General features: G+C 47.1%; 60 protein-coding genes (2 of these 60 running past the window's edge). All 60 read left to right on the forward strand.

All coding sequences use genetic code 11. The features are described 5' to 3' along the window. Positions 1-271: the 3' portion of a flagellar basal body rod protein FlgC gene (flgC, locus tag GKZ89_RS04895; protein ID WP_155111271.1), read on the forward strand. It extends 173 nt beyond the left edge of the window; only the last 271 of its 444 coding nucleotides appear in the window; its start codon lies off the left edge, out of view; its stop codon occupies positions 269-271. Between the two features lie 11 nt (positions 272-282). After that, entirely contained in the window at positions 283-585 is a 303-nt protein-coding gene (gene fliE / locus GKZ89_RS04900) for a flagellar hook-basal body complex protein FliE (RefSeq protein ID WP_155111272.1), read from the forward strand. A gap of 54 nt (positions 586-639) precedes the next feature. Further along, positions 640-2,226, forward strand: coding sequence for a flagellar basal-body MS-ring/collar protein FliF (gene fliF, locus GKZ89_RS04905; protein WP_155111273.1), 1,587 nt, complete (start codon positions 640-642; stop codon positions 2,224-2,226). Positions 2,227-2,238: 12 nt separating this feature from the next. Continuing rightward, positions 2,239-3,255 carry a flagellar motor switch protein FliG gene (gene fliG, locus GKZ89_RS04910; protein ID WP_155111274.1) on the forward strand — a complete coding sequence of 339 codons (1,017 nt, stop codon included), beginning with the start codon at positions 2,239-2,241 and terminating at the stop codon, positions 3,253-3,255. After that, the gene (gene fliH / locus GKZ89_RS04915) at positions 3,248-3,997 is read left to right on the forward strand and encodes a flagellar assembly protein FliH (RefSeq protein WP_162356494.1); all 750 of its coding nucleotides are present in this window, start codon (positions 3,248-3,250) and stop codon (positions 3,995-3,997) included. The genes fliG and fliH overlap by 8 nt, the downstream gene beginning before the upstream one ends. Beyond that, a complete protein-coding gene (gene fliI, locus GKZ89_RS04920; protein ID WP_155111276.1) occupies positions 3,994-5,313 on the forward strand; it encodes a flagellar protein export ATPase FliI in 1,320 nt (439 codons plus the stop codon). The genes fliH and fliI overlap by 4 nt, the downstream gene beginning before the upstream one ends. Next, on the forward strand, positions 5,313-5,756 hold the full coding sequence (gene fliJ, locus GKZ89_RS04925; RefSeq protein WP_155111277.1) for a flagellar export protein FliJ: 444 nt from the start codon (positions 5,313-5,315) through the stop codon (positions 5,754-5,756). The genes fliI and fliJ overlap by 1 nt, the downstream gene beginning before the upstream one ends. A 10-nt stretch (positions 5,757-5,766) precedes the next feature. Further along, entirely contained in the window at positions 5,767-6,354 is a 588-nt protein-coding gene (locus tag GKZ89_RS04930; RefSeq protein WP_155111278.1) for a MotE family protein, read from the forward strand. Between the two features lies 1 nt (position 6,355). After that, a complete protein-coding gene (locus GKZ89_RS21470; RefSeq protein ID WP_155111279.1) occupies positions 6,356-8,272 on the forward strand; it encodes a flagellar hook-length control protein FliK in 1,917 nt (638 codons plus the stop codon). Positions 8,273-8,280: 8 nt separating this feature from the next. Then, positions 8,281-8,751, forward strand: coding sequence for a flagellar hook assembly protein FlgD (flgD, locus tag GKZ89_RS04940; RefSeq protein ID WP_155111280.1), 471 nt, complete (start codon positions 8,281-8,283; stop codon positions 8,749-8,751). Next, positions 8,738-9,091: a TIGR02530 family flagellar biosynthesis protein gene (locus GKZ89_RS04945; RefSeq protein WP_162356496.1), complete on the forward strand. Its 354-nt coding sequence runs from the start codon at positions 8,738-8,740 to the stop codon at positions 9,089-9,091. The genes flgD and GKZ89_RS04945 overlap by 14 nt, the downstream gene beginning before the upstream one ends. A gap of 76 nt (positions 9,092-9,167) precedes the next feature. Beyond that, the gene (gene flgG, locus GKZ89_RS04950; protein WP_155111282.1) at positions 9,168-10,061 is read left to right on the forward strand and encodes a flagellar basal body rod protein FlgG; all 894 of its coding nucleotides are present in this window, start codon (positions 9,168-9,170) and stop codon (positions 10,059-10,061) included. A gap of 43 nt (positions 10,062-10,104) precedes the next feature. Then, entirely contained in the window at positions 10,105-10,326 is a 222-nt protein-coding gene (locus GKZ89_RS04955) for a flagellar FlbD family protein (protein ID WP_155111283.1), read from the forward strand. Next, the gene (gene fliL, locus GKZ89_RS04960) at positions 10,319-10,744 is read left to right on the forward strand and encodes a flagellar basal body-associated protein FliL (protein WP_155111284.1); all 426 of its coding nucleotides are present in this window, start codon (positions 10,319-10,321) and stop codon (positions 10,742-10,744) included. The genes GKZ89_RS04955 and fliL overlap by 8 nt, the downstream gene beginning before the upstream one ends. Positions 10,745-10,768: 24 nt before the next feature. Next, positions 10,769-11,767, forward strand: coding sequence for a flagellar motor switch protein FliM (gene fliM / locus GKZ89_RS04965; RefSeq protein ID WP_155111285.1), 999 nt, complete (start codon positions 10,769-10,771; stop codon positions 11,765-11,767). After that, positions 11,757-12,941, forward strand: a complete 1,185-nt coding sequence (gene fliY / locus GKZ89_RS04970) for a flagellar motor switch phosphatase FliY (RefSeq protein WP_155111286.1) — start codon at positions 11,757-11,759, stop codon at positions 12,939-12,941. Before fliM ends, fliY begins: the two co-directional genes overlap by 11 nt. 14 nt (positions 12,942-12,955) lie before the next feature. Next, a complete protein-coding gene (locus tag GKZ89_RS04975; RefSeq protein ID WP_155111287.1) occupies positions 12,956-13,318 on the forward strand; it encodes a response regulator in 363 nt (120 codons plus the stop codon). Positions 13,319-13,337: 19 nt separating this feature from the next. Beyond that, complete coding sequence (locus tag GKZ89_RS04980; RefSeq protein WP_162356498.1) at positions 13,338-13,970, forward strand: flagellar biosynthetic protein FliO; 633 nt, start codon at positions 13,338-13,340, stop codon at positions 13,968-13,970. Further along, positions 13,967-14,632 carry a flagellar type III secretion system pore protein FliP gene (gene fliP / locus GKZ89_RS04985; protein ID WP_155111289.1) on the forward strand — a complete coding sequence of 222 codons (666 nt, stop codon included), beginning with the start codon at positions 13,967-13,969 and terminating at the stop codon, positions 14,630-14,632. Before GKZ89_RS04980 ends, fliP begins: the two co-directional genes overlap by 4 nt. A 14-nt stretch (positions 14,633-14,646) precedes the next feature. After that, positions 14,647-14,916 carry a flagellar biosynthesis protein FliQ gene (gene fliQ / locus GKZ89_RS04990; RefSeq protein WP_155111290.1) on the forward strand — a complete coding sequence of 90 codons (270 nt, stop codon included), beginning with the start codon at positions 14,647-14,649 and terminating at the stop codon, positions 14,914-14,916. Position 14,917: 1 nt separating this feature from the next. Beyond that, on the forward strand, positions 14,918-15,712 hold the full coding sequence (fliR, locus tag GKZ89_RS04995; protein ID WP_155111291.1) for a flagellar biosynthetic protein FliR: 795 nt from the start codon (positions 14,918-14,920) through the stop codon (positions 15,710-15,712). Continuing rightward, complete coding sequence (gene flhB, locus GKZ89_RS05000; RefSeq protein ID WP_155111292.1) at positions 15,693-16,775, forward strand: flagellar biosynthesis protein FlhB; 1,083 nt, start codon at positions 15,693-15,695, stop codon at positions 16,773-16,775. The genes fliR and flhB overlap by 20 nt, the downstream gene beginning before the upstream one ends. Before the next feature lie 30 nt (positions 16,776-16,805). Then, complete coding sequence (flhA, locus tag GKZ89_RS05005) at positions 16,806-18,845, forward strand: flagellar biosynthesis protein FlhA (RefSeq protein ID WP_155111293.1); 2,040 nt, start codon at positions 16,806-16,808, stop codon at positions 18,843-18,845. After that, positions 18,842-19,939: a flagellar biosynthesis protein FlhF gene (locus GKZ89_RS05010; RefSeq protein WP_155111294.1), complete on the forward strand. Its 1,098-nt coding sequence runs from the start codon at positions 18,842-18,844 to the stop codon at positions 19,937-19,939. Before flhA ends, GKZ89_RS05010 begins: the two co-directional genes overlap by 4 nt. After that, positions 19,936-20,823, forward strand: coding sequence for a MinD/ParA family protein (locus GKZ89_RS05015; protein WP_155111295.1), 888 nt, complete (start codon positions 19,936-19,938; stop codon positions 20,821-20,823). The genes GKZ89_RS05010 and GKZ89_RS05015 overlap by 4 nt, the downstream gene beginning before the upstream one ends. Beyond that, positions 20,816-21,913 (forward strand): chemotaxis-specific protein-glutamate methyltransferase CheB, encoded by a 1,098-nt coding sequence (locus GKZ89_RS05020; RefSeq protein ID WP_162356500.1) that lies wholly within the window; start codon positions 20,816-20,818, stop codon positions 21,911-21,913. The genes GKZ89_RS05015 and GKZ89_RS05020 overlap by 8 nt, the downstream gene beginning before the upstream one ends. Positions 21,914-21,925: 12 nt before the next feature. Then, on the forward strand, positions 21,926-23,923 hold the full coding sequence (locus tag GKZ89_RS05025) for a chemotaxis protein CheA (RefSeq protein WP_155111297.1): 1,998 nt from the start codon (positions 21,926-21,928) through the stop codon (positions 23,921-23,923). A gap of 15 nt (positions 23,924-23,938) precedes the next feature. Then, positions 23,939-24,409 carry a chemotaxis protein CheW gene (locus tag GKZ89_RS05030; protein ID WP_155111298.1) on the forward strand — a complete coding sequence of 157 codons (471 nt, stop codon included), beginning with the start codon at positions 23,939-23,941 and terminating at the stop codon, positions 24,407-24,409. A gap of 5 nt (positions 24,410-24,414) precedes the next feature. Continuing rightward, positions 24,415-25,044 (forward strand): chemotaxis protein CheC, encoded by a 630-nt coding sequence (locus GKZ89_RS05035; protein WP_155111299.1) that lies wholly within the window; start codon positions 24,415-24,417, stop codon positions 25,042-25,044. Beyond that, the gene (locus GKZ89_RS05040) at positions 25,034-25,534 is read left to right on the forward strand and encodes a chemotaxis protein CheD (RefSeq protein ID WP_155111300.1); all 501 of its coding nucleotides are present in this window, start codon (positions 25,034-25,036) and stop codon (positions 25,532-25,534) included. Before GKZ89_RS05035 ends, GKZ89_RS05040 begins: the two co-directional genes overlap by 11 nt. A gap of 38 nt (positions 25,535-25,572) precedes the next feature. Next, positions 25,573-26,340 (forward strand): FliA/WhiG family RNA polymerase sigma factor, encoded by a 768-nt coding sequence (locus tag GKZ89_RS05045; RefSeq protein WP_155111301.1) that lies wholly within the window; start codon positions 25,573-25,575, stop codon positions 26,338-26,340. Between the two features lie 46 nt (positions 26,341-26,386). Next, positions 26,387-26,884, forward strand: coding sequence for a hypothetical protein (locus GKZ89_RS05050; RefSeq protein WP_155111302.1), 498 nt, complete (start codon positions 26,387-26,389; stop codon positions 26,882-26,884). A gap of 147 nt (positions 26,885-27,031) precedes the next feature. Continuing rightward, positions 27,032-27,760 carry a 30S ribosomal protein S2 gene (rpsB, locus tag GKZ89_RS05055; protein WP_155111303.1) on the forward strand — a complete coding sequence of 243 codons (729 nt, stop codon included), beginning with the start codon at positions 27,032-27,034 and terminating at the stop codon, positions 27,758-27,760. A gap of 102 nt (positions 27,761-27,862) precedes the next feature. After that, positions 27,863-28,744 carry a translation elongation factor Ts gene (gene tsf / locus GKZ89_RS05060; RefSeq protein WP_155111304.1) on the forward strand — a complete coding sequence of 294 codons (882 nt, stop codon included), beginning with the start codon at positions 27,863-27,865 and terminating at the stop codon, positions 28,742-28,744. 148 nt (positions 28,745-28,892) lie between these two features. Continuing rightward, complete coding sequence (pyrH, locus tag GKZ89_RS05065) at positions 28,893-29,615, forward strand: UMP kinase (RefSeq protein WP_155111305.1); 723 nt, start codon at positions 28,893-28,895, stop codon at positions 29,613-29,615. Position 29,616: 1 nt separating this feature from the next. Then, positions 29,617-30,174 (forward strand): ribosome recycling factor, encoded by a 558-nt coding sequence (frr, locus tag GKZ89_RS05070; protein ID WP_155111306.1) that lies wholly within the window; start codon positions 29,617-29,619, stop codon positions 30,172-30,174. Positions 30,175-30,301: 127 nt separating this feature from the next. Beyond that, positions 30,302-31,081, forward strand: coding sequence for an undecaprenyl pyrophosphate synthase (uppS, locus tag GKZ89_RS05075; RefSeq protein WP_155111307.1), 780 nt, complete (start codon positions 30,302-30,304; stop codon positions 31,079-31,081). 13 nt (positions 31,082-31,094) lie between these two features. Next, positions 31,095-31,898, forward strand: coding sequence for a phosphatidate cytidylyltransferase (locus GKZ89_RS05080; protein WP_155111308.1), 804 nt, complete (start codon positions 31,095-31,097; stop codon positions 31,896-31,898). A 34-nt stretch (positions 31,899-31,932) separates the two neighbouring features. Further along, on the forward strand, positions 31,933-33,084 hold the full coding sequence (locus GKZ89_RS05085) for a 1-deoxy-D-xylulose-5-phosphate reductoisomerase (protein ID WP_155111309.1): 1,152 nt from the start codon (positions 31,933-31,935) through the stop codon (positions 33,082-33,084). 13 nt (positions 33,085-33,097) lie between these two features. After that, positions 33,098-34,357: an RIP metalloprotease RseP gene (rseP, locus tag GKZ89_RS05090; protein WP_162356502.1), complete on the forward strand. Its 1,260-nt coding sequence runs from the start codon at positions 33,098-33,100 to the stop codon at positions 34,355-34,357. A 102-nt stretch (positions 34,358-34,459) separates the two neighbouring features. Further along, positions 34,460-36,160 (forward strand): proline--tRNA ligase, encoded by a 1,701-nt coding sequence (locus GKZ89_RS05095; protein ID WP_155111311.1) that lies wholly within the window; start codon positions 34,460-34,462, stop codon positions 36,158-36,160. 107 nt (positions 36,161-36,267) lie between these two features. Beyond that, positions 36,268-40,566, forward strand: a complete 4,299-nt coding sequence (locus GKZ89_RS05100; RefSeq protein ID WP_430696768.1) for a PolC-type DNA polymerase III — start codon at positions 36,268-36,270, stop codon at positions 40,564-40,566. 394 nt (positions 40,567-40,960) lie between these two features. Next, entirely contained in the window at positions 40,961-41,437 is a 477-nt protein-coding gene (gene rimP / locus GKZ89_RS05105; protein ID WP_155111313.1) for a ribosome maturation factor RimP, read from the forward strand. 66 nt (positions 41,438-41,503) lie between these two features. Beyond that, the gene (gene nusA / locus GKZ89_RS05110; RefSeq protein ID WP_155111314.1) at positions 41,504-42,613 is read left to right on the forward strand and encodes a transcription termination factor NusA; all 1,110 of its coding nucleotides are present in this window, start codon (positions 41,504-41,506) and stop codon (positions 42,611-42,613) included. A 12-nt stretch (positions 42,614-42,625) separates the two neighbouring features. Then, on the forward strand, positions 42,626-42,901 hold the full coding sequence (rnpM, locus tag GKZ89_RS05115; RefSeq protein WP_155111315.1) for an RNase P modulator RnpM: 276 nt from the start codon (positions 42,626-42,628) through the stop codon (positions 42,899-42,901). Beyond that, positions 42,898-43,200 carry a YlxQ family RNA-binding protein gene (locus GKZ89_RS05120; protein ID WP_155111316.1) on the forward strand — a complete coding sequence of 101 codons (303 nt, stop codon included), beginning with the start codon at positions 42,898-42,900 and terminating at the stop codon, positions 43,198-43,200. Before rnpM ends, GKZ89_RS05120 begins: the two co-directional genes overlap by 4 nt. Positions 43,201-43,219: 19 nt before the next feature. Beyond that, entirely contained in the window at positions 43,220-45,472 is a 2,253-nt protein-coding gene (gene infB, locus GKZ89_RS05125) for a translation initiation factor IF-2 (protein WP_155111317.1), read from the forward strand. Beyond that, on the forward strand, positions 45,469-45,747 hold the full coding sequence (locus GKZ89_RS05130; protein ID WP_162356504.1) for a DUF503 family protein: 279 nt from the start codon (positions 45,469-45,471) through the stop codon (positions 45,745-45,747). The genes infB and GKZ89_RS05130 overlap by 4 nt, the downstream gene beginning before the upstream one ends. 16 nt (positions 45,748-45,763) lie before the next feature. Then, positions 45,764-46,117, forward strand: coding sequence for a 30S ribosome-binding factor RbfA (gene rbfA / locus GKZ89_RS05135; RefSeq protein WP_155111318.1), 354 nt, complete (start codon positions 45,764-45,766; stop codon positions 46,115-46,117). Positions 46,118-46,249: 132 nt separating this feature from the next. Next, entirely contained in the window at positions 46,250-47,158 is a 909-nt protein-coding gene (gene truB / locus GKZ89_RS05140; protein ID WP_155111319.1) for a tRNA pseudouridine(55) synthase TruB, read from the forward strand. A 49-nt stretch (positions 47,159-47,207) separates the two neighbouring features. Further along, positions 47,208-48,179, forward strand: coding sequence for a bifunctional riboflavin kinase/FAD synthetase (gene ribF / locus GKZ89_RS05145; RefSeq protein ID WP_162356507.1), 972 nt, complete (start codon positions 47,208-47,210; stop codon positions 48,177-48,179). Positions 48,180-48,276: 97 nt separating this feature from the next. Continuing rightward, the gene (gene rpsO, locus GKZ89_RS05150) at positions 48,277-48,546 is read left to right on the forward strand and encodes a 30S ribosomal protein S15 (RefSeq protein ID WP_035411804.1); all 270 of its coding nucleotides are present in this window, start codon (positions 48,277-48,279) and stop codon (positions 48,544-48,546) included. Positions 48,547-48,761: 215 nt separating this feature from the next. Then, entirely contained in the window at positions 48,762-50,879 is a 2,118-nt protein-coding gene (gene pnp, locus GKZ89_RS05155; RefSeq protein ID WP_155111320.1) for a polyribonucleotide nucleotidyltransferase, read from the forward strand. Positions 50,880-50,994: 115 nt separating this feature from the next. Further along, the gene (locus GKZ89_RS05160) at positions 50,995-51,981 is read left to right on the forward strand and encodes a polysaccharide deacetylase family protein (RefSeq protein ID WP_155111321.1); all 987 of its coding nucleotides are present in this window, start codon (positions 50,995-50,997) and stop codon (positions 51,979-51,981) included. Positions 51,982-52,014: 33 nt separating this feature from the next. Continuing rightward, positions 52,015-53,253 carry a M16 family metallopeptidase gene (locus tag GKZ89_RS05165; RefSeq protein ID WP_155111322.1) on the forward strand — a complete coding sequence of 413 codons (1,239 nt, stop codon included), beginning with the start codon at positions 52,015-52,017 and terminating at the stop codon, positions 53,251-53,253. Positions 53,254-53,334: 81 nt separating this feature from the next. Continuing rightward, on the forward strand, positions 53,335-53,601 hold the full coding sequence (locus tag GKZ89_RS05170) for a YlmC/YmxH family sporulation protein (RefSeq protein WP_155111323.1): 267 nt from the start codon (positions 53,335-53,337) through the stop codon (positions 53,599-53,601). A gap of 192 nt (positions 53,602-53,793) precedes the next feature. Continuing rightward, the gene (dpaA, locus tag GKZ89_RS05175; RefSeq protein ID WP_155111324.1) at positions 53,794-54,696 is read left to right on the forward strand and encodes a dipicolinic acid synthetase subunit A; all 903 of its coding nucleotides are present in this window, start codon (positions 53,794-53,796) and stop codon (positions 54,694-54,696) included. Beyond that, entirely contained in the window at positions 54,693-55,292 is a 600-nt protein-coding gene (gene dpaB / locus GKZ89_RS05180; protein WP_155111325.1) for a dipicolinate synthase subunit B, read from the forward strand. Before dpaA ends, dpaB begins: the two co-directional genes overlap by 4 nt. A gap of 126 nt (positions 55,293-55,418) precedes the next feature. Continuing rightward, positions 55,419-56,462: an aspartate-semialdehyde dehydrogenase gene (gene asd, locus GKZ89_RS05185; protein ID WP_155111326.1), complete on the forward strand. Its 1,044-nt coding sequence runs from the start codon at positions 55,419-55,421 to the stop codon at positions 56,460-56,462. A gap of 92 nt (positions 56,463-56,554) precedes the next feature. Further along, positions 56,555-57,671 carry the 5' portion of an aspartate kinase gene (dapG, locus tag GKZ89_RS05190; RefSeq protein WP_155111327.1) on the forward strand. 98 nt of this gene lie beyond the right edge of the window, so only the first 1,117 of its 1,215 coding nucleotides appear in the window; its start codon is at positions 56,555-56,557; the stop codon falls past the right edge of the window.

Below are 57,671 nucleotides of genomic sequence, written 5' to 3' on the forward strand. Positions count from 1 at the left end.
CTTTTCATCCCACCTCTCGCATGCAGCTGGCGCAAAAGCGGGCAGCGGTGTCCGGGTTACAAAAATCAGCGAAGATCAAACACCGTTTAAGCTCATTTATGATCCGTCCCACCCGGATGCGGACGACCAGGGCTATGTAAAAATGCCCAATGTGGACCCATTAAAAGAAATGACCGATTTGATGAGCAGCACAAGATCATACGAAGCGAACGTAACAGCCTTCAATGCGTCGAAAAGCATGCTTCTAAAAGCACTGGAAATTGGAAAGTAGGGTGAATGAGGATGATTAACGGAATACAGCCGGGGTTTATGCAAGGCATGCAAGGACTTTCTCCGGCAAGTACAGCAGCGCCCAAAACACAGGCAGGGCAGTTCGGGGAAATGCTGAAAAGTGCGTTAAACGAAGTAAATAAAGCACAGCATGAATCCGACAGGATGACTAATGCGCTTGCGAAGGGCGAGAACGTGGAGCTTCAGGACGTTATGATCGCAGCCGAGAAATCCAGTATAACCCTGCTGTCAGCTATAGAAATGAGAAACAAAGCAATTGAAGCTTATCAGGAAATTATGCGCATGCAAATGTAAGATGACTTCAATGCTTTGGTACAAGCTGTCATCAGAACCGGGGGAACGGAAAGAATGAATCAGAAACTCAGAGAAACAGGTGAAAAAATCCTTCTCTATTGGAGGGGGAGAACAAACAGACAAAAGGGATTAATGATTGGCGGCACACTGGCAGCTATCGTAATTTTTTCCATCCTGGGGTATTTCCTTTCACGCCCGAACCTTGTTCCGCTGTACAAGGAGCTGACCCTTGAAGAGTCGGGGCAAATCAAGGAGACGCTTGATGCCCAGGGGGTCGCATCACAGATCGCGGACAATGGAACCTCCATTCTCGTTCCTGCTGAAATGGTGAACAGCTTGAAGGTGGACCTTGCAGCAGAAGGGCTGCCTGAAAGCGGCCAGATTGATTATTCCTTTTTCGGACAAAACGTCGGGTTCGGGATGACGGATAATGAGTTTAATGTACTCAAGCTGAAAGCAACTCAGACCGAGCTTTCCAACCTGATCAGCGGAATCGAAGGGGTCAAGGACGCAAGTGTCATGATCAATCTTCCTCAGGAAACCGTGTTTGTCGGAGAGGAAACTGAACAGGCATCTGCCTCGATTGTGGTGACGATGAAGCCCGGTAGCAAATTAGATCAGACGAGAGTAGACGCTCTTTATCATCTCGTATCCAAGAGTGTTCCGAATCTTCCTGAAGATAATATCGTCATCATGGATGACAACTTTAACTATTTTGACAAAAATAAAGAAAACGATCCAGCTGTCAGCAGCTATGCTTCACAGCATGATATAAAAATGGGCATAGAGCGTGACCTGCAGCAGCAGGTCCAAAAGATGCTTGGTACGATGATGGGGCAGGACAAAGTAGTCGTATCGGTTACTACTGACCTTGACTTTACACAGGAAAACCGGGAGGAGAATCTTGTAGAACCGGTCGATAAAGAAAATATGGAAGGCATTCAGGTCAGTGCGGAGAGAATCACCGAAGCCTATTCTGGGGAAGGAGCCCAGGCTGCGGGCGGAACTGCCGGAACCGGCGAAGGGGATATCCCGAACTACAATGAAGCCGGCGGGGACGGCTCAGGTGACTATGAGCGCACGGAAGAACGGATCAATAACGAAGTGAACCGCATTAAAAAGCAAATTACAGAAAGTCCTTTTAAAATCCGTGATCTAGGGATACAAGTCATGGTAGAGCCTCCGAACGCTGACAATCCGGGATCGATTCCCGAGGAGCGCGTCGAGGATATCAGGCAGATGCTCTCTACTATTGTCCGAACATCCATCAACAAAGAAGAGGGCAGTGAGCCTCTGACAGACCAAGACCTGGAGAATAAAATTGTTGTATCCGTTCAGCCGTTCGAAGGAAAAATGCAAGCGATTGAACAAACCCCATCACAGGGGATTCCGATCTGGGTGTATGTTGCGGGAGGGGTTCTCCTTACGGTCATCCTGCTGCTGATCTTCCTGCTTTTCCGCAAGAAGAGGCGGGATGAAGAGGATGAAGAAGAAATCATTCAGATTCCCCTGAACGTCCCGGATGTAAATGAAAGTATTGAGTCAGAAGGTACTGTGAGGCGCAGGCAGCTGGAGAAGCTCGCCAAGGAAAAACCAGAGGATTTTGCCAAGCTTTTAAGAACGTGGCTGTCGGAAGATTAAGGAGGAAAGCAAATGGCAAGAAGAGACCAGACAAAATTAACAGGGAAGCAAAAAGCGGCCATCCTCCTTATCTCGATGGGCCCGGATGTATCAGCTTCGGTTTATAAACATCTGTCCGAAGAAGAGATTGAAAGGCTCACCCTTGAAATCTCCGGAGTGCGCACTGTAGAGGCAACGAAAAAGGAAGACATCCTTGAAGAATTTCATCAAATTGCGATGGCGCAGGATTTTATTTCTTCCGGAGGGATTGCCTACGCGAAGGAAGTACTCGAGCGGGCCCTAGGTGAAGACAGAGCAACAGCCATCATCAGCAGGCTGACCTCCACTCTTCAGGTAAAGCCGTTCGATTTTGCCAGAAAAGCAGAACCGGGCCAGATCTTAAACTTCATCCAGAATGAACATCCGCAGACGATATCGCTTATCTTGTCCTATCTCGATCCGGTACAGGCCGGGCAGATCCTTTCAGAGCTTCCCCAGGAAGTTCAGGCGGATATAGCAAGGAGGATTGCGGTGATGGACAGGACCTCGCCGGAAATCATCAATGAAGTGGAACAGATTCTTGAAAAAAAGCTATCTTCTGCTTTTACCCAGGACTATACGCAGACAGGCGGAGTGGAATCAGTGGTTGAAGTCCTCAATGGAGTCGACCGGAGTACAGAGAAAACCATCCTGGATGCCTTGGAGATCCAGGACCCGGAACTGGCAGAAGAAATTAAGAAACGCATGTTCGTTTTTGAAGATATCGTCACACTTGATAACCGCGCGATTCAGCGGGTGATTAGAGATGTGGATAATGAAGACTTGAAGCTTTCGCTTAAAGTCGCCAGTGAAGAGGTCAGGGAAATTGTCTTTAAAAACATGTCTACCCGGATGGCGGAGACATACAGAGAAGAAATGGAATACATGGGACCTGTGCGTCTGCGGGATGTGGAGGAGTCGCAATCCAGAATTGTGGGAGTCATCCGCAGGCTGGAAGAAAACGGGGAAATTGTCATTGCACGGGGCGGAGGAGACGATATCATTGTCTAGGCTGATAAAATCCCGCTCTCCCATTAATAACGCACAAAAAGCAGCAGCTATCGTTCCCATCGTCCAGCTGCAGATCAATCAGCCTGATGACTCAGCCCTGGAACCTGAAATTTCTTTACAGGCAAAGGTCAAAAGTGAAGAAATGATCTCCCGGGCCAAATCAGAGGCAGAAACAGTCCGGCATGCGATTGCATCGGAAAAAGAAAACTGGGAGACGGAGAAAAGAAGGCTTGAAGAAGAAGCCCGTGAAGAAGGATACAGGGAAGGCCTTCAATACGGGAGGCAGGACGGGTTTGAACAAACGTCCGGATTAATCAGGGAAGCGAACAGCCTCATTGAAATGTCGCGGACAGACTACCACGAAAAAATGGAATCATCAGAAGAGACCATCGTAACCCTTGCTGTCAGGATGGCGGAAAAAATCATCGGACATACCCTTGAAGAAAACAGCGAGTTGATGAGCGGAATGGTCAGGCAGCTGATCAAAGAAGTGAAAGATTATGAAGAGATTAAACTATTTGTTCATCCCGGCCGATACGAGTATGTCCGGTCCCAAAAAAATGAATTGAAGCAGATGCTCACGAATGAGCAGGAGCTCTATCTTTACATGGATGAAGGACTCTCTGAATTTGACTGTTTTGTAGAAACCTCCTTTGGAAGAATTGATGCCTCGGTTCAGACACAGCTTCAGCAGCTTGAACGCCAGCTGAAGGAACGGCTGAATGAGGGAGATCCGGAATGAAGGCAAAAGAACTTCTGCATGTAGTTGAAACCATTGATTCTTATAAAAGGTACGGAAAAGTTAAGCGGGTTGTCGGGCTGATGATTGAATCAAGAGGGCCGGCAAGCTCGATCGGCGACCTGTGCTACATTCATGCAGGAGCTGGAAAAGGAAAAAGAATTCCGGCAGAAGTAGTTGGCTTCAAGGAAGAGAATGTCCTGCTCATGCCTTTCTCGGCAGTTTCGGAAATTTCACCGGGAAGCATCGTGGAAGCTACAAAAGAGCCCCTTCGAATCCGTGCGGGTCTGCCGTTGATTGGTTCCGTGCTCAATGCACTTGGACAGCCTTTGGAAGATGGAGCACTGCCAAAAGGGCTTTCCCTGGTACCCTCTGATCAGGACCCTCCTAATCCCATGAAACGCCCTCCGATCAGTGAACCGATGGAGGTCGGAGTGAAGGTGATTGATTCCCTTCTTACTGTGGGGAAGGGCCAGAGAGTCGGAATATTCGCCGGCAGCGGGGTAGGAAAGAGCACACTGATGGGGATGATTGCAAGAAACACTAAAGCGGATCTGAATGTAATTGCCCTTGTCGGTGAGCGGGGCAGAGAAGTCCGTGAATTTATCGAGAGGGATTTAGGTCCGGAAGGGTTAAAACGGTCAATTGTTGTGGCTGCGACCTCTGATCAGCCTGCCTTGATGCGGATCAAAGCAGCCTACACAGCAACAGCCATCGCCGAGTATTTCCGGGACACCGGAAGAGATGTCATGCTGATGATGGATTCAGTGACCCGGGTAGCGATGGCGCAAAGGGAAATCGGTCTTGCGATTGGAGAGCCTCCCACTACTAAAGGGTATACACCTTCCGTCTTCGCCATTCTTCCCAAGCTCCTGGAGAGGACCGGGACGAATGAAAAAGGATCCATTACCGCTTTTTACACCGTGCTTGTGGATGGCGATGATATGAATGAGCCGATCGCCGATACGGTTAGGGGAATTCTCGACGGGCATTATGTGCTGGACCGGTCCCTTGCTAACAAAGGACAGTTCCCGGCGATCAATGTACTGAAAAGCATCAGCCGGGTAATGAACCAGCTTGTATCGCCAGGACACAGGAAGGCTGCTTCCAGGCTTCGAGAATACTTGTCCACGTACTTGAATTCGGAAGATCTGATCAATATTGGCGCGTACAAGCGGGGATCGTCTGCTGAGATCGACGAAGCAATCAGACTCTATCCGGAAATTCTGGAGTTTTTAAAGCAGGAAGTACATGAAAATGTGTCACTAAGAGACAGCGTGGGAGAATTATATAAAAAAATGGAGATGGGAACTGACTAATGGGATACACGTTCCGCTTTCAAAAGATACTTGAACTGAAGGAAAATGCGAAAGAGCAAAGCCTTGCCGACTATAACCGTTCTGTGAGCGACTTCGAAGCTGCTGCAGAAAAGCTGTATGATTCGATGAAGAAAAAAGAAACGCTGGAAGAAAACACGAAAGATCAGCTGAGACGCGGGATGCCTATCCAGGAAATCCGGCATTATCAGCTGTTTATAACGAATCTGGATAAGGCGATCGAACACTATCAAAAGCTGGTGATGATCAGCCGCAGGCGGATGAACGAGAAACAAGAAATTTTGATGGAAAGCAATTCCGAAGTCAAAAAATTCGAAAAAATGAAAGAACAGCATGCTGAAACGAGTATGGAACTTGATAAACAAAATGATTTAAAAAGCATGGATGATTTATCCATACGGTCATTTATGTTCAAGGGAATTTAGGTGAAGGAAGTTGGAAAATAAAAAGGAATACGGAAAATTTCAATGGTTCCTGTTTGTAATCTTCATCCCGCTTGTGTTTACCCTGACTTTAACAGCTGTCATCCTGTCGATGGCAGGGGTTGATGTAGGAAAGACAGCGATCGATGCAATTTCGGCGGCCGGCGGCACAAAGAATAGTGAGCAGGACGAAAAGCCATCTTCTCCGGCATCCAGTGAGCGTCTAAAGAATGCAGAGGATGAGAACGGAGAACTGACCAAGCAGCTGTCCATTCAAGAGCAGGAAATCGATGCAATGGAAAATGACGTGCTTCTCAAAGAGAAAAAAATAGCAGGGTTAACAAAAGAGGTCGAGGACCTGAAAGCACAGCTTGATGCAGCGTCATCCGCACAATCCGGACAAAAAGATATCACAAAGCTTTATGAGGACATGTCCAGCAGCAAAGCTGCTGAAATCCTCCCGCTCCTCGGTGAAGAGGATGCGATGAAAATTCTCCAAACCATGAAAGATGCACAGGTCACCGATATTCTCGAAAAAATGACACCTGAAGAAGCCGCGATGTATACAGGCAAGCTAGCCGATAACAAAGGTGGTGAATGACGTGATTCTCCCGCTGCAATCCATTTCTGCCGGCCTTTCTGCAGATGTGCCGTCCGTTCATGAAAGCGGTGGCCAAACTGGGTTTTATGGACTGCTTGAAAGCCTGAACGCCTCAGAAAATGGAAGTAAAATCAATCCTATTTTAAAGCACCAAAGTAAATCCCAACCTATTAATGCAGATAATCTTCTTGCTTTATTTGAAAACCTTCAAGTAAAGCTATCTGGACTACACGAGCAGGAAAACGCCGATCCAGAGCTATTGGCAGAGCTGGAACAGGTAGAAGCAGGGCTCTTTTCCCTGCTGATTAATCAGCCTGGATCGGCGGCCGGTAAAGCTCTCGTTTCCAGCAGCTTCATACCGCCTAGACAGCTGGAAACAGTTAAGCTCGCAAATTCATCCGGTCAGACTTTCATGGAGAATATCGAACTGTTGGAAAAACCTGAACACAATTTAAAAAGCCTAAACATTCTTGAGAAAGAGTTGGCTAAATTATCCAACAAAACCTCACAAGGTGATCATTTACTTGCGGAGACAAACAGTATTTCTCCAGATGCTGATGATCAATCAGCAATAAGACTAGGTGAAATAATAAATACTATTAATTATTTGGTTTTTCGATTATCAGGTCTTCTTTCTGACCCGTTGATTCCCGCTAATCTTGATTCAAATCCTGCGAATCTTTTAGATCCATCAGTCCATCTGTCATCCGAGAAAGATTTAGAAATATCATATGGAACAGAGCAGGGTGTGGACTTTATAAAAGGATTAAATCAGAGATTGCCGATTATGATGACAAGCCCTTCTCCTGGGCAGGGGATCTCAACGCATAATCAAACAGCAGAACAAATCATCGAAAACCTTCCAGAATCATCACATCAAATATTGGCAGGAAAAACACAACTTACAAGTAATCTAACTGAGCTTCTTGGTTTGGACTCAATTGAAAATTTGAAACCTGATGTGTGGTTAGGAGAACTTGAGAGTAAAGATGCAAGTATTGGAAGCAAGCAAATGGCCCAGCTTCTTATAAAAACAAGTAACGAAGAATCGTTAAGGAACACTGCAAAATCATTTTTACAAAACAGCTTGGATATTGCGGCCTCAACTGGAAAAAATGTAAATCTAGCAGCCAATCTACAACATGAAGCTTCCTTGAGAAGCAGCCTCTCAGCACCCGCTAAAAAAGGATTGGATGCATCAGCTTCGCTCATCAGTCAGCTCGAAGCTCAAGCAGCGAATGTTTTACCACGTAGTTTTATCAGGAATATGGTACAAACACAGGCAGGCTCTCCTGCAAATCTGCCATCTGACCTCGGGTTTACAGGTCCTGTTTTAAAGGATTTGCCGCTGGTCAACACGATGGAAAACAATAGTGAAAAAATTGCCGGAAATACTATTTCATCAACCAAAGAGGAGCTGCTAGGTTTACAGCTGCAGTCCCCACTCTCAAAGCCTGAGCACCTGTCCCTGTTTTTAAAAATGAATCCGGAAGGAAATGGAGTCCGCCAGGAATATTTGATGGAACAGCTTCAAAAGCTGATGGCATCGAGTAGATTTACAGCTGTCAACGGGTCTGAAAAACTGTTCCTGAAGCTTTATCCTGAACATCTTGGCGAACTTAGAATTGAAATTATGCAGTCTGATGGAAAATGGACAGCGAAGTTCACAGCCGTAAACGCTCATATTAAAGAAGCGATTGAGAGCAATCTTCATCAGTTAAAGCAGGGCTTGAACCAGCAGTCGCTGCACATCGATAAAATAGAAGTTTTTCAATCCCACTCCCATCCGGGGCGCGAACTTCCTCAGGAGCAAAGCGGACGGCAGAGGGAGCAGCATCAGCAGAGCAGAAGAGACGAGGCCGGACGGACTGACTTCGAAGACTCTTTATCTGAAGAGATAGCTAATTTAACAGAGTAGGTGATTAGATGGAAACAAGAATTGATTCTTCTTTTATGCTCTCAACCTTGCAGAATGGAGAGAGAAAGCCTTCAAGTGCGCTCGGCAAGGATGAATTCCTGAAGATTCTCATGACTCAGCTGCAAAATCAGGACCCGCTCAACCCGATGGAAGATAAAGAGTTTATTGCCCAAATGGCATCCTTCTCCTCCCTTGAGCAGATGTCCAATATGAACAGTACGATGCAGACCTTCTTAAACACCCAATCCGGCAATCAGATCCTGCAATACAGTCCGCTGATCGGCAAAGAAATCACTTACTCCTATAAGGAAAAGGATGCTGAAGGAAATGAAACGGTAAAAGAGGGCTCTCAGCAAGTAAAAGCGGTAAGCAGAAAAAACAATGAAGTAACACTTGAACTTCTGGATGGAACCATCATCTATACGGATGAGATTATCCGGGTTTCTGAAAAGACAGCTGGAAGCAATGGAGAGAATTGACCATCTGACACTCCCTCCACTCTTCCTTTACCGAAAAGAAACGGTTAAGACACCAAACGCATCTTTGGAAAGCTATCTAGGCAAAGAACTGACGATAAGCAAGCACGCCCAAGCCCGCCTGAAGGAGCGCAGCATTTCGCTTCCGGAAGACAAATGGCTGAAAATGAACAGCAGTTTGAAGACGGCCATGCAAAAAGGAGTCAAAGAGGCTCTCGTTCTATCAGAAGAAGGAGCATTTATCGTCAACGTGAAAAAGGCGGTCATTATCACAGCCATGAACCGCAAGGAAGCTTCATCACAGATTTTTACGAATATTAACGGAACAATCATACTGGATTGACATGGCCGGACCCACAAAGGGAAGCCAGGCTGCGGAAAAACAGAAGCAGCCATCCAAAAAAATGGGGGAAAAACAAATGTTAAGATCACTATATTCTGGTATCAGCGGGATGAAAAACTTTCAAACAAAACTGGATGTAATCGGAAACAATATTTCAAATGTAAATACACACGGATTTAAAAAGGGACGTACCATTTTTCAGGATCTTTACAGCCAATCGGTTTCCGGAGCCAGTGCACCTGCTGCAGGTCTCGGAGGAACGAATCCGCGTCAAGTGGGTCTTGGCTCTCAGCTTGCAGCCATTGACACGATCCACACGGGCGGAAGCATGCAGACAACTGGAAGGAATTTAGATTTGGCTATCTCAGGCGATGGGTTTTTTCAAGTGGGAGAGTCAAATGGCGGCGCCTTTACGAATATTTCATACACAAGAGCAGGGAACTTCTATCTGGATAATGCAGGAAATATAGTAAATAGTTCAGGGCAGTACCTTTCAGCATGGTCAACTGATACGGTAGGGGGAGGTGCTGCTAAACCTGCTCCAGTGGCTGATCCCCAAACAGGCAATATAACAAGTGTACCAGGATACTCCAAAAAGCCTCTTAACATTCCTGCAGATGCTAAATCAATGAGTATCGGGCAAGATGGTGCGGTTTCATACGTAGATGAGAATGGAGATCTTAAATACGCGGGATTAATCGAAATCGCAAAATTCCCTAATGCCGGAGGGCTTGAAAAGAAGGGGAACAACCTTTATACGCAGACGACTAACTCCGGAGCTCCGGTAACGAGTGCAGCTGGACTCTCCGGGATTGGTACAGTACAGGCAGGCTCATTAGAAATGTCCAACGTCGATCTCTCTGAAGAATTTACAGAAATGATCGTCGCGCAGCGCGGATTTCAGTCAAACACTAAAATCATTACGACTTCCGATGAAATTCTGCAGGAGCTTATGAATCTTAAACGATAAGATGGGGGGGCAGGGAATGGCGGCATAGCCATTCCCGATCTTAATGATTAAAGTAACCCGCTTAAACGGCCAAACCTTCTATTTGAATGCACTGCAGATTGAACTGGTAGAGTCCTTCCCGGATACAGCCATTACCCTTTCGAACGGCAGGAAATACATTGTTTCCGAGAAGGAAACGGATGTAATCAGCCAGATGAAAGAATTTTACCGGGAGATTGGCCTTTTGGCCATTTCAAACAAGGTGAAGGAGCAGGAGAATGAATAAAAAGCTATTATCCATCATGTTTATCATCATCACCTCCATTACGCTGATCGGGGTAGCCGCTCTTGCCTTGATGACGAATTTTTTTGAGAAAGAGACGACGGGTGCGCCGACAATCGATGAGATTGTGGAGTCCTCTGTTGAAGTACCGGAGCTGACAACCAATCTTGCAGGAGGAAACATCGTACGTATTTCACTGAAGCTTGAAACGGATTCCAAAAAAGCGAAGGAAGAGCTTGAGAAAAGGGAATTCCAAGTGAAAGACGTTGTCATTTCTGAACTGAGCAGTATGAAGGCCGAACAGCTTGCCGGTAAAGACGGCAAGGAGGCGCTTAAAAAAACGATTATGGGAAGCATAAATCGTCTTATGCAAGAAGGAAAAGTTGAGAAAGTCTATACTACCTCCTTCATCCTGCAATAATGAACAATTTGAGGAGGTGAAGGCATGTCCGGAGAAGTACTGTCCCAAAGTGAAATTGATGCCCTTCTTTCAGCTATTACAACGGGAGAAATGGATGCAGAAGAGTTAAAGCGCGAAGATGCGGAGAAGAAAATCAAGACGTATGATTTTAAACGGGCACTCCGGTTTTCAAAAGACCAGATCCGAAGCCTTACGAGAATTCATGAGAACTTTGCCAGACTGCTGACGACTTACTTTTCAGCACAGCTGCGAACATACATCCAGATCACAGTCGCTTCAGTCGATCAAGTTCCTTATGAAGAGTTCGTCCGGTCCATGCCGAAGATGACCATCCTGAACATTTTCGAGGTTCAGCCTCTAGAAGGCAGGATCGTGATGGAAGTAAACCCGAATATCGCTTATGCCATGATGGACCGGGTGATGGGAGGCCTGGGGTCCGGTTTTAATAAGATCGATACGCTGACAGAAATCGAAACAAGAATCATGTCCAATTTGTTTGAAAAATCACTGGACAGTTACAGGGAAGCGTGGCAGACCATCGCGGAAATTGAGCCGGAAATGCAGGAATTCGAAGTGAATCCACAATTTATTCAAATGGTTTCTCCAAATGAAACGGTGATTGTGATTTCCCTCACCGTCCAAGTAGGAGATACGAGCGGGATGATCAATCTCTGTATCCCTCATATCGTACTCGAGCCGATCATTCCAAAGCTTTCCGTCCATTATTGGATGCAGTCTGACCGTAAAGAGGTGGATCCCGCTGAGACGGACGCTTTGAAAGAACGGATTGAAAAAACACAGATTACCGTTTCAGCAGAGCTCGGATCTTCTGAAATTACGATTCATGAATTCATGGAATTGCAGAAAGGCGACATTATCCAAATGGACCAGCCGATCGGACAGCCTCTCCTCATTAAAATAGGAGACATTCCAAAATACACAGCACAGCCAGGAAAAATAAACCGCAAATTAGCTGTCCAGATACTTGAACACTATTTTGGGGGGAATGAAGATGGGGAGTAATGAGATGCTATCACAAGATGAAATTGATGCTTTGCTGAAAGGCACTGGAATAGAGGAAGAAGCATCCGGCTCTCATCAAATACAGGATTATCTGGATGAGATGGAAGCAGATGCTTTAGGGGAAATCGGCAATATTTCGTTCGGGAGCTCTGCTACCGCTCTGTCAACCTTACTGAATCAAAAGGTTGAAATAACAACTCCTGAAGTCTCCATTATCGAGAAAAATCAGCTTGCCAATGAATTCCCTCAGCCATATGTTGCCATCGAGGTGAATTATACGGAAGGTTTTAGAGGGAGCAACCTGCTTGTTATTGAGCAAAGTGACGCAGCCATCATCGCGGACTTGATGATTGGCGGTGACGGTACAAGCCCCGACCTGTCAATGGGGGAAATCCACTTAAGTGCTGTTCAGGAAGCGATGAACCAGATGATGGGTTCTGCTGCAACAAGCATGTCGACAATCTTTAACAAAAAGGTCGATATCAGCCCGCCAAGACTTGATCTGTTAAACATTCCTACGGGTGAAGGAACAGATGCGATACCGGATGCTGAAATGATCATCAAGGTTTCGTTCCGGCTTAAGGTGGGGGCACTGATTGACTCGAGCATCATGCAGGTGCTGCCGCTCGCTTTTGCGAAGGACCTGATTCAGGAGCTGATGAATCCCGCAGCTCAGGTAAAAGAGGAACCACCCGCACCAGCGCCTGCAGCCGTTGAACAGAATCCATATACCCCTCCGCAGCCGCCGCAAAGCGCCAGTCAGCACAGGCAGCAGGATCCATATAACGGGTCAGCTTATCAGACACATGCTGCACCACCTGCACAGCCATCTTACAGGGCACCGCAGCCGGAATATGAAGTGAAGCCTGCTGAATTTGCAAGCTTTGACCCTCTACAGCCTCCTGCCGCAGAGAACCGCAACCTGGATCTGCTGATGGATATTCCGCTTCAGGTAACAGTTGAACTCGGGCGCACAAAACGGTCTATAAGGGAAATCCTTGAATTATCATCAGGGTCCATTATTGAGCTTGACAAGCTTGCCGGTGAGCCGGTAGATATTCTGATAAACAGGAAAATTGTTGCCAAGGGCGAGGTTGTTGTCATAGACGAAAATTTCGGAGTCCGGGTGACAGATATAATCAGCCAGCAAGACAGACTGAACAAACTTAAATAATGGGAGTGGCAAACATGGCAAAAAGAATTTTAATCGTAGACGATGCTGCATTTATGAGAATGATGATCAAGGATATTCTTTCAAAGAACGGATTTGATGTAGCGGGTGAAGCGGCAGATGGCGCCCAGGCTGTAGAGAAATATAAAGAACTCCAGCCGGACCTTGTGACGATGGATATTACAATGCCTGAGATGGACGGCATTACAGCATTGAAAGAGATCAAAAAAATGAACCCGAACGCCAAAGTGATTATGTGCTCTGCGATGGGCCAGCAGGCTATGGTAATCGACGCCATTCAGGCGGGAGCTAAAGACTTTATCGTAAAACCATTTCAGGCTGACCGGGTAATCGAAGCCATTTCCAAAACACTAAGCTAAAATGGCAAAGGTACAAAAAATGATCATCGGGATCAGTATTCTCCTGATCCTCGCTGCCGTTTTACTTCCTTCTTCCCCTGTGGCCGCATCTTCATCCGGCGGCACAGTGGAGGATTACTTAAAACAGGAGCCAAAGGCTGATCCGGCAGAAAAAGAAGATACGCCTGCTTCTGAAAGCAGACCTCCCGGTGTCACTGCCTGGGATGTGATTAAAATGATTTTCGCTACCATCTTTGTTGCCGGCCTGATCTATTTTATTTTCCGGGTCTTATCGGCAAAAAACAGGGTAATCCGGCCTGCAGTCTACCTTCAGACCCTGGGAGGGACGCCGCTTGGCCAAAACCGGTCCATTCAGCTCGTAAAAGCAGGCGATGTGATTATGGTCGTTGGAGTGGGAGATTCAGTACAGCTGCTGAAGACGATCGATGACAGGGAAGAAATCGATAAAATCACCCGCCAGTATGCAGACAAAGGAGCCGACTTTGAGGGAGCCAGAAAATTTCTTGCCAAAACCGCTTCGGCTATTGCGGCTAAACAGGGAGAAGAGAAGAGTGCTTCATTTAAAAAGACTCTTCAGAAGCAGCTCGATGAGATGAAAGCAGAACGAAGACAGAAGGAAGAAGAATGGCTGAAGAAAGGGAATAAGCAATGAATGATTTAATGGAGATTCTTGGAACAGGGGAAGCGCAAAATGTCAGCACATCCGTGCAGCTGCTGCTGCTGCTCACCATACTTTCCCTCGCGCCGAGCATCCTGATCTTATTTACTTGTTTTACAAGAATTGTCATTGTACTGTCGTTTGTCAGAACTTCGCTTGCGACCCAGCAGATGCCGCCTAACCAGGTTTTGATCGGCTTGTCGCTCTTCCTTACTTTCTTCATTATGGGTCCGGTGCTTGCTGAGGCGAACGAACAGGCTCTGACACCGTTGCTGGAAGAAAAGATCACGCTGGAAGAAGCCTACACAAAGGCTGAGAAACCATTTAAAGAGTTTATGAGCAAGCATACGAGACAGAAGGATCTTGAATTGTTTCTAAACTATGCAAACCTGAAAAAGCCGGAATCTGTGGAGGATATTCCGATTACCGCGCTCGTTCCTGCATTTGCCATAAGTGAGATCAAAACGGCGTTTCAAATCGGATTTATGATTTTTATTCCGTTTCTTGTGATCGATATGGTTGTTGCAAGTATTTTAATGTCCATGGGGATGATGATGCTTCCCCCGGTTATGATTTCGCTGCCGTTTAAGATTCTGCTGTTTGTTCTGGTGGATGGCTGGTACTTAGTCATAAAGTCATTGCTTCAAAGTTTTTAAGGAGGAGAATGCAGATGAGTTCAGAAATGGTCATCTCCATTGCTGAGAAAGCAGTTTATACCACTTTGCTGATTTGCGGGCCGCTGCTGATTGTTGCATTGGTGATCGGCTTGGCTGTCAGCATTTTTCAGGCAACAACCCAGATCCAGGAACAGACATTGGCCTTTATTCCGAAGATTGTAGCGGTCATGGTCGGACTGATCTTTTTCGGCCCATGGATGCTGACAACGCTCGTATCCTATGCAGCGGATATTTTCGGCAATCTTAACAGGTTTGTAGGCTGACATGTCCATATTGAGCCATTATCCTTTTTTTCTATTAATTCTCGCGAGATTGTCAGCTTTTCTCATCACGCTGCCTCTCTTTTCTTATCGGACGATTCCGGCTGTTCATAAAGCGGGTTTTGCTTTTTTTCTTTCCCTCATTATGTTTGAATCGGTCCAGCCCCCTGACCTTGAAGTGAACGGAGCCTTTTATCTTTTGTTAATGAAAGAAATTTTTATCGGCTTGATGATCGGTTTTATTGCGTATTTGATCTATACGTGCATTATGATTGCCGGAAGCTTTATGGATTTTCAGATCGGATTTGCCATCGCAAACATCATTGATCCGCAGACCGGGGCACAAAGTCCGCTGATCGGCCAGCTCCTCAATACGCTTGCCCTTCTTCTGATGCTCAGTCTGAACGCCCACCATATGCTGCTCGACGGCGTGTTCTACAGCTTCAGGTATATTCCGCCGGACACCTTTTCTTTCAGCCTGGAGGGTGAGTCGATACCGGATTTTCTGATTACTTCCTTTTCGGCTATGTTTCTGATCGCTTTTCAAATGTCCCTGCCGATTGTTGGTTCGCTTTTTATCGTAGATATCGCGCTTGGGATCGTTGCCAAAACCGTCCCGCAAATGAACATTTTTGTTGTAGGTCTCCCGATTAAAATGCTGCTCTCATTTGTGCTGCTGATCATTGTCATGAGTGCGTTATTCTTTGTCATGCAAGGCCTGTTCGAGACACTTGCGGAGACGATGCGAAATTTAATCAGGCTGCTGGGAGGTACAGGGAATGCTTCGGATCCAGCTTGACATCCAATTTTTTTCAGGAGAAAAAACAGAGAAAGCCACCCCGAAAAAGCGTCAGGACTCGAGGAAAAAAGGACAGGTTGCCAAAAGTGCAGACGTCAGTATGGCGATCAACCTGCTTGCCGTTTTCTTTGTGCTGATGGTCTTCGGAGCCTTTTACAGAGACCGGCTGATCGCATTTGTCAGAGGGACGATTCAGGATTACATGATGCTTCCTGTAACAGAAAAGACGGTCGAGACCCTCATGGTCTCCGTTTCCATTGAAGCGGCCTATCTTATGGCTCCAGTCTTGGGAGCGGCTCTCGCAGCGGGACTGATCAGCAATTATATTCAGGTCGGCTTTTTGTACTCCACCGAAGCCATACAGCCTAAGTTTGAAAAAATCGATCCGATCAAAGGGTTCAAGAGAATCTATTCGATCCGGGCAGTCGTAGAATTTTTAAAATCCATCCTGAAGATCCTTTTCACTGCTTCTGTAACTGGGGCGGTCATCTGGATGCGCCTCGGGGATATCCTGCGGCTCCCTTACCTGACTGTTGAACAGTCCCTGCAGTTCCTCGGTACATTGACGGTGCAGATGGGACTTGCGGCTGGATGTGCGCTACTCTTTCTTTCCCTGCTTGATTACATGTACCAAAAATATGATTTTGAGAAAAACATCCGGATGTCCAAACAGGATATTAAAGACGAGTATAAAAAGTCTGAGGGAGATCCGCTTATAAAGTCCAAAATTAAGCAAAAGCAAAGAGAAATGGCAATGAAGAGAATGATGCAGGATGTCCCTGATGCAGATGTCATTATCACAAACCCGACGCATTTTGCTGTTGCATTAAAATACGACGATTCTAAAATGGACGCCCCGTATGTGGTGGCGAAAGGCGCAGATCTTGTTGCCCTCAAAATAAAAGAGATTGCCGGAAAACATGGAATTGAAACGATTGAAAACAAGCCGCTGGCAAGAGCACTGTTCGCCCAGGTGGAAATCGGACAGGCTGTACCGGAAGAATTTTTCAAAGCAATAGCTGAAATTCTGGCTTATATTTACCGTCTGAAAAATACGATGTAATTCTTGTGAGATTGAAAGCGGGGAAGGAAAATGTCAACAAGAGATTTATCTGTGTTAGTTAGTGTTGTACTCATTGTCGCCATGCTGATCATCCCGTTTCCTACATGGCTTCTGAGTCTATTGATCATCTGCAATATCTCTCTCGCTTTGCTTGTGCTCTTAACATCCATGAATATGAGAGAGCCTCTTGAATTTTCGATCTTTCCTTCTTTGCTTTTGCTCTTAACCCTGTTCAGGCTTGGTCTGAATGTATCAACCACGAGAGCGATCCTTACCAATGGAGAAGGCGGAAAAGTGGTTGAAACATTCGGTACCTTTGTAGTAGGCGGGAATGTTTTAGTCGGATTCGTGGTATTTATTATTTTGGTCATCATCCAATTCGTTGTTATTACTAAAGGTTCCGAGCGTGTTTCGGAGGTAGCTGCCCGTTTTACCCTGGATGCGATGCCAGGTAAGCAGATGAGCATCGATGCAGATTTGAACGCCGGAATGATCTCTGAGCAGGAAGCCCGCATCCGCCGTGAAAAAGTGGGGAACGAAGCTGATTTCTACGGAGCGATGGATGGAGCGAGTAAATTTGTTAAAGGGGACGCAATTGCCGGTATCATCATCGTCATCATCAACCTCATATTTGGAATGATTGTTGGTATTGTGCAGCAGGGAATGCCTTTCGCAGAAGCAGCCAGCCATTTTACGATGCTGTCCGTCGGAGATGGGATTGTCAGTCAGATCCCTGCCCTCCTCATTTCGACCGCTACCGGTATTGTGGTCACAAGAGCTGCATCGGAAGGGAATCTGGGAGGGGATATCAGCAAACAGCTGTTTGCTTACCCTCAGATGATGTATGTGGCCGCCGGTTCAATGCTTTTGCTTGGAATCTTTACTCCGATTGGCCTTCTTGTTACCGGACCCATTGCAGGAGCACTTGCTCTTGGTGCCTATATGATGCAGCAGAGCCAGAAAAAATTGAAAGAAGTGCCTGAAGCGGATCTGGATGTTCAGCCGGATCCTGAAGAAATGAAAAGCCCGGAAAGCATTGTTCAGCTGTTAAGCATGGATCCGATCGAGTTTGAGTTCGGCTACGGTCTGATACCCCTTGCAGACAGCTCACAGGGCGGGGATCTGCTGGACAGGATCGTCATGATCAGAAGACAGCTCGCCATTGAGCTCGGCATTGTGATCCCTGTCGTCAGAATCCGGGATAACATTCAGCTTCAGCCGAATGAATACAGGCTGAAAATTAAGGGGAATGAAGCGGCACGCGGTGATTTGCTGCTCGAGCATTATCTTGCCATGGCTCCGGGTGCTGATGATGATTCAGTTGAGGGAATCGACACCGTTGAACCGTCATTCGGGCTCCCGGCTAAGTGGATAGCGGAAGCGATGAAGGATCAGGCCGAGCTCTTCGGCTATACAGTGGTCGACCCGCCGTCAGTGGTCTCCACCCATATCACCGAAACCATTAAAAAGCATGCCCATGAGCTGCTCGGGAGGCAGGAAACAAAGCAGCTCATCGATCATCTCAAGGAAGCCTATCCAATTCTTGCAGATGAGGTGACTCCGTCCCCGCTGTCAGTGGGAGAGATCCAGAAGGTGCTTGCCAAGCTGCTGAAAGAAGGAGTTTCGATCCGTAATCTGCCGGTCATCTTTGAGACCCTTGCCGATTATGGAAAGATGACGTCAGACAGCGATATTTTAACCGAATATGTACGGCAGGCTCTTGCAAAACAAATAACAGAGCAGTTCTCTAATGAAACCAATGTATTAAAAGTCGTCACTCTCTCAGGCCGTGTTGAAAAGCTTGTGGCGGAAGGGGTCCAGCAGACCGAGCACGGCAATTATCTGTCACTCGACCCGTCTGTATCTCAATCCATCATCGAATCTGTGGCAAAGGAGCTGGAAATGGTGTCCCTTCAGGAACAATCCCCGGTGCTGCTTTGCTCGCCGGCAGTCAGGATGTATATAAAACAGCTTTTGGAACGCTATTTTCCCGCAGTGCCTGTGCTCTCCTATAATGAGCTGGAAGCGAATGTGGAAGTTCAAAGCATAGGAGTGGTCAACGTAGCATGAAGGTGAAAAAATATACAGCTGCAACCATGCAGCATGCGATGAAAAAAGTGAAGGAAGATTTAGGTGCAGATGCCGTTATCCTTCACTCGAAAGTGGTCGAAACAGGCGGACTGTTCGGGTTATTTACAAAAAAACAGATTGAGGTATTTGCAGCAGCAGATCCGGATGCGGCTGAAACTCCGATTGTGCGGAATACCGGAAGCACTGTGCTCCGCAGCATGCAGAAAAACAATTTTTCCAAAGTGCACCAGGCAGCACCTCCTGAATCAGCAACCGCAGCGCCTCCACCCGTCCACTTTACTGTCCCGTCTCCTATTGGAGAAATCCGGTCGAATCTTGCGGAACAGGGAATCGGAGCTGAACGGATCGACGATCTCGTCAATCCGCTGCTTACTTACTGGTTTCAATCTCCTGAAAACCAAAATATAAAGAGAATAAGTGAAGAGGCAGCCCGGCTCCTGAAAACGGCGATTGCCGGGTATGACTTTGGCGGTTTGGATTACAGCAAGCAATGCATCGTTCTCGCTGGTCCGACCGGTGTCGGAAAAACAACCACCATCGCTAAGCTTGCTGCCGACTGCATTGTCAGCAGAAAGAAATCCGCTGCTTTTATTACGACCGACACGTACCGGATTTCAGCGATCGACCAGCTGAAAACCTATGCGAAAATTCTCAATGTCCCGATTGAAATCTGCTACAGTCATGAAGATTTTGCAGAAGCAAGAAAAAAATTCGCCGGGGTGGATCATATTTTTGTAGACACTGCCGGGAGAAATTATAAGCACGGTGAGTATATTGAAGAACTGCGTTCCTTAATCGGCATCGATAAGGAGATGGATGTCTTTCTGACGCTCTCCGCAGCAGCCAAGAGTAAAGATATCCACGACATCATCAGGCACTTTGAACCCCTTCAGGTGAGGCAGCTGATTTTTACGAAACTGGATGAAACGGACACCTACGGCGCTCTATATGAAGCCGTGGTTCGCTCAGGGAAAGGGATTGCCTGTTTTTCTTCAGGTCAAAATGTGCCGGATGACCTGAAGCCGGCCTCACATGCGGATGTGGTTCATCTCTTACTAGGTGAGAGAAGATGAGCGACCAGGCTCAAAAATTGAGGGAAATGTTTTCAGCTGCCCGGCAGGAATCTAAGATCCGTGCCAATGCAATAGGGGTTGCCAGCGGAAAAGGCGGGACCGGAAAGACAAGCTTTACGGTGAATTTTTGCCTGCAGCTTGCAGAAAAGGGAAAAAGAGTTTTACTCTTTGATTTTGATATCGGCATGGGGAATGTTGACATCGTGCTTGGAGAAGCACCTGAATACTCGATCCTCGATTTCTGGCAGCAGAAACTCCCCCTGCAAAAAGTCATTCAAAAAAGCCCTGCAGGCATTGACTATATTGCGGGAGGCCGGGCTTTTAACGACTTTTTTCTGCCTGAGAGCAGTGAGGTCCATTCCTTTTTGCATGAACTCGAACAACTGATGGATCAATATGATTACATTTTTTTCGATATGGGAGCGGGCATGACAAAGGAAAGTCTGCAATTTCTGCTGGCTGCCGATGAAATCATCCTGGTAGTCACACCGGAGCCCACTTCATTAATGGATGCATACTCTGCTGCAAAGCACATTCTTCTGGCGCGTGCTGAGAGCAGATTATCCCTTATCATCAATAAATCTTCCAGCGATAAAGAAGCAGCGTTTGCATATGAGCGGATCTCGTCCGTCCTGGCAAAATTCCTGTCAGCGAAAGTGCAGCGGCTGGGCTTTCTGCCAGAGGACTCTGCGGTTTCAAACGCTGTTCTAAAGCGTTCTCCAGTGACCGTTTCGTATCCAAAATCAAAATACTCGAAAGCGATCCGCCACGCTGCAGGCTGTTTTTTGGAAGAAAGAGAAACTGGATTTGAAAGCAGCCATTCCGGCAATTTTATGGCAAGGCTGAAAAATCTGTTGAAGAGTACAGCTGGAAAAGGTGGGTAACATGAAAGTTTTAATTGTGGATGACTCCGCATTTATGAGAAAGATGATCAATGACTTCCTTCACGGCTATAAAGGAATTGAAGTAGCAGGAACGGCAAGGAATGGCAGAGATGCGATCGAAAAAATAGAAAAGCTGAACCCGGACGTTATAACAATGGATGTTGAAATGCCGGTTATGAACGGCATCGATGCGGTAAAAGAAATCATGACGTTTTCTCCGAGGCCTGTTATCATGCTCTCCTCCACTACACAAGCAGGAGCAGAGGCGACCTTTCTTGCACTCGAAGCAGGAGCAGTTGATTTTGTAGCGAAGCCTTCAGGGGCCATTTCGTTAGATCTGCATAAAATCCGGGATGAATTACGGGAAAAAGTTCTTTCTGCCAAGCATGCTAAAATTAATATGCCTTTAGTCCCTGAAAAAAATCAAAAACCGCACTTATTAAAGACGAAATATAGTAAAATATCTTCTGTAAAGGAAAATATTCCTATAGAATATAATAGGATTCGACAAGAAACAGCACCGCTCATCTGCATGGGAACATCCACTGGAGGCCCCAGAGCACTTCAGCGGGTGCTGCCATCCCTTCCGGCAGATTTAGGGGGCCCTGTATTCATCGTTCAGCATATGCCTAAAGGCTTTACTGCATCATTGGCAGAACGCCTGAACAGAATCAGCATGATTCAAGTAAAAGAGGCATGCAGCGGGGAGAAAGCGGAAGCCGGTACAGCCTATATCGCTCCCGGCGGATCCCATCTGACGGTTTTGCAAAAAGGGAAGGACCTGTTTATAAAAGTGGATCAGGAGCCGGCCCGGAATGGACACCGCCCATCCGTGGATGTACTGTTTGAATCCATCAGCATACTGGAAGGATTCAGCAATATTGCAGTGATCATGACCGGAATGGGAAGCGATGGCACAAAAGGTCTTTGTTTATTGAAGGAAAAAGGAAATACAAACGCCATCGCCGAGTCTGAACATACTTCGATCGTTTATGGCATGCCAAGAAGCGCCATCGCAGCAGATCTGATTGATGCTGTCGAGGACGCAGACAATATAGCAGAAAGAATCTTGCATTACATTCAATCATAGGGGGCAAGCCGGATGGAAATGAGTCAATACCTGGAAATATTCATTGAAGAGAGCAAAGAACACTTACAGGCCTGCAATGAAAAGCTGATGGAACTGGAAAAAAATCCGGGAGATTTGACAATTGTAAACGATATTTTCCGCTCGGCACATACGCTGAAGGGGATGAGCGCGACAATGGGGTATGAGGATCTTGCAAGCCTTACCCATCAGATGGAAAATGTGCTGGATGCAATCCGGAACGAAAAAAACATGGTTACCCCTGATCTTTTGGATGCAGTATTCGCTTCACTGGATCTGCTTGAAGATATAGTTTTCTCAATTGCTGATGGCGGAGACGGGAAGAAGGATGTCACTGGAGTGGTTGCCCGGCTAAAGGCAATTGAGGAAGGCAAGAATGAAGCAGCAGCAGCTGTGGAAAGTGCTGTTCCCCCCCAGCAAAGCCTGGGTGCATATGACGATTTTCAAAAAACGATTATCCGTCAGTCCCTCGATCAGGACTTCCAGGCATTCGAACTGAGCGTCACATTGAGGGAAGGCTGCCTGTTAAAAGCTGTAAGAGCGTTTATGGTGTTTGAGATTCTTGATCAGGCAGGTGAGGTGATCAAGAGTGCTCCGTCAGTGGACCAGCTGGAAGAAGAAAATTTCGATCATGAATTTACGGTTGCTATTGTAACGAAGCTTTCAAAAGAAGAATTGGAAAGCCGGGTGCTGAAAGTTTCCGAGATTGAGCGTGCAATTGCGGAGCCTATTAAAATTGAAAGTATGTTTGCAGGAGAGGTTGGCCCGCCAGGAGTACAGGTTCAATCACCGGCAGGACCGGCTGCATCTGATGAAGCGAATGAAACCAAACCAAAAGCTGCCTCTAAGACGATTCGGGTTAATATCGACCGGCTGGATGTTCTGATGAATCTGTTCGAAGAGCTGGTGATTGACAGGGGTCGCCTTGAAACCATCTCCAGTGATTTGAAGAATGCGGAGCTGCAGGAGACGGTTGAGAGAATGACAAGAATTTCCGGTGACTTGCAGAGCATTATCCTGAATATGCGGATGGTCCCGGTTGAAACGGTTTTCAACCGCTTTCCGAGGATGGTCAGGCAGCTTGCCAAAGACTTGAATAAAAAGATCGAGCTTAAGGTGATCGGAGCAGAAACAGAACTGGACCGGACCGTAATCGATGAAATCGGAGATCCGCTCGTCCACCTCATCCGTAATTCAATGGATCACGGGATTGAAGCGCCTGAAGCAAGAATTCAAAGCGGCAAGCCTGAAACAGGGACTGTTGAGCTTAAAGCGTATCACAGCGGAAATCATGTCTTTATCGAAGTGTCTGATGACGGGGCAGGAATCAGCAGGGAGAAGGTGCTGTCAAGAGCGATCGCCCGCGGCATCGTTTCTGAGCAGGATGCAGCAGAGATGACAGACAGAGAGATTAACAGTCTTATTTTTGCACCGGGCTTCTCCACTGCAGAACAAATTTCCGATATTTCAGGCAGAGGAGTTGGGCTTGATGTCGTTAAAAGCGCAATCGAATCACTCGGCGGATCGGTAACGGTAGATTCAGAAGAAGGCAGAGGGTCTCTGTTTTCGGTGCAGCTGCCGCTGACCCTCAGCATCATTTCTGTCCTGATGGTTGAATTGGAAGCGGAGAAATATGCGATTCCCATTTCATCTGTCATCGAAACAGCCGTTATCCGTAAAGATGAAATCATGCACGCACACAATCAGAAAGTGATTGATTTCAGAGGGAAAATTGTCCCCCTCGTTTACTTGAATTCTATATTCGACGTACCGGCAGGAAGCGGGGAAGACTCGGAATATTTATCGATGGTCGTTGTGAAAAAAGGGGACAAGCTGGCGGGATTGGCCGTAGATTCCTTCATCGGACAGCTGGAAGTCGTATTGAAGCCTTTGGGAAGCTATCTGAACGGAGTGTTCGCCATTTCCGGAGCAACGATTCTGGGCAACGGGGAAGTCGCTTTGATTGTGGATTGCAACGCACTTATTAAATAAGTTGGGGGAAAAACCATGCAGCTTAAAGAGCTTTCTATGAAAAAAATCATTATTTTCCGGCTTGGGGACGAAGAGTTCGGCATTCCGGTAGAACTGGTGAAATCCATTGAAAAAATCCAGCCGGTTACAAGGGTGCCCGGAACAGCTTCTTTCATTAAAGGGGTGTTGAACCTCAGAGGAGTCATCACACCTGTAATTGATTTGCGGGGAAGGTTTGAACTGGATCACTCTGAAGAAACGGATCAGACGCGGATGATAGTCGTCAAATATATGGATACGGAGGCAGGCCTCATCGCAGACGCGGCAAATGATGTCCTGGATATTGATCCCGGTGAGATCGAGCCGTCACCCGATGTGGCGGGCATTGTCAAGACAGATTACATCAGCGGGGTTGCGAAAACTGGTAAACGGCTCATCATATTGCTCAACCTTGAAGAAGTGCTGCATTCCGTTTCGGCTCTGGCTGATCAATCCGCGGGAGTCTGAGTCCGATGAAGCTGAATTTTGAGCAGCTGGATGTTCTTCAGGAAATCGCAAGCATCGGTGCTGCACATTCCGCCACTGCCCTTTCTAAATTGCTAGAAAGAAAAATCATGATGAACGTGCCGGAGGTAAGAGCTGTATCTTTTAACGAACTTACCGAGGCAATGGGTGGTGCAGAGAAAGAGGTCGCCTGTATTTTTCTCAGGATGAACGGCAGCATTTCCGGGAGTATGTATTTTATTATGGAAATGGATTCGGCAGAGTTTTTCCTGAGGGAGTTCGCTCGAAATTCCTCCCTCAGTCTCCGTTATCCGCTGAAGGATGAATATGCCAGGTCGGCCTTGATCGAGCTCGGCAACATATTAATGGGAAGTTACCTGAATTCTCTATCTGAATTGACAAATCTCCTGATCATTCCTGAAGTGCCTGAATTCACAGTTGATATGTTCGGGGCGATTATCAGCGAAGGGCTGATCGGATTATCAAATGCAGCCGATTTTGCCGTGCTGATCCGAACGATGATTATGGGCGGGGACGGGCTGCAGCGGGAACCGCTTCAAGGGCACTTGTTCCTTTTGCCGGATCATGATTCCTTTGAGTCTTTTTACAGGGCTGCGGGGGTACAGGATGAAGACTGATGAGCAAAGAATTATTAAAATCGGCATTGCAGATATGAGTACGGCTGCCCCGCCTGCTAAGCTCAGGACCTCAGGGCTTGGATCCTGCATAGGTCTTGTCCTGTATGATCCCATGCTGAAAAACGCAGGGATGGCCCACATTATGCTGCCTACTTCTTCACTGGCAAGAAGTGAAGGCTTCAACCGGAACAAATATGCAGACACAGCCATTGCTGATCTGCTGGTCCATTTAAAAAGGATGGGTTCACCAGCGGGCAGGCTGAAGGCCAAGATGGCGGGCGGCGCCCAGATGTTCGCCTTTAAAGCCCAGAATGAAATGATGAGAATCGGCCCGCGGAATACCGAGGCAGTAAAAGAGCTGCTCGCCCATTATGCCATTCAGCTTGTATCCTCTGATACTGGAGGCGGGAGCGGCAGAACGATTGAGTTTGATCCCGAGACACTGCTGCTCACGATCAGGACGGTTAATACAGGAACATCCATCATATAAGCTGACAGGAAAGAACAAAAGCAATAGGGGGAAGAATGATGAGTCAAACGACAGGCAAAGAGGAACAGCAGATCTGGGAGAATTGGATCGGCAGCAGGGACCCGGCAGCTGGAAACGCGCTGATCAAAAGATATACACCGCTTGTGACGTTTCATGTACAGAGGATATCCGTCGGACTCCCTAAAACTGTCAGCCGTGATGACCTGATGAGCCTTGGTCTTTACGGCCTGTACGACGCTCTCGAAAAATTTGACGCAGGCAGGGATCTGAAATTTGACACGTATGCTTCCTTCCGGATAAGAGGCGCCATTATCGATGGTCTCCGAAAAGAAGACTGGCTGCCAAGGAGCTCCCGTGAAAAAGCAAAAAAAGTAGATATGGTAATCGAAAAACTGGAGCAGAAGTATTTAAGAAATGTAACACCCTATGAAATTGCAAAGGAAATGGGCATCTCCGAAGATGAAGTTCTGACCGCAGTGAACGAAGGTTTTTTTGCGAATGTCCTGTCCATTGATGAATACCTGCCGGATCATGATGACGGGGATTATACTGGGATGGTTCTAAAAGATGACCGGAGCGTTTCTCCGGAAGAGACTATTTTAAAGCAGGAGCTGATCAGCCAGCTGACAGAAGTGATTACAGAACTCTCTGAAAAGGAACAGCTTGTTGTCTCCTTATTTTATAAAGAGGAATTGACCTTGACAGAAATCGGACATGTTATGGAATTATCAACCTCCCGAATTTCACAAATCCATTCCAAAGCCCTATTCAAGCTTAGAAGAATTATGGGCAAAGTCACGAGCTGATTAAGCTCGAAAAACCCGGGACACACAAAAGGGGAGGAGGATACAGATGGGTACTTTTTTTACAATTGCAAGCATTCTTCTCCACATGATCTCTTTGTACTGTATCTCTCTTTTATTTATACGGATCTCCAATCTGAAAAAGATGAAGCAGGAGCAGGAATCCATTTATGAAGAAACCAGTGAGCTCCTCGCCGGATTTATGCTGGAACAGCGAGAGGAGCATGAGAGGTTTTTGCGGGCCTTAAGCGATAAACCGTCTCCCCGGCCTGACAGTGAAGCGAATACAGCCCCGGCCGTTTCCTTTGAAAAGCCTGATGAACAACATCAGCAGGAAGAGAAAGGAATTCTGGCTGAAGGGGTGCCGGAACATCTTCGCTTCGCAGAGGGCATGCAGGACACAGTCGATCTGTCTGCGCAGCGCCAGGAAATGGATGTGAATGCCTTAAGTGAGAATGGGCATTCTATTGAAGAGATTGCCAGGATGACAGGCAAGGGAAAAACAGAAGTAGAACTTATCCTGAAATTCCGTCAAAAACAGCAATAATATGCTTGCTTCCGGCATCCGGTTATGGTATATTTCTTGTTGGTGTTAATACACACGCTTACAGATTCGGGCATTGGTGCTGAAATCATCAGTTATGCCTGAAGATGATGTAAAGCGGAGGAGAAAAACCATTAGGAGGAAATTAACATGTCAGTAATTTCAATGAAGCAACTGCTTGAAGCTGGTGTTCACTTCGGCCATCAAACTCGCCGCTGGAACCCGAAAATGAAACGTTACATCTTCACAGAGCGTAACGGCATCTACATCATCGACCTTCAGAAAACAGTGAAGAAGGTTGAAGAAGCTTACAATGTAACGAAAGAGCTTGCTGCTAACGGCGGTAAAATTCTTTTCGTCGGTACAAAAAAACAAGCCCAGGATTCTGTTAAAGAAGAAGCTGAACGCTCCGGCATGTACTATGTGAACCAGCGCTGGCTCGGCGGAACACTTACAAACTTCGAAACAATCCAAAAGCGCATCAAACGTCTGAAAGACATCGAAAAAATGCAGGAAGACGGAACTTTCGAAGTTCTGCCTAAGAAAGAAGTTGTTCAGCTTAAAAAAGAGCTTGAGCGCCTTGAAAAATTCCTTGGCGGAATTAAAGATATGAAATCCCTTCCGGATGCTCTGTTCATCATCGATCCACGCAAAGAGCGCATCGCTGTAGCAGAAGCACATAAATTGAACATTCCGATCATTGGCATCGTTGACACAAACTGCGATCCTGACGAGATTGATCACGTGATCCCTGCAAATGATGACGCGATCCGTGCAGTAAAACTTCTGACAGGCAAAATGGCTGACGCGATCCTTGAAGCAAAACAAGGCAACGAAGGCGAAGAAGAAGCTGCTGAAGAAGAAACAACAACTGCTTAATGAGCAAACGAAAAGGTGATAAGAGGGCAAGGCCTTTTATCACCTTTTTTTAAAAAAATAAAAGTTTTCTACATAACGTTAAAATTTAAGGAGGAATTCCCCATGGCAGTTACGGCTCAAATGGTAAAAGAACTTCGTGAAAAAACTGGCGCAGGTATGATGGACTGCAAAAAGGCGCTGACAGAAACAGGCGGCGATATGGAAAAAGCAATCGACTTCCTTCGTGAAAAAGGCATTGCGAAAGCAGCGAAAAAATCCGACCGCATCGCAGCAGAAGGTCTTGCGGCTGTTCAGACAGCTGGAAATGAAGCTGTTATCCTTGAAGTGAACTCTGAAACAGACTTCGTTGCTAAAAACGAAGGCTTTAAAACATTGATCAGTGAGCTTGCTTCCCACTTGCTTGCAGCAAAACCTGCGAGCCTTGAAGAGGCGCTTGCTTCTAAAATGGGGAGCTGCACGACTGTTGAAGAGCGCATCCATTCAGCTGTAGCAACGATCGGTGAAAGAATTTCCCTTCGCCGTTTTGAAATTGTTACAAAAACAGACAGCGATGCATTCGGTGCATACCTTCACATGGGAGGACGCATTGCCGTTCTTACTCTTCTCGAAGGAACAACAGATGAAAGCGCGGCTAAAGACGTAGCAATGCACGTTGCAGCCGTAAACCCTAAATACATCAGCCGCGACCAGGTTTCCCAGGAGGAAGCGGACCGCGAGCGCGAAGTATTGACACAGCAGGCACTGAACGAAGGAAAGCCTGAAAATATCGTAGCGAAAATGGTTGAAGGCCGTCTTGGCAAATATTTCGAAGACATCTGCCTGCTTGACCAGAGTTTCGTTAAAAACCCAGATATGAAAGTAAAACAGTTTGCAGCGTCTAAAAATGCGGAAGTAACAAAATTCGTCCGCTTTGAAGTAGGCGAAGGCATTGAGAAACGCGCGGATAATTTTGCAGAAGAGGTTATGAACCAAGTACGCAAATAATCGCGGTTTCAATTAACGAATACAAGCAGAATGGGAACACGTCCGTGTTCCCGTTTTTTCAAGACAGGAATGATTTTTCCGGGTTTACCCGGACTCATCAGCAACTGTCTTATTTATTGGAATTTTACGATATAATGTGGAGGGTAATATGATTAATCCTAAATATAAACGCATCGTCCTGAAACTGAGCGGAGAAGCCTTGGCTGGCCCTCAGGGGTTCGGGATCAATCCGGCCGTCATTAAATCCATTGCCGGACAGGTAAAGGAAATCGCAGAAATGGATGTAGAAGTAGCCGTTGTAGTAGGCGGCGGAAACATCTGGCGCGGAAAAGTAGGCAGTGAAATGGGGATGGACCGTGCTACTGCGGATTATATGGGGATGCTTGCGACCGTCATGAACTCTTTAGCCCTGCAGGATAGTCTTGAAAATCTTGGAATTCAGACAAGAGTTCAGACCTCCATTGAAATGAGACAAGTTGCAGAGCCTTATATCAGAAGAAAAGCGATCCGCCACCTGGAGAAGAAGAGGGTCGTCATTTTTGCCGCTGGAACAGGTAATCCGTATTTCTCCACAGACACAACTGCTGCCCTTAGAGCTGCTGAGATTGAAGCAGATGTAATCCTGATGGCCAAGAACAATGTCGACGGTGTGTACAGTGCCGATCCGCTCAAAGATGCGACCGCAGTTAAATACGAAGAGCTGTCCTACCTGGATGTTCTGAAAGACGGTCTGGCAGTTATGGATTCAACAGCTTCTTCCCTGTGCATGGACAATGATATCGCATTGATTGTTTTCTCAATTATGGAAGAGGGAAATATAAGAAGAGCCGTTTTAGGCGAAAATATCGGAACAATTGTAAGGGGGAAATAAGATGTCCAACCAATATATTACCCAGGCAAAAGACAGAATGGAAAAAGCAGTTTCAGCATTTCAGCGTGAGCTTGCAACAGTCCGTGCCGGCCGTGCCAGTGCATCCCTGCTTGACAAAGTGACAGTAGACTATTATGGTGCTCCGACGCCTGTCAACCAGCTTGCATCCGTTAATGCTCCTGAAGCACGGATGCTTGTCATTACTCCATATGACAAATCAGCCCTTGGAGATATTGAAAAGGCGATCCAAAAAGCGGATCTTGGTCTAAATCCTTCCAACGATGGAACCATTGTCCGCATTACGATTCCTCCGCTTACTGAAGAGCGCCGCCGCGACCTTGGCAAGCTCGTGAAGAAATATGCCGAAGAAGCAAAAGTTGGTGTCCGGAACATCCGCCGCGATGCGAACGATGATTTGAAAAAAGCGGAAAAGAACGGTGAGATCACAGAAGATGAGCTGCGCGGCCATTCAGACAGTGTTCAGAAGCTGACAGATGAGTACATCGGAAAACTGGATCAGATTGCAAAAGACAAAGATAAAGAAATCATGGAAGTTTAACGTTTTTCTATGTAAAATAGAAGTGTGCAAGAGACCCTCTAACGTTTACAGGGGGTTTTTTTGTTAATACTGTTAACACGGCTGGGGATTGCTAAATTCATTAGCTGCCGGGTGATGGAGGAATCACATGCTTAACTTTTTCAAAAGAGGCAGAAGAACAGAACCGTCTTCGGCCGATCATACATATACACAAACGGATATTATGGGCGGGCCAATCCCTCCTCATATCGCCATTATTATGGATGGCAACGGCCGCTGGGCGAAAAATAGGGCACTTCCAAGAATGGCAGGACACCACGAGGGAATGAAAACGGTCCGGAAAATAACGAAACTCGCAAGCGAGCTCGGTGTGGGCGCTCTGACGCTGTACGCCTTTTCAACTGAAAATTGGAAGCGTCCTAAAATAGAAGTCGATTATTTGATGAAGCTGCCGGAAGAATTTTTGACAACGTTTCTCCCCGAATTGATCGAAGAAAATGTACAGGTCCGGATTATGGGAGATAAAGAGAGGCTGCCAAAGCACACTCTCAACGCGGTGGAAAGAGCAATCCGCGAGACGGCAGAAAACACAGGCCTAATCCTGAACTTTGCCCTTAACTACGGGAGCAGAACAGAAATCACTGCAGGAATTCAAAAGCTTGTAGAAGATGCAAAAAAAGGCTGGGTGAATCCCGAGGATATTACAGAAGAGCTGTTTTCCACCTATTTAATGACAGATTCCCTCCCGGATCCTGATTTGCTGATCCGGACGAGCGGAGAAATCCGCTTAAGCAATTTTATGCTATGGCAGCTTGCTTATACGGAATTCTGGTTCACGGATGTATTGTGGCCTGACTTCAAAGAGGGTGACCTTATTCAGGCAATTGCCGAATACCAGCAGAGGGGCCGCAGATTTGGCGGAGTATAGAAGGTGATGAGAAATGATACAAAGAATTATTACAGCAGTGCTGGCGCTTGCGCTGTTCCTGCCCTTTGTCATATGGGGAGGAATTCCGTTCAGCCTGGCTATTTATATACTCAGTACCATCAGTCTGTATGAATTGCTGAAAATGAAAAAAATCAGGCTGGTAAGTATTCCGGGTTTGATCAGTGTCCTGATCCTTTGGATCTTCCTGATTCCGTCCAGTCATATAATCGTGCTTGGCCACATAGATATCTCTAAGCTTGAGGTTGCCCTGCTCGGAGTCCTGTTTTTTCTGACATACACAGTGATTACGAAAAACCGTTTTTCCTTTGATGACGTGGGCTTCTCCCTTCTCTCCGTCATGTATATCGGAATAGGGTTTTACTACTTTATTGAAATGCGGGCACTCGGACTTGAGTTCATCGTCTTCGCGCTCCTGATCATTTGGGCTACAGACTCTGGAGCCTATTTTATCGGCAAGGCGGTCGGCAAGCACAAACTGTGGCCGGAAATCAGCCCGAATAAAACCATTGAAGGGTTTTTCGGGGGGATTGTCTGCGCGCTTGCTATTTCCATTCTTTTTGAAATGTTCATGCCTATTGTACATTCCTATTTAAAAATTACATTGATCACGATATTTTTATCTGTTTTCGGACAAGTAGGGGATTTAGTAGAATCTGCTTTGAAAAGGCATTATCATATCAAAGATTCAGGCAAAATTCTGCCGGGGCACGGTGGAATACTGGACCGCTTTGACAGCCTGCTGTTTGTTCTGCCTCTCCTGCATTTTATGCTTGTCCTTTTTTACACAGCATCGTAAGCAGGCTTCACAAGCCGGGGGGAGATGGTTCGTAATGAAACGCATCAGTTTATTGGGGGCAACAGGCTCGATCGGAATACAGACGCTGGAAGTGATCAGGGAACATCCTGAAGAGTTCGGATTAGCCGCGATCACGTTCGGTTCCAATATGGAAGCAGGGCGGAGGATAATCAGAGAATTTATGCCGCGCTTTGTATCCGTAAAAGAGCAAGCAGATTATGAGAAGCTCAAAGATGAATTCAGCGGGGAACCGGTCACTTTTTCATGGGGGGAAGACGGAAACATTGAGGCGGCTGTTCACCATGAAGCCGATACTGTTGTTAACGCCCTTCTCGGAAGCATAGGACTTGTACCGACGCTGAAGGCGATTGAAGCAAAAAAAACGGTGGCGATCGCCAATAAAGAAACCCTTGTTACGGCAGGACACCTTGTGACTGAGGCTGCGAAAAAACATGGAACGGTTCTGCTGCCGGTGGACAGCGAGCACTCTGCCATTTTTCAATGTCTACAGGGAGAGGATCCGGCTTCTGTTTCAAGACTGATCCTGACGGCATCAGGCGGCAGTTTCAGAGACCGCTCCCGCAAGGAACTGGAGGGAGTGACGGTCGAGGAAGCCCTCAATCACCCCAACTGGTCTATGGGGGCTAAAATTACGATCGACTCGGCTACCATGATGAACAAAGGGCTTGAAGTGATTGAAGCATTCTGGCTGTTCGGGATTCCTTATTCAAGAATTGATGTCCTTCTCCATAAAGAGAGCATCATCCATTCTATGGCAGAATTCGAAGACGGCAGTGTCAAAGCCCAGCTCGGCACTCCGGATATGAAAGTGCCGATCCAGTATGCTCTGACACACCCGTCCAGGCTTCCGCTGAAAAATACAAGCCGCCTGAACCTTTGGGAGCAAGGGAAGCTTCATTTCTCCAAACCTGATTTTGACCGTTTCAAATGCTTACATTTTGCGTATGAATCAGGTAAAATGGGAGGGACAATGCCCGCTGTTTTGAATGCAGCCAATGAAGAGGCTGTCGCACAGTTCCTGGCGGGAAGACTGGAATTTTTAGAGATCGAAAACAGGATTGAACAGGCTCTGGAAGCTCACAGCATCATCCAGAATCCTGATCTGGAAGCGATTCAGCATGCAGACCAGGAAGCAAGAGCCCTCGTGAGGTCCTTATTAAACTAAAGGTGGTATGCAGGTGAATACGGTCATTGCGTTTATTCTGATTTTTGGAGCTCTCGTTTTTTTTCATGAACTCGGCCACTTGGTTTTTGCCAAGAGAGCGGGGATCCTGTGCCGGGAGTTTGCAATCGGATTCGGGCCTAAAATCTTTTCCTATAAAAAAAGCGAAACCGTCTACACGATTCGTCTTCTTCCGATAGGCGGATATGTGAGAATGGCCGGAGAAGATCCGGAGATGGTCGAAGTGAAGCCTGGCCACCATATAGGTTTGCTGTTTAATGATAAAGGCGAAGCTGAAAAAATCATTTTAAATAATAAAGAAAAATATCCGAATGCCAGAGTGATTGAAGTTGAGCATGCAGATATCGAAAAAGAAATGGTTATCTCCGGCTATGAGCAGGGAGAAGAAGACAGCCTCCAGCGGTTCCCAATCGCAAAACGTTCGTTTTTTGTTGCAGACGGGCAAGAGACCCAGATCGCTCCTTATGACCGCCAGTTCGGATCAAAGACGCTCGGGCAGAGAACGGCAGCGATCATTGCAGGCCCGCTGATGAACTTTGTACTTGCTTTCTTCGTACTGTTCGCGCTCGGCCTTATCCAGGGGTCTCCCATGGATAAAGCGATCTTCGGTGAACTGACAAAGGATGGCGCCGCCATTCAATCAGGGATCAAAGAAGGCGATGTGATTAAAAGCATCAATGGAAGTGAAGTATCCACCTGGTCTGATGTAACGAAAATCATCAGTACAAGTCCGGAGAAAGAGCTTGCCTTTTCGATTGAAAGAGACGGTAAGCCCCGCACTATAACTGTAGTTCCGAAAGCTGAAAAGCAGGGGGAACAGGTCATTGGACGTGTGGGTTCCTATGCACCTATGGAGAAGGGCTTCCTCGTATCCATTGAGAATGCAGGCAGTCAGACTGTTTTCTACACGAAAGAAATCCTTGTCAGCCTCGGAAAACTGGTAACAGGCCAATTTTCCATAGATATGCTTTCAGGTCCGGTAGGAATCTATGATGTAACCGGTCAGGTCGCCCAGTCGGGATTTGAAAATCTGCTGAGGTGGACAGCTCTTCTGAGCATTAACCTTGGAATCATGAACCTGCTTCCGATCCCTGCACTTGATGGCGGAAGACTGATGTTTTTCGCAGTCGAGGCAGTCAGAGGAAAGCCGATCGACAGGCAAAAAGAGGGTGTTGTTCACTTTATCGGCTTTGCACTGCTGATGCTGCTGATGCTGGTCGTAACATGGAATGACATTCAGAAATTCTTTTTATAAATGCTTGAATCCGCTGCGGGGGGCAAGGTATCATGAGCCCTTCTGCAGCGAGTCTGTATGAAGACGTCATACAGCCGATTACATAAAACGGGGTGTAACAAGATGAGACAGAGTTTAACGTTTATTCCTACCTTAAGAGAAGTGCCGGCAGATGCCGAGATTAAAAGCCATCAGCTTCTGCTGAGAGCAGGCTATATCCGCCAGAACACAAGCGGAATCTACAGTTATATGCCGCTAGCCCAGAAGGTGCTGCAGAAAATTCAGAACATCATCCGCGAGGAAATGGGAAATGCCGGTGCATCCGAGCTTCTGATGCCGGCGATGCAGCAGTCGGAGCTGTGGCAGGAGTCCGGAAGGTGGTATTCATACGGTCCGGAGCTTATGAGACTGAAAGACCGCCACGGCAGGGAATTTGCTCTCGGAGCCACACATGAAGAAGTGATTACAAGTCTTGTAAGGGACGAAATTAAATCGTATAAAAGGCTTCCTTTGGCCCTTTATCAGATTCAGTCAAAATTCAGAGACGAAAAAAGACCCCGTTTCGGTATCTTAAGAGGGAGGGAATTCATCATGAAGGATGCTTATTCCTTCCACTCCTCGTTTGAAAGCCTGGATGAGACGTATGAGAAAATGTTTACCGCGTACTCAAGAATTTTTGAACGCTGCGGTTTGAACTTCCGGGCGGTAATTGCCGACTCTGGCGCGATGGGAGGAAAAGATACCCATGAGTTTATGGTGCTTTCCGAAGTCGGAGAAGACACGATTGCTTATTCGGATGGATCAGGATATGCCGCCAATGTCGAAATGGCGCCAGTAAGTGCTGTATACAGCAGGACTGCAGAAGAGTGCCCGGACATGGAAAAGAAGGAAACCCCTGCACAGAAAACGATTGAAGAAGTAGCTTCATTCTTAAGTACAGCGAAAGAAAACTGCATAAAGTCTCTTCTCTTTAAAGTGGATGACCGCTTCGTCCTCGTTCTGTCCAGAGGAGATCATGAAATCAATGACATTAAAGTGAAGAACCTGTTTGAAGCCCGTTCTGCAGAGCTTGCAACTGCGGAAGAGGCAAAAGAAATCATGAAATGCCCAATAGGATCACTCGGACCGGTCGGCGTGCCGGAGGGTGTGGAAATTGCAGCGGACCATGCCGTCAAAGCGATTGTAAACGGGGTATGCGGAGCGAATGAAGAAGGCTTCCACTATGTATCCGTTGATGCAGAACGCGATTTAAAAGATGTTGCTTTCGCAGATTTAAGGTTCATTAAAGAGGGCGACCCTTCTCCGGATGGCAAGGGGACGATTCAATTCGCACGCGGTATTGAAGTGGGACATATCTTTAAACTCGGCACCCGTTATTCAGTGGATATGGATGCTTCCTACCTCGATGAGAACGGGCGCAGCCAGCCGATGATTATGGGCTGCTACGGAATCGGTGTATCCCGTACACTCGCAGCGGTTGCTGAACAGTACAATGACGAATACGGACTCGTTTGGCCAGCCGCCATCTCTCCGTTCGATCTGCATGTCATCGCTGCCAATATGAAATCAGACGCTCAGGCGGCGCTTGCTGAAAAAGTTTACCAGGAGCTGAGCGGTACGTATGATGTGCTCTTTGATGACCGTGCTGAACGGGCAGGTGTTAAGTTTGCCGATTCAGATCTGATCGGTTTGCCGATTCGGATCACAGCCGGCAAACGGGCAGAAGAAAATGTAGTGGAAATAAAAGTCCGCCGTACCGGCGAAAAGCTTGAAGTACATGCGGACGAGCTGTCCGGGGTTATTGACAGGCTGTTACGCGGCTGATTGAGATGAAACGTTTAAAAAATAGATAGAACACAGGAGGGTTTGGTCCGTGGCCAGACCCTTCCATTTTTACAGGGAAGGGAGCGGTGAATTTGGAGGAGTTACAAATAGAGCAGCGAAAGAGATTTCAGCTTCTGCTCCAGCAGCTTCAGCTGACAGATGACAGAGTGGTTCCCTACTTTAAAGATGCACTGATCGGAAAACTGACGGTCCATAAACAGCAAAAAAGATGGCATTTTGATTTTGTGCTGCCGGCCATTCTTCCATTTGAAGTCTATCAGCTGTTCCATGCGAGCCTTACAAAATCTTTTGCACATATCGCCAGTGTGACATTTTCGATCAAAACGGCTGTATCAGAAGCAAGTGAAGCACGTGTTCAGGAATATTGGATGGAGAGCCTTAAGGAAATCGAGGGAATCTCTCCTCCTGTCCTCACCCTTTTGTCAGAACAAATTCCAAAGCTTCAGGGAATGAAGCTATTGATCAGCGCGCGTAATGATACAGAAGCAGCGACCATCAAGCGAAAATATGCAGCGATGATTCAGGAAAGTCTTCAATCCTTTGGTTTTCCGCTGTTTCAGGTGGACACGGATGTGACATTCTCTCAAGCAGATTTGCAGAAATTTAATGAGCAGAAACTGCTTGAGGATCAGGAGAGGGCGATGCAGGCCCTTACTGAAATGGAGAAGAAAGAGGCTGAAGACCAGACGGATGCACCTTCAGGACCTGTCGTCATCGGCTATCAGATCAAAGAGGATGAAGAAGTCCGGCAGATGGATACGATTGAGGATGAAGAACGCCGGACAGTCATTCAAGGGTATGTTTTTGATGCTGAAACGAAAGAGCTTCGAAGCGGCAGGACACTCGCAACGATCAAGATCACCGATTATACAAGTTCGATGCTTGTGAAAATGTTTGCCCGTGATAAAGAAGATGCTGCCCTTTTAGGAGCTATTAAAAAAGGGATGTGGGTCAAAGCAAGGGGAAGCATTCAAAATGATACGTTCGTGCGCGATCTTGTCATGATTGCCAACGATATTAATGAGATGCAGCCAAAAGTCCGGCTGGATACCGCTCCTGAAGACGCAAAAAGAGTGGAGCTTCATTTGCATTCGCCTATGAGCCAGATGGATGCGGTCTCTTCATTCGGACGGCTCGCTGAACAGGCTAAAAAGTGGGGCCATAAGGCCATCGCCATAACAGATCATGCAGTGGCCCAATCCTTCCCAGAAGCTTACTCGGCCGGTAAAAAGCATGGGATTAAAATCCTTTTCGGAATCGAAGCGAATCTCGTCGATGACGGAGTGCCAATCGCCTATAACGATCAGCCCCGCCCGCTTGAAGATGCTGCCTACATTGTGTTCGATGTGGAGACGACTGGATTGTCTGCTGTATACGATACAGTTATCGAGCTCGCAGCCGTAAAAGTGAAAGACGGGGAAATCATTGACCGGTTTGAATCCTTTGCGAACCCTCATCATCCGCTTTCTGCCACCACGACTGATCTGACCGGTATAACGGATGATATGGTGAAGAATGCGCCTGAACTGAAAGATGTCCTTGCTGACTTCAAAAAGTGGGCTGAAGACGATATTCTTGTAGCCCACAACGCAAGTTTCGACATGGGGTTTTTAAATGCAGGATACACAAGGCTTCTGGGAGAAGAGAAGGCTTCGAATCCAGTAATCGATACATTGGAGCTCGGCCGCCTGCTGTACCCGGATTTAAAAAGCCATCGTTTGAATACACTTTGCAAAAAGTTTGATATCGAGCTGACTCAGCATCACAGGGCCATTTATGATGCTGAGGCCACCGGGCATCTTCTGCTGCGTATGCTGAAGGATGCTGCAGAAAAAGGAATCCGCCACCATAATGAATTCAATGATTACATGGGCCAGGGCAACGCTTATCAGCGCTCAAGACCGTATCATGCGACACTTATGGCGAAGAATGAAACAGGGCTTAAAAACCTGTTCAAACTCATCTCGATGTCACACATCCAATATTTTTACAGAGTTCCCCGCATCCCGCGTTCAGTGCTGCAAAAGCACCGGGACGGACTCATTATCGGTTCAGGGTGCGACAAAGGCGAAGTTTTCGAGGGGATGATGCAGAAATCACCGGATGAAGTAGAGGAGACCGCCAAGTTTTATGACTATCTTGAAATTCATCCGCCTGAAGTATACCAGCATCTGATTGAACTGGATTATATAAAAGACCGGGATGCATTGCTTGATATCATCCAAAATATTGTGGCGCTCGGTGAAAAGCTGGGCAAACCTGTAGCGGCCACCGGAAACGTCCATTATCTGAATCCTGAGGACAAGGTGTACCGGAAAATTCTTGTCAGTTCACAGGGCGGAGCCAATCCGCTCAATAGGCACGAGCTGCCGGATGTTCATTTCCGCACGACTAATGAAATGCTCGCCTCTTTTTCATTCCTTGGTGAAGAGAACGCTAAGAAGGTAGTTGTCGAGGATCCGAACACAGTGGCTGACTGGCTTGAAGACGTGAAACCGATCAAGGATGACCTTTACACACCGAAAATCGAAGGAGCAGACGAAGAAGTCAGACAGATGAGCTATGAGATGGCAGAAAGCATTTACGGCACACCTCTGCCGGAAATCGTGGAAGCGCGGCTTGAGAAAGAACTGAAGAGCATCATCGGGCATGGCTTCGCGGTCATTTACCTCATCTCCCATAAGCTTGTAAAAAAATCACTGGATGACGGGTATCTTGTTGGATCAAGGGGGTCTGTCGGCTCTTCACTCGTAGCCACGATGACGGAAATCACAGAGGTAAACCCTTTGCCGCCTCATTACGTTTGCCCGGAATGCAAGCATGCTGAGTTCTTTAACGACGGTTCTGTCGGTTCAGGCTTTGACCTTCCCGACAAAGACTGTCCGAACTGCAGCTCAGCCTATAAAAAAGACGGACATGATATTCCGTTTGAAACCTTCCTCGGCTTCAAAGGAGATAAGGTGCCGGATATTGACTTGAACTTCTCCGGAGAATACCAGCCAAGAGCCCATAACTATACAAAATTGCTGTTTGGAGAAGACAATGTTTTCAGAGCGGGAACCATCGGTACAGTTGCTGAAAAGACTGCCTATGGTTATGTGAAAGGCTATGCGGGTGACCGAAACCTTCATTTCCGGGCTGCGGAGATTGACAGGCTCGTACAGGGCTGTACCGGAGTTAAGCGGACAACCGGACAGCATCCCGGCGGTATCATTGTAGTGCCTGACTATATGGATATTTTTGATTTCTCGCCTATCCAGTTTCCAGCTGATGCGGCGGGATCTGAATGGAAGACGACACATTTCGACTTCCACTCGATTCATGATAATTTGCTGAAGCTCGATATCCTCGGGCATGATGATCCGACGGTTATCCGGATGCTTCAGGATCTGAGCGGCATTGATCCGAAGACAATTCCGACAGACGATCCGGAGGTTATGAAAATCTTCAGCGGAACTGCATCCCTCGGCGTTACGGAAGAAGAAATCATGTGCAAGACTGGAACGCTTGGAATTCCTGAGTTTGGAACTAAATTTGTCCGGCAGATGCTTGAAGATACAAAGCCGACTACGTTCTCTGAGCTTGTACAGATTTCCGGCCTGTCCCACGGCACAGATGTATGGCTTGGCAATGCGCAGGAACTGATCCACAACAATACATGTACTCTGAGTGAAGTGATCGGATGCCGTGATGACATCATGGTTTATCTCATTTATCAGGGACTGGAGCCTTCATTCGCCTTTAAAATCATGGAGTCGGTGCGTAAAGGAAAAGGGCTGACGCCGGAAATGGAAGAGGAAATGAAGAAAAACAATGTACCGAAGTGGTACATTGAATCCTGCCTGAAGATCAAATACATGTTCCCGAAAGCCCATGCTGCAGCTTATGTCCTTATGGCGGTGAGAATCGCATACTTTAAAGTTCATCATGCTTTATTGTATTACGCAGCATACTTTACTGTCAGAGCGGATGATTTCGATGTCGATGCAATGGTCAGGGGATCTGCAGCCATTAAAGCAAAGCTTGAAGAAATCGGAGCAAAAGGGCTGGAAGCGAGCCCGAAAGAAAAAAACCTGATGACTGTGCTGGAGCTGTGCCTCGAAATGTGTGCCCGGGGCTATTCTTTCCAAAGGGTGGATCTGTACAAATCACAGGCCAGTGAATTTATCATTGAAGGGGATACCCTGATCCCTCCGTTCAATGCGATCCCGGGACTTGGCACGAATGCTGCACTCAACATTGTGAAGGCGAGACAAGAAGGGGAATTTCTTTCCAAGGAAGATTTGCAGCAAAGAGGAAGAGTTTCTAAAACCATCATTGAGTATCTCGACAATCATGGCTGTTTAGAAGCACTGCCTGATCAAAACCAGCTGTCCCTCTTCTGATGGTTCTTCCTGCATTTGCAATAAAATTCTGGTTATGGTATATTTTTAGTGGAATTACTGCGATAGCAGGGCAAAGAGAGTGGGGAAACCCACTCTTTCGTTTTGGGCAGGGTCCGTTTTTGCCGCTCCTGCCTGACAGAACGTATGTTTACATGAAGGCAATATGTTTTGATTCCCTGCTGCATCAGCAGGGTTTTTAAACAGCCTGAACTGCCGCTTCGCCGGCATCCGTATTTCATCCATTCGCAGCATTCCGCGGAAAATCCTCTTCAGAATGGATTCCGCTTTATTTTATTTGCTGCCCTCTCTTTTTCAGCCGCCGCGTCCAATAACACGGCAGCATGCGGAAAGGGTCTGAACATGTAATTTTCCTGTAGATACAAGGAGGAAGAGAATGAGTAAAAAAGTAACCGATACAGTTAGCGAACTAGCTGTTCCAATCCTTGAAGAACTGGATCTTGAATTAGTAGATGTTGAGTACGTAAAAGAAGGGAAAAACTGGTTCCTTCGCGTATTTATTGATTCAGACGAAGGTGTGGATATTGAAGAGTGCGGGATGGTCAGTGAACGGCTCGGCGAAAAGCTTGATGCGATTGATCCGATTACCCACAATTATTTTCTTGAAGTTTCCTCCCCGGGTGCTGAGCGGCCGCTGAAAAAAGATGCCGACTTCCATAAAGCAGCCGGAAAAAATGTTCATGTGAAAACGTATGAACCCATTGATGGTGAAAAAGTGTTTGAGGGAATCCTGAAGTCCTTTGACGGAACGGATCTCATCATTCTGATGACTGTTAAAACGAGGAAAAAAGAAGTGGTCATTCCATACAGCAAGGTTGCCAGCGCCAGGCTCGCTGTGTCCTTCAATTTTTGACGCACGCTTCGCAAAATAGATTTTCCGGCCACAGCCGGCCAGGATTAAAGGGGGAAAACGTAAAAAATGAGCAGCGAACTTTTAGATGCCCTGACTGTACTTGAAAGAGAAAAAGGGATCAGCAAAGAAATTATTATCGAAGCAATCGAAGCCGCTTTAATATCTGCTTATAAACGCAATTTTAACCAAGCGCAAAATGTGCGTGTAGACCTTAACAGGGATACAGGCACCATGAGAGTTTTTGCCCGCAAGGATGTAGTGGATCAGGTATTTGATCCCCGTCTTGAAATATCTGAGGGAGAGGCTCATGCCATCCATCCAAACTACATAGTAGGCGATGTTGTCGAGATGGAGGTAACACCGAAGGACTTCGGAAGAATCGCTGCCCAGACAGCTAAGCAGGTAGTCACACAGAGGGTCAGAGAAGCTGAACGGGGCGTCATCTACTCAGAATTCATCGACCGTGAAGAGGATATTATGACAGGGATCGTCCAGCGTATTGATTCCAAGTTCATCTATGTCAGCCTTGGAAAAATCGAAGCGCTGCTTCCGGTTAACGAGCAGATGCCGAATGAGCATTATAAGCCGCACGACCGGATTAAAGTATTTATTACAAAGGTAGAAAAAACGACCAAAGGCCCTCAGATTTTTGTGTCACGGACACACCCGGGTCTCCTGAAGCGCCTGTTTGAAATTGAAGTGCCGGAAATTTATGACGGTACAGTTGAAATCAAATCTGTAGCCCGTGAAGCAGGGGACCGGTCCAAAATTTCCGTTCACTCTGAAAATCCGGAGGTTGATCCTGTCGGCTCCTGTGTCGGTCCTAAAGGACAAAGGGTGCAGGCGATCGTGAATGAACTGAAGGGCGAGAAAATTGACATCGTCCGCTGGTCCAGCGATCCGGTGGAGTTCGTTGCCAATGCCCTCAGCCCTTCAAAGGTCGTAGAAGTTAAGGTAAATGAAGATGACAAAGCGACTACAGTAATTGTTCCGGATTATCAGCTTTCCCTTGCGATCGGGAAGCGCGGCCAAAACGCACGCCTTGCTGCCAAGCTGACAAATTGGAAAATCGATATCAAAAGCGAGTCAGACGCTGAAAAGCTCGGACTGCTGAGTGAAATTCAGGAAGCGGATGAGGATGATTATGACTCTCCGGAAGACTTTCAGGACAAGTAAGAGGTGATCCGGATGAATCCAGGAAGGAAAATTCCTCTCCGCAAATGTGTGGCAACCGGTGAAATGAAGCCGAAAAAAGAAATGGTCCGGGTAGTCCGGACCGCCGAAGGCGAAGTATCAGTTGATACGACGGGGAGAAAAAACGGCCGCGGCGCCTATATTACACTGAACCAAGAGGCAATCCAGCTGGCTAAAAAGAAGAACATTCTTTCGAATCAGCTTAAAACAAAAGTAGAGGATTCCATTTACGATGAACTTTTCAGCCTTGCAGAAAGCAGGCAGGTATGAATCAGCCAAAATGGAAATCCCTGCTCGGACTTGCCAATCGGGCACGAAAAGTCATTTCAGGCGAAGAACTGGTCATCAAGGAAGTACGCCAGTCCCGTGCCAAATTAGTTCTGCTCTCTTTAGATGCATCTGACAATACGAAAAAAAAGGTGACGGATAAATGCCGCACGTACGATACTCCAGTCGTTCATGTTGAAAGCCGCTTTGAGCTTGGGCATGCGATCGGCAAGGATGCAAGAGTAGTAGCAGCAGTGACTGAACAGGGATTCGCTGCGAAACTAAAGGACTTGCTCGATTAATTTATATGGAGGTGAACCTATGTCAAAAGTGAGAGTTTATGAATACGCGAAACAGCATAACGTATCAAGTAAAGACATCATTACTGCGCTTAAAGAAATGAAGGTCGAAGTAACCAATCATATGGCCATGATTGAAGATGCCCATGTTGGAAAGCTGGACCAGAGATTCGCACAAAACAGGAAAACAAATCCTGAAAAACAGGATTCTCAACCGAACGGGAAGGGGAATGCAGCCATTAATTCTAAAGCCGGCGGCGGACAGTCCGCCTCAACGAAAAAAACATCAACCAACAGCAGCCAAAGTCAAAGCCGTCCATCCACTGATCAGAGGAAAAACTCCCAGCAGCGTCCAGGGGATAAAAAAGGACCGCAGAGCGGGAGGAACAATAACGTGAACAGTAACCGAAACAGCAGCGGAAACAACAGCAGCAGAAGAAACAGCGGCGGTGCCAAAAAAGGCGGAAACCGGAACAACAACCAGCGTCCGGCTCCACAGGCGGAAAAGCCGAAAAAAGAGCTTCCAAGCAAAATCACCTTCACAGGTTCATTAACCGTTGGAGAGCTTGCCCAAAAGCTTCATAAAGAACCGTCTGAAATTATCAAAAAGCTTCTTATGCTTGGTGTTATGGCGACCATCAACCAGGACCTCGATAAAGACACCATTGAGTTAATCGCAGGTGAATACGGGGTAGAAGTGGAAGAAGAGATTCATTTTGATGTAACTGAATTTGAAGGATACGACCAGGCTGATAAAGAAGAGGACCATGAAATCCGCCCTCCGGTTGTTACCATCATGGGACACGTTGACCATGGTAAAACAACCCTGCTTGACTCGATCCGCAATACGAAAGTGACTGCCGGTGAAGCTGGCGGGATCACTCAGCATATCGGAGCCTATCAGGTTGAAACGAACGGCAAGAAAATCACTTTCCTCGATACTCCGGGACATGCTGCGTTTACAACGATGCGTGCCCGCGGTGCACAGGTTACGGATATCACGATTCTGGTTGTAGCGGCAGACGACGGTGTAATGCCTCAGACTGTAGAAGCCATTAACCATGCTAAAGCAGCAGAGGTGCCGATCATTGTTGCAGTAAACAAAATGGATAAACCGTCAGCCAATCCTGACCGTGTGATGCAGGAACTGACTGAGCATAACCTCGTTCCGGAATCATGGGGAGGCGAAACGATCTTCGTTCCGGTTTCTGCACTGAAAGGCGACGGAATCGACGATCTTCTCGAAATGATCCTTTTAGTTTCCGAGGTTGAGGAGCTAAAGGCGAATCCAAAACTCCGTGCTACAGGAACTGTAATTGAGGCGCAGCTGGATAAAGGCCGCGGTTCTGTAGCTACCCTCCTTGTGCAAAATGGATCTCTGAAAGTTGGGGACCCTATTGTTGTGGGGAATACCTTCGGCCGCGTCCGGGCGATGGTCAACGATCTTGGCCGCCGTGTCAAGGAAGTCGGACCGTCTGCTCCGGTAGAAATTACCGGCTTGAGCGACGTTCCGCTTGCAGGGGATCAGTTCATGGTCTTCGCTGATGAGAAGAAAGCCCGCCAGGTAGGGGAAGCACGTGCCCAGAAACAGCAGGTTGAACAGCGGAGCGAAAAATCAAAACTCAGTCTGGATGATTTGTTCGAACAAATTAAACAGGGCGACGTAAAAGATATCAACCTGATTGTTAAAGCTGACGTTCAAGGTTCTGTTGAAGCCCTTGCATCTGCACTTCAGAAAATCGAAGTGGAAGGCGTAAAGGTCAAAATCATTCATACAGGCGTCGGCGCCATCACAGAATATGACATTATGCTTGCCTCCGCTTCAAACGGGATCGTCATCGGGTTCAATGTCCGCCCTGACGCCAATGCGAAGCGTGCAGCAGAAGCCGAAAAAGTGGATATCCGTCTTCACAGAATCATCTATAAAGTAATTGAAGAAATTGAGGCTGCCATGAAAGGAATGCTCGATCCTGAGTTCGAAGAGAAAATCATCGGCCAGGTTGAAGTGCGCCAGACATTCAAGGTATCCAAAATCGGAACAATTGCCGGAGGCTATGTAACCGACGGAAAAATCACCCGTGACAGCGGCATGCGTCTGATCCGTGAAGGCATTGTCATTTTCGAAGGAAATGTCGATGTGCTGAAACGTTTTAAAGATGACGTTAAAGAAGTGGCACAGGGGTACGAGTGCGGAATTACCATCAAGAACTACAATGACATCAAAGAGGGCGATGTTATTGAAGCTTATGTTATGCAGGAAATCGAGCGCAAGTGATTGGAACCGTCCACTGCGAATGGATCATCTATGATTCCTTTTCCCTTAAGGACAAACGGTCAGTTATGAAAAGAATTACGGCCCGGGTCAGGCAGCAGTACAATGTTGCCATCTCTGAACTGGATTTTCAGGATTCATGGCAAAGAGCAAAAATCGGCATCGTCACGATCTCTTCCGGTAAAATCCAGGCTGAAAAAGAATTGAACCGGGTCCTTGCGTTTATCGACTCCTTTCCGGAAATTGAAAGAACAGTGACCGTTTACGAATGGTTATAAGGATGGAGTGAATACAATGAGCATCAGATCTACCCGTGTCGGTGAACAGATGAAGAAGGAACTTAGCGAAATCATCGGCCGTAAAATAAAAGATCCAAGAATTGGTTTTGTTACCGTGACGGATGTCCGGGTATCAGGCGATCTGCAGATTGCCAAAGTGTATATTTCCGTACTGGGTGACGAAGAACAGCGGGAAAACACACTGAAAGGACTTGCCAAAGCGAAAGGGTTTATCAGGTCCGAGATCGGGCAGCGCATCCGTCTGAGGAAAACACCGGAAATCCAGTTTGAATTCGATGAATCCATCGATTACGGTAACCGGATCGAAACGATCATACATGAAATCAATGCGCCAGATAAAAAAGATTGATGGATAAGGATGGACTGCCCGTGATCTTCCGGATATGCCAATGGTGCCAACAGGTGCCGTTGGCTGCTGGAAAGACCGTGCAGTTCCATCCTTTTTCATTTGACTAAATGAGGATAGGCAAGGAGGATAAAGATGGATGGTGTTTTGCTCCTGAACAAACCTGCAGGAATGACTTCCCATGATTGTGTGTACCGGGTCAGAAAGCTATTCAAAACTAAAAAGGTCGGGCATACCGGTACCCTTGATCCCGATGTAACCGGAGTGCTGCCCATTTGCATCGGCAGGGCAACAAAAATTGTGGAATACTTGACTGCTTCAAGTAAAACGTACGAAGCGGAAGTTACCCTTGGCTTTTCCACCGACACTGAGGATGCCTCAGGTGAGGTGACACAATCGGCCCCTCTGTCCGAAAAACCGGATGAAGAAAGCGTAGACCGGCTGCTTGCTTCATTTAAAGGAGAACTGGAACAGACTCCTCCGATGTATTCTGCTGTAAAGGTGAATGGAAAAAAACTCTATGAGTATGCCAGAAAAGGAATCGAAATCGAACGGCCGAAAAGAATGATCACCATTTCAGCGATTGAACGGATATCCCCTGTTGTGTTTAATGGCACGACTGCTTCGTTTAAGTTCCGGGTAACCTGCTCTAAAGGTACATACGTCCGTACGCTTGCTGTCATGATCGGAGAGAAGCTTGGATTCCCGGCACATATGTCCCATTTGATCCGGACCGGTTCCGGCCGGTTTGCTCTGGAAGACTGCCGGACATTCGAAGAAATTGAAGCTGATCTGACTGATGAATCGGTCAGGCTGATTCCGATTTCGGAGGCACTCAATCATTTGCCCAAATGGGTGATAAATGATACATTAGCAGAGAAAGTTGGAAACGGAGCGGTTCTGCCGGTTCCCGAGGAGTTCACGGGTGCAGATGAGGATGTAAGGGTGGCCGTTTATAACCGGCATGGAGAGTGCCTGGCCATCTATATGAAGCATCCGGAAAAACCCGTTTTTAAACCTGCTAAAGTTTTAGCAACCGACTAAACCATTGATAAGCCGGGATCCCGGCCTGAAAGAAAAGGTGAGGGCTGTCGTGCAAACATATAAAATATCCCATCCGCATCAATTGCAGCATGAGGAATTAAAAGAAATGGTTCTCGCACTCGGCTATTTTGACGGTGTACACAGAGGCCACCGGGCCGTTATGGAGACAGCCCGTGAAGAAGCAGAGAGCATGGGCGCTGCCTGGGGAGTCATGACCTTCCATCCGCACCCGTCTGTCGTTTTAAGGAAGCAGCAGGTACCCGAGGCCATAACACCGCTTGAGGATAAAATCGAGATGATCGCTGCCCTTGGCGCAGAGTATCTGTTTATCGTTGATTTCTCAGAAGCTTTTTCCTGTCTTGAGCCGCAGGAATTTATCGACCAGTATATTATTGGCCTCAACGTAAAGCATGTAGTGGCCGGTTTTGATTTTAGCTACGGCAAGCTTGGAAAAGGGACGATGGAATCCATGCCGTTTCACTCGCGCGGGAAGTTCGGTCAGACTACGGTTTCAAAGATGAAGGATTCTGAGAGAAAAATCAGCTCCACGCTTATCCGTGAAGTCATTCGGAACGGAAATGTAGAGTATGCCGCTGCTCTTCTTGGCAGGGCCTACAGCGGCAAGGGAGTGGTCATCCATGGCGATAAACGCGGAAGGACGATCGGGTTTCCTACTGCCAATATCGAGCTGCAGGAAGGCTACATTATTCCGCCTACAGGTGTTTATGCCGTTGCTGTGAAAGTAAAAGGCACGATACACAGAGGGGTCTGCAACATCGGCTACAAACCGACCTTTCATAAGGAAAGAGCGGTCAAGCCGGGAGTAGAGGTCCATATCTTTGATTTCAGCGGGGACATTTATGATGAGCAGGCAGAAATCTTCTGGTATAAACGGATCAGGAGCGAACAGAAATTCAGTTCAGCAGATGAGCTGATCTCGAGGATTGAAAAGGATAAGCAGGCAGCCGAGGAATATTTTCATAATCGCAAGGAATTCCTTGCTTTTTCCCAAGAACAGTAGTATTCTTATGTTTGTAACTTTTAAACCATTGCTTGGCAAGTCGAGTCACCGACGCTTGCTCGGTAATCGGGGATTATAGAAATAGGAGGTGAACAGGATGGCTATCACTCAAGAACGTAAAAACGATCTGATCAATGAGTACAGAACTCATGATACGGATACTGGATCTCCAGAGGTCCAAATCGCTATCCTTACAGAACAGATTAACACGTTGAACGACCACTTGCGCACGCACAAGAAAGACCACCACTCACGTCGCGGTCTATTGAAAATGGTAGGTAAACGCCGTAACTTGCTTACTTACCTGCGTAATAAAGATGTAACTCGTTACCGCGAGTTAATCACAAAACTGGGATTACGCCGTTAATCCTGAAAAAAGCGGGAGCATTCCCGCTTTTTTAGTGCAAAGAACAGCAGGGGATGCCGGCTGCGTAAGCGAGATGTGCCGGCAGGCCTCTGGATTTTTGAAACCTGCTATTTACTTATCAGCATATCATTGATATGTTCATATTAATTAGTCCATACTAAATACCAGTGAACCAGCAATACATATGAGGAGTACAGAGAGGAGCACACGCATTTATGGGTCAAGATAAGCATGTCTTTTCCATTGATTGGGCAGGCAGAACGCTGACTGTGGAAGCCGGACAGCTGGCAAAGCAGGCAAACGGTGCCGTTCTCATCCGTTACGGCGATACCGCTGTATTAAGTACAGCTACTGCTTCAAAGGAACCGAAAGCGGTTGATTTTTTCCCGCTGACCGTTAACTATGAGGAGCGTTTATATGCAGTAGGGAAAATTCCCGGAGGGTTTATTAAAAGAGAGGGAAGACCGAGTGAAAAAGCGATCCTTGCAAGCCGGCTGATCGACCGTCCGATCCGTCCGCTGTTTGCTGACGGTTTCCGGAATGACGTTCAGGTCATCAGCATCGTGATGAGCGTAGACCAGAACTGTTCTTCAGAAATGGCTGCGATGTTCGGTTCTTCACTCGCCCTGACCATTTCCGATATTCCATTTGAAGGACCGATCGCAGGTGTAACGGTTGGAAGAATCAACGATGAGTTTGTCGTTAACCCAACTGTTGAACAAATGGAAAAAAGCGATATCAACCTTGTTGTAGCAGGAACAAAAGATGCGATTAACATGGTTGAAGCCGGAGCCGACGAAGTTCCTGAGGAAATTATGCTTGAAGCCATCATGTTCGGTCATGAAGAAATCAAGCGCCTGATTGCTTTCCAGGAGGAGATTGCCTCCCAGGTTGCAAAAGAAAAAGTTGAAGTTGAGCTTTACTCTCTTGATGCGGAAATCGAAAAATCGATTCGCGAAGCTGCAGAAGCGGAATTGATTCAAGCGATTCAGGTTCAGGAAAAGCATGCACGCGAAGATGCGATCCAGGCCGTGAAAAAACGGGTGATGGAAAGCTACAGGGAACAGGAAGCTGACGAAGAAACCCTTAAACAGGCAAGTGAAATTCTTTCCAAGCTTGTGAAGGGCGAAGTCCGCCGTTTGATCACAGAAGAAAAAGTCCGCCCTGACGGCCGTAAGCCGGATGAGATCCGACCGCTGTCTTCAAGCATCGGTCTTCTTTCCAGAACGCACGGGTCCGGACTGTTTACCCGCGGACAAACCCAGGCTTTGAGCATCTGTACACTGGGCGCTTTGGGAGATGTCCAGATTCTTGATGGTCTCGGCATCGAAGAGTCCAAACGATTTATGCACCATTATAACTTCCCATCCTTCTCAGTTGGAGAAACACGGCCTTTAAGGGGTCCTGGACGCCGCGAAATCGGACATGGTGCTCTTGGCGAACGAGCTCTTGAGCCGATCATTCCATCCGAAAAGGATTTCCCTTATACAGTTCGTCTTGTGTCAGAAGTGCTCGAATCAAACGGTTCCACTTCGCAGGCAAGCATCTGTGCCAGCACACTGGCGATGATGGATGCAGGGGTTCCGATCAAAGCACCTGTAGCAGGTATTGCGATGGGTCTTGTCAAATCAGGTGAGCACTATACGGTCCTGACAGATATTCAGGGCATGGAGGATCATCTTGGAGACATGGACTTCAAGGTCGCAGGAACGTCAAAAGGTGTTACTGCTCTGCAAATGGATATTAAGATTGACGGTTTATCAAGAGAAATTCTTGAAGAAGCCCTTTTGCAGGCGAAAACCGGACGTATGGAAATTCTGGACTCTATGCTTGCCACGATCAGTGAGCCTAAGAAAGAACTTTCTCCATATGCACCGAAAATTCTGATGATGAGCATCAATCCGGATAAAATCCGTGATGTCATCGGACCGAGCGGAAAGCAAATCAACAAAATCATCGAAGAAACCGGCGTAAAAATCGATATTGAGCAAGATGGCACAGTCTTTATTTCATCTGTAGACGAGGCAATGAATCAAAAAGCGAAGAGCATTATTGAGGATCTTGTCCGTGAAGTGGAAATGGGCCAGATGTATCTCGGTAAAGTGAAACGCATCGAAAAATTCGGAGCTTTCGTAGAAATATTCAGTGGAAAGGACGGCCTGGTTCACATTTCCGAGCTTGCTGAAGAGCGGATCGGCAAAGTAGAAGACGTGGTTTCCATTGGAGATGAGATTTTAGTCAAGGTCACTGAGATCGATAAACAGGGCCGTGTAAATCTTTCACGAAAAGCTGTCCTCAAAGAGCAAAAGCAAAAAGAGGAGCAAAATTCGTAACCCATTGAAGCCAGGCTGATCTGGCTTCTTTGTCTTTTCAGGACAAACTGAATCTCAGCATGTGTTCTACCTTGTCCCCCTGCTACATAATGTGGTACTAAAGGGGGAATCATACATGCAGGGAATCCGGATGAAATTTGCGGTAACGGTTTTGCTGATGCTGATTACGGCAGGAGTCATGCAGAACGCTTATATAAATGGATACGTGATGGATCTTAAGGGGAATGATCTGCAGCCATCTGCTCCAGATCTGCAAGCATCTGCTCCAATAGAGAAAATATGTGAAGAGGTCCGCAAGCGGGCGATCCAGTACAGCATTCCGGCAAAGGACGCAGAAATACATACCATCTGGAAGGCCACCCCGGGGTACAACGGCCGGGAAGTGGATATACAGGCTTCCTGCAGCCGTATGAAGAAAATCGGCATGTTCAAGGAAGAACAGCTCGTCTTCAAAGCGGTAAAACCCGGTACACATCTTTCAGACTTGCCACCAAGCCCTGTGTACAGAGGAAATCCGGACAAACCAATGGTTTCTCTCCTCATCAACGTCGCCTGGGGGAACGAATACCTTCCTGGGATGCTTGAAACGCTGGAGAAAAACCATGTGAAAGCAACATTCTTTTTCGAAGGCAGATGGGTGAAAGAAAACCCGAAGCTTGCTAAAATGATCGCAGAAGCGGGACATGAGATCGGGAATCATTCCTATACTCATCCGGATATGAAAACGTTATCCACTGAAAGCGCAAGGGTGCAGATGGAGCAGACAAACAGTGTGATCAAAGCGGTAACGGGCCGCACTGCTGCCTGGTTTGCACCTCCAAGCGGAAGCTTCAGCCAGAATACGGTCCTCATTGCCTCCGGATTAGGCATGAGAACTGCATTGTGGAGCGTTGATACGATAGATTGGCAAAACCCTGCACCGGAACGGCTGATACAGCGGGTCATGACCAAGGTCCATCCTGGTGCCATGATTTTGATGCATCCTACTAAAGCTTCAGCAGAAGCGCTTGACCAGCTGATCGAACAAATAAAAAGCCAGAAGCTTTCTTTAGGGACTCTCACTCAGTTAATGGACGAATCAAGAATCGGAGAGCCGCAATAGCAGTCATCCGGGTGCATTTAGGAGGAACAGAAATTGATTAAAAGATATACTTGCCAAAATGGAGTAAGAATCGTACTCGAAAACATTCCGACCGTCCGCTCTGTCGCTCTCGGAGTATGGATCGGTACAGGCTCCAGAAGTGAATCACCTGATATTAACGGAGTTTCGCATTTTCTTGAACATATGTTTTTTAAAGGAACAAAAACCAGGTCTGCACGGGAAATTGCAGAGGCGTTCGACAGCATCGGCGGACAGGTTAACGCTTTTACTTCCAAAGAGTACACGTGCTATTATGCAAAGGTATTGGATGACCATGCCGGCATGGCTCTGAACATCCTTTCCGATATGTTCTTCAATTCGGCATTTGATGAGGAAGAAATGAAAAAAGAGAAGAACGTTGTCTATGAAGAGATCAAAATGTATGAGGATACGCCTGATGACCTTGTTCACGATCTTCTCAGCAAAGCAGCCTACGGCAGTCACCCGCTTGGCTACCCGATCCTTGGGACAGAAGAAACGCTATCCTCTTTTAACGGCGATTCACTGAGAGATTACATGGACCGTTTTTATATACCTGAAAACGTAGTGATTTCAGTTGCGGGCAATGTGTCGGATGCCTTTATCGCTGAAATAGAAAAGAAATTCGGCTCGTATGAATCGTCTTATAAGCCGGACACCTTTGAAAAGCCTGTTTTCCAGTATGAAAAGCTTTCCCGTAAAAAAGAGACAGAACAGGCTCATCTGTGTCTCGGCTATGAAGGGCTCGAGATCGGACATGATGATGTCTATAACCTGATTGTCATGAACAATGTCCTCGGCGGCAGCATGAGCAGCAGGCTGTTCCAGGATGTACGGGAACAAAAAGGCCTTGCCTATTCCGTTTTCTCTTACCATTCTTCCTATGCCGACAACGGAATGCTCACCATCTACGGGGGAACGGGAAGCGCCCAGCTCGAAGTTCTGTATGAAACGATCCAGGAAACGCTTACCTTTTTAAAGGCGGACGGGATCACTTCAAAAGAACTGACCAACAGCAAAGAGCAGATTAAAGGGAACCTGATGCTGAGCCTTGAGAGCACAAACAGCCGCATGAGCCGCAACGGGAAAAATGAACTTCTTCTCGGAAGACACCGTACACTTGATGAGATGATTGAAAAAGTCAATGAAGTAACAGAGGAAAAAGTGAACAGGCTGGCATCGGATCTATTCAGCCGCCCGTATTCGCTTTCCCTTATCAGCCCGGACGGAGAGCTTCCTGAAAGCCTCCGCTGACCGGTACTGAAATGCCTGCCCAAGCGGCAGGCATTTTTTTATGCGATGGCCATTATATATAGGGATAAGGGGTGTTGCGATATGAGATTGAGTGATATGAGCGGAAAGGAAATAGTGGATGTCAGGAGAGCAGAAAGACTTGGAATCCTTGGCCAGACCGATTTGGAAATCAATGAACAGACCGGCCAGATCACAGCCCTTGTTATTCCGTCACAAAAATGGTTCGGGATGAGGAGGCAGGGCAGTGATGTAAAGGTTCCTTGGCAGCATATCCGCAAAATCGGCAATGATATGATTATCCTTGATGTGCCAGATGAAATAGCGCAGCTGAATGCTCCGGGCGAATGACTTCAGTCTTCGCTCTTTTTTATTTTCAGCAAAATGATAAGGGCCGTCTTTTTGGCGGTTCCCGAATTTGCATAGATGTTTGTATTCACCGTGCACCTTCATTTCTCATATAATGTGAGCGAAAGTCCTGAAGGGCTGTGCTAATCACAATAGTGTATAATCCAGAACGCGACGAAGAAGGTGAAAGACCTTATGTTAACCGGCTTAAATATTGCTGTCATAGGCGGGGATGCAAGGCAGCTTGAAGTCATAAGAAAGCTGGCGGAATTGGATGCGAAGATTTGGATGGCCGGGTTTGATCAGCTGGACCATGGTTTTGCAGGTGCAGCTAAAGCCAAAATGAACGAGATTGATTTTACCGCCATACATGCCATCATCCTTCCGGTTCCCGGATCAGCAATGAACGGAACGATCGATACCGTATTTTCAAACGAAGAAATCAGTTTAGACAGAAAATGGCTTGACCGGACACCGGAAGATACGGTGATTTATTCAGGCATCAGCAATGCTTATCTGGACGGTATTTTAAAAGAAGCGAAAAGAAAGCATGTTCAGCTCCTCGAGAGAGACGATGTCGCCATCTACAATTCCATTCCGACTGTTGAGGGGACCATCATGATGGTCATCCAGAATACGGACTTTACGATCCACGGATCCTCCGTTTCTGTTCTCGGGCTTGGCCGGGTCGGAATGAGTGTTGCCCGCGCTTTCGCAGGGCTTGGAGCGAAGGTAAAAGTTGGAGCCCGCAAATCATCAGATCTGGCACGGATCGAAGAAATGGGGCTGACTCCGTTTCGCCTCCTGGACCTTGCAAATACCGCAGCGGATACGGATATTTGCATAAATACGATACCCCACCTTGTATTGACCGCTGAAGTGCTCGCAGAATTTCCTTCCCACGCAATCGTGATTGACCTTGCATCAAAACCTGGTGGAACGGATTTTAAATTTGCTGAAAAGCGGGGAATAAAGGCTATGCTTGCTCCAGGTCTTCCTGGAATCGTAGCTCCTAAAACAGCCGGGCAGATTCTTGCGAATGTACTTACCCAGCTATTAAGTGAACAGTTAAAAGAACGAAAGGGGTCGGCACAATGAATCTAAAGGGAAAGACGATTGGTTTCGGACTTACAGGCTCCCACTGCACATACGATGCGGTATTCCCGCAGATCCAGAAGCTTGCCAGCCTCGGGGCGAATGTCCTCCCCGTCATTACGAATACGGTGAAGTCGACAATCACCAGATTCGGGGACGGAGAAGAGTGGGTCAGGAAAATCGAAGAGGCTACTGGGAATAAAGCGATTGATTCCATTGTTAAAGCAGAGCCGCTCGGCCCTAAAATTCCGCTGGACTGCATGGTGATCGCACCTCTTACCGGCAATACAATGAGCAAGCTTGCCAACGCCATGACGGAATCTCCTGTGCTTATGGCTGCAAAAGCAACCATGCGGAACAACAAGCCGGTCCTGCTCGGCATTTCTACAAACGATGCATTGGGTCTTAACGGAATGAACCTTATGAAGCTGATGGATGCGAAAAATGTGTATTTCATCCCTTTCGGCCAGGATGCTCCTGAAAAGAAGCCGAACTCAATGGTGGCCAGAATGCAGATGCTGCTGCCGGCTCTTGAAGCAGCCCTGAGCCACCAGCAGATCCAGCCGGTTATTATTGAAAGATTCAGAGACGAGGAATAACAGGCAGAACCTTCAGCAAAAAAAAAACTTTCATGCATTCCGCAATATGTTAGAATATTATCTAACATCAATTGACCGTATGGGATTGCAGTTGATGATTGGATCCGCGGAAGGGGTTTTGGCAAAATGAATTCAACAGGGTACCGCGTTGCCATTGCAGGCGCAACGGGAGCTGTAGGCCAGCAGATGCTGAAAACGCTGGAGGAGCGGAATTTTCCTGTTTCAGAGCTTAAATTGCTGTCATCCGAACGTTCGGCTGGCAAAATCGTTATGTTCAAAGGAAAATCCTATACAGTGGAAGCTGCTAAGCCCGAAAGCTTTGAGAACATTCAAATTGCTCTGTTCAGTGCAGGGGGAAGCGTCTCTAAAGAGCTCGCTCCAGAGGCAGTAAAACGGGGCGCAATTGTCATAGATAACACAAGTGCTTTCCGGATGGATCCGGATGTGCCGCTTGTTGTACCGGAAGTAAACGAACATGCATTGAAACTTCACAATGGAATCATCGCAAACCCGAACTGCTCCACCATTCAGATGGTCGCAGCACTCGAGCCGCTGCGCAAGGCTTATGGCTTGAACAAAGTTGTGGTCTCAACTTATCAGGCAGTAAGCGGCGCCGGTGCAGCAGCTATTAATGAACTGCATGACCAGACACGTGCCATCCTGGACGGAACGGAGTTTACTCCTTCCGTACTGCCAGTAAAAGGGGACGAGAAGCATTATCAGATCGCATATAATGCGATTCCTCAGATCGATAAATTCCAGGATAACGGATACACATTTGAAGAAATGAAAATGATCAATGAAACGAAAAAAATCATGGAACTTCCGGGTCTGCCGGTTGCTGCTACATGCGTCCGTCTGCCAGTCGTTACGGGCCATTCGGAATCTGTTTACATTGAACTCGGCAAAGGCGGGGCTGAGGTCGCGGATCTGCATAAGCTTTTCAATGAAGCACCGGGAATACAGCTTCAAGATATCCCGGCTGAACAGATCTACCCGATGCCGGCTGACTGTGTAGGCAAATATGATGTTTTTGTAGGGAGAGTCCGCAAAGATCTGGATACAGATTACGGCTTTCATTTATGGATCGTTTCTGACAATCTCCTGAAAGGTGCTGCCTGGAATTCTGTCCAGATTGCAGAAAGTCTGATCAAGCTCGATCTTGTCTGAAAATAGAAAGAGAGCCGGGAGACTCCTCCCAGCTCTCTTCTGTTGCATTTACGCATAAATATTGGAAATAATTAGCCGGGGTGTAGCACGTGATGAAAATTCTTGTACAAAAATTCGGGGGAACTTCCGTTAAAGACCATGAAGGCAGAACACAGGCTCATAAACATATCAGCCAGGCGCTGGATCAGGGTTATAAAGTAGTAGCTGTTGTATCGGCCATGGGCCGGAGCGGAGACCCTTATGCAACAGATACTCTGCAAAGTTTGCTTTACGGCGAAGCAGAGGACATCACAGGCAGAGAGCATGATCTTCTGCTATCCTGCGGTGAGACCATCTCTTCGGTCGTTTTTTCGAGCATGCTTAAAAGAAATGGTCTGAAAGCGGCTGCTCTTACAGGTGCCCAGGCGGGTTTTAAAACAAACGCAGACCACACGAATGCGAAAATACTTGAGATGGATTGCAGCAGGCTGACACAATTGCTGGAGCAATATGATGTCGTTGTTGTAGCAGGCTTTCAGGGTGCTGCCGAAAACGGAGATATCACCACACTCGGCCGCGGAGGAAGCGATACGTCTGCAGCGGCACTCGGAGCAGCGCTGAATGCCGAATACATTGATATTTTCACAGATGTAGAAGGAGTCATGACGGCAGACCCGAGAATCGTTGAAACGGCCCGCCCGCTCCAGAACGTGACTTACGCCGAAATCTGCAACATGGCATATCAAGGAGCCAAAGTCATTCATCCCCGGGCCGTTGAAATCGCCATGCAGGCTAAAGTGCCGATCAGAATCCGTTCCACTTACTCGGATGGAGAGGGGACACTGGTTGCTGCAGGCAGCAATGGAAAAGCAGGCAGTGATGTCACCGAGCAGCTCATCACAGGTATTGCCCATATGGCAAACGTAAGCCAGATAAAAGTGGCTTCCAAAAAAGGAGAATATCATACACAGACGGATGTTTTCAAAGCCATGGCTAAAAACAGCATCAGTGTGGATTTTTTCAACATCACTCCAAGCGAAGTCGTTTATACGGTTCCGGGTCCGGTCACGGAAAAAGCCGTTGAAATCCTTGAAGGGATGGGGTATCATCCAGTTGTAACACGCAGCTGTGCCAAGGTGTCAGTAGTCGGTGCCTCCATCATGGGAGTGCCGGGAGTAATGGCTACCATCGTCACCTCCCTTGCCGAGCGGGGGATCCAGATCCTGCAGT

This window comes from Metabacillus mangrovi, assembly GCF_009711125.1.
Lineage (GTDB): Bacteria > Bacillota > Bacilli > Bacillales > Bacillaceae > Metabacillus_B > Metabacillus_B mangrovi.

Bases quoted from the DNA above. Each gene is read 5' to 3' on its own strand.
- GKZ89_RS04980 (WP_162356498.1), top strand. From the start codon at position 13,338: ATGATCATCGGGATCAGTATTCTCCTGATCCTCGCTGCCGTTTTACTT.
- GKZ89_RS05120 (WP_155111316.1), top strand. From the start codon at position 42,898: ATGAATCAGCCAAAATGGAAATCCCTGCTCGGACTTGCCAATCGGGCA.
- GKZ89_RS05085 (WP_155111309.1), top strand. From the start codon at position 31,933: ATGAAACGCATCAGTTTATTGGGGGCAACAGGCTCGATCGGAATACAG.
- GKZ89_RS05050 (WP_155111302.1), top strand. From the start codon at position 26,387: ATGGGTACTTTTTTTACAATTGCAAGCATTCTTCTCCACATGATCTCT.
- rpsB (WP_155111303.1), top strand. From the start codon at position 27,032: ATGTCAGTAATTTCAATGAAGCAACTGCTTGAAGCTGGTGTTCACTTC.
- fliP (WP_155111289.1), top strand. From the start codon at position 13,967: ATGAATGATTTAATGGAGATTCTTGGAACAGGGGAAGCGCAAAATGTC.
- GKZ89_RS05160 (WP_155111321.1), top strand. From the start codon at position 50,995: ATGCAGGGAATCCGGATGAAATTTGCGGTAACGGTTTTGCTGATGCTG.
- GKZ89_RS05095 (WP_155111311.1), top strand. From the start codon at position 34,460: ATGAGACAGAGTTTAACGTTTATTCCTACCTTAAGAGAAGTGCCGGCA.
- rpsO (WP_035411804.1), top strand. From the start codon at position 48,277: ATGGCTATCACTCAAGAACGTAAAAACGATCTGATCAATGAGTACAGA.
- GKZ89_RS04975 (WP_155111287.1), top strand. From the start codon at position 12,956: ATGGCAAAAAGAATTTTAATCGTAGACGATGCTGCATTTATGAGAATG.
- nusA (WP_155111314.1), top strand. From the start codon at position 41,504: ATGAGCAGCGAACTTTTAGATGCCCTGACTGTACTTGAAAGAGAAAAA.
- flhB (WP_155111292.1), top strand. From the start codon at position 15,693: ATGCTTCGGATCCAGCTTGACATCCAATTTTTTTCAGGAGAAAAAACA.
- infB (WP_155111317.1), top strand. From the start codon at position 43,220: ATGTCAAAAGTGAGAGTTTATGAATACGCGAAACAGCATAACGTATCA.
- pnp (WP_155111320.1), top strand. From the start codon at position 48,762: ATGGGTCAAGATAAGCATGTCTTTTCCATTGATTGGGCAGGCAGAACG.
- rbfA (WP_155111318.1), top strand. From the start codon at position 45,764: ATGAGCATCAGATCTACCCGTGTCGGTGAACAGATGAAGAAGGAACTT.
- flgG (WP_155111282.1), top strand. From the start codon at position 9,168: ATGTTAAGATCACTATATTCTGGTATCAGCGGGATGAAAAACTTTCAA.
- GKZ89_RS05045 (WP_155111301.1), top strand. From the start codon at position 25,573: ATGAGTCAAACGACAGGCAAAGAGGAACAGCAGATCTGGGAGAATTGG.
- GKZ89_RS05170 (WP_155111323.1), top strand. From the start codon at position 53,335: ATGAGATTGAGTGATATGAGCGGAAAGGAAATAGTGGATGTCAGGAGA.
- GKZ89_RS05030 (WP_155111298.1), top strand. From the start codon at position 23,939: ATGCAGCTTAAAGAGCTTTCTATGAAAAAAATCATTATTTTCCGGCTT.
- fliI (WP_155111276.1), top strand. From the start codon at position 3,994: ATGAAGGCAAAAGAACTTCTGCATGTAGTTGAAACCATTGATTCTTAT.
- fliJ (WP_155111277.1), top strand. From the start codon at position 5,313: ATGGGATACACGTTCCGCTTTCAAAAGATACTTGAACTGAAGGAAAAT.
- frr (WP_155111306.1), top strand. From the start codon at position 29,617: ATGTCCAACCAATATATTACCCAGGCAAAAGACAGAATGGAAAAAGCA.
- fliL (WP_155111284.1), top strand. From the start codon at position 10,319: ATGAATAAAAAGCTATTATCCATCATGTTTATCATCATCACCTCCATT.
- fliY (WP_155111286.1), top strand. From the start codon at position 11,757: ATGGGGAGTAATGAGATGCTATCACAAGATGAAATTGATGCTTTGCTG.
- fliF (WP_155111273.1), top strand. From the start codon at position 640: ATGAATCAGAAACTCAGAGAAACAGGTGAAAAAATCCTTCTCTATTGG.
- GKZ89_RS04955 (WP_155111283.1), top strand. From the start codon at position 10,105: ATGATTAAAGTAACCCGCTTAAACGGCCAAACCTTCTATTTGAATGCA.
- fliQ (WP_155111290.1), top strand. From the start codon at position 14,647: ATGAGTTCAGAAATGGTCATCTCCATTGCTGAGAAAGCAGTTTATACC.
- tsf (WP_155111304.1), top strand. From the start codon at position 27,863: ATGGCAGTTACGGCTCAAATGGTAAAAGAACTTCGTGAAAAAACTGGC.
- flhA (WP_155111293.1), top strand. From the start codon at position 16,806: ATGTCAACAAGAGATTTATCTGTGTTAGTTAGTGTTGTACTCATTGTC.
- fliG (WP_155111274.1), top strand. From the start codon at position 2,239: ATGGCAAGAAGAGACCAGACAAAATTAACAGGGAAGCAAAAAGCGGCC.
- GKZ89_RS05025 (WP_155111297.1), top strand. From the start codon at position 21,926: ATGGAAATGAGTCAATACCTGGAAATATTCATTGAAGAGAGCAAAGAA.
- GKZ89_RS05010 (WP_155111294.1), top strand. From the start codon at position 18,842: ATGAAGGTGAAAAAATATACAGCTGCAACCATGCAGCATGCGATGAAA.
- asd (WP_155111326.1), top strand. From the start codon at position 55,419: ATGAATTCAACAGGGTACCGCGTTGCCATTGCAGGCGCAACGGGAGCT.
- flgD (WP_155111280.1), top strand. From the start codon at position 8,281: ATGGAAACAAGAATTGATTCTTCTTTTATGCTCTCAACCTTGCAGAAT.
- GKZ89_RS05035 (WP_155111299.1), top strand. From the start codon at position 24,415: ATGAAGCTGAATTTTGAGCAGCTGGATGTTCTTCAGGAAATCGCAAGC.
- rimP (WP_155111313.1), top strand. From the start codon at position 40,961: ATGAGTAAAAAAGTAACCGATACAGTTAGCGAACTAGCTGTTCCAATC.
- fliE (WP_155111272.1), top strand. From the start codon at position 283: ATGATTAACGGAATACAGCCGGGGTTTATGCAAGGCATGCAAGGACTT.
- GKZ89_RS04945 (WP_162356496.1), top strand. From the start codon at position 8,738: ATGGAGAGAATTGACCATCTGACACTCCCTCCACTCTTCCTTTACCGA.
- rnpM (WP_155111315.1), top strand. From the start codon at position 42,626: ATGAATCCAGGAAGGAAAATTCCTCTCCGCAAATGTGTGGCAACCGGT.
- pyrH (WP_155111305.1), top strand. From the start codon at position 28,893: ATGATTAATCCTAAATATAAACGCATCGTCCTGAAACTGAGCGGAGAA.
- dpaA (WP_155111324.1), top strand. From the start codon at position 53,794: ATGTTAACCGGCTTAAATATTGCTGTCATAGGCGGGGATGCAAGGCAG.
- uppS (WP_155111307.1), top strand. From the start codon at position 30,302: ATGCTTAACTTTTTCAAAAGAGGCAGAAGAACAGAACCGTCTTCGGCC.
- truB (WP_155111319.1), top strand. From the start codon at position 46,250: ATGGATGGTGTTTTGCTCCTGAACAAACCTGCAGGAATGACTTCCCAT.
- GKZ89_RS05015 (WP_155111295.1), top strand. From the start codon at position 19,936: ATGAGCGACCAGGCTCAAAAATTGAGGGAAATGTTTTCAGCTGCCCGG.
- fliR (WP_155111291.1), top strand. From the start codon at position 14,918: ATGTCCATATTGAGCCATTATCCTTTTTTTCTATTAATTCTCGCGAGA.
- GKZ89_RS05080 (WP_155111308.1), top strand. From the start codon at position 31,095: ATGATACAAAGAATTATTACAGCAGTGCTGGCGCTTGCGCTGTTCCTG.
- fliM (WP_155111285.1), top strand. From the start codon at position 10,769: ATGTCCGGAGAAGTACTGTCCCAAAGTGAAATTGATGCCCTTCTTTCA.
- GKZ89_RS05040 (WP_155111300.1), top strand. From the start codon at position 25,034: ATGAAGACTGATGAGCAAAGAATTATTAAAATCGGCATTGCAGATATG.
- dpaB (WP_155111325.1), top strand. From the start codon at position 54,693: ATGAATCTAAAGGGAAAGACGATTGGTTTCGGACTTACAGGCTCCCAC.